Annotated in this window: 41 protein-coding genes, 8 tRNA genes and 1 pseudogene (2 of these 50 cut by a window edge); 27 read left to right on the top strand and 23 right to left on the bottom strand. The window is 39.2% G+C overall.

What is annotated here, in order from left to right:
- The 10 genes from cydB to sdhC form a co-directional block, all read right to left on the bottom strand.
- A protein-coding gene (cydB, locus tag B6258_RS14940) for a cytochrome d ubiquinol oxidase subunit II (RefSeq protein WP_099075921.1) crosses the window boundary here: on the bottom strand, positions 1–1,059 show its 5' portion. Its footprint begins 99 nt before the window's first position; only the first 1,059 of its 1,158 coding nucleotides appear in the window; its start codon is at positions 1,057–1,059; its stop codon lies beyond the left edge, outside the window.
- A 14-nt stretch (positions 1,060–1,073) separates the two neighbouring features.
- On the bottom strand, positions 1,074–2,639 hold the full coding sequence (cydA, locus tag B6258_RS14935) for a cytochrome ubiquinol oxidase subunit I (RefSeq protein ID WP_099075920.1): 1,566 nt from the start codon (positions 2,637–2,639) through the stop codon (positions 1,074–1,076).
- 1,487 nt (positions 2,640–4,126) lie between these two features.
- A complete protein-coding gene (gene sucD / locus B6258_RS14930; protein ID WP_099075919.1) occupies positions 4,127–4,996 on the bottom strand; it encodes a succinate--CoA ligase subunit alpha in 870 nt (289 codons plus the stop codon).
- Positions 4,996–6,162, bottom strand: a complete 1,167-nt coding sequence (sucC, locus tag B6258_RS14925) for an ADP-forming succinate--CoA ligase subunit beta (RefSeq protein WP_075671649.1) — start codon at positions 6,160–6,162, stop codon at positions 4,996–4,998. The genes sucD and sucC overlap by 1 nt, the downstream gene beginning before the upstream one ends.
- Positions 6,163–6,323: 161 nt before the next feature.
- Complete coding sequence (gene odhB / locus B6258_RS14920) at positions 6,324–7,529, bottom strand: 2-oxoglutarate dehydrogenase complex dihydrolipoyllysine-residue succinyltransferase (RefSeq protein ID WP_099075918.1); 1,206 nt, start codon at positions 7,527–7,529, stop codon at positions 6,324–6,326.
- Positions 7,530–7,542: 13 nt separating this feature from the next.
- Complete coding sequence (sucA, locus tag B6258_RS14915; protein ID WP_099075917.1) at positions 7,543–10,347, bottom strand: 2-oxoglutarate dehydrogenase E1 component; 2,805 nt, start codon at positions 10,345–10,347, stop codon at positions 7,543–7,545.
- Positions 10,348–10,593: 246 nt separating this feature from the next.
- Positions 10,594–11,310: a succinate dehydrogenase iron-sulfur subunit gene (locus B6258_RS14910; protein ID WP_006537662.1), complete on the bottom strand. Its 717-nt coding sequence runs from the start codon at positions 11,308–11,310 to the stop codon at positions 10,594–10,596.
- Between the two features lie 34 nt (positions 11,311–11,344).
- The gene (gene sdhA / locus B6258_RS14905; protein ID WP_099075916.1) at positions 11,345–13,111 is read right to left on the bottom strand and encodes a succinate dehydrogenase flavoprotein subunit; all 1,767 of its coding nucleotides are present in this window, start codon (positions 13,109–13,111) and stop codon (positions 11,345–11,347) included.
- Positions 13,111–13,455 carry a succinate dehydrogenase membrane anchor subunit gene (gene sdhD, locus B6258_RS14900; RefSeq protein ID WP_006537664.1) on the bottom strand — a complete coding sequence of 115 codons (345 nt, stop codon included), beginning with the start codon at positions 13,453–13,455 and terminating at the stop codon, positions 13,111–13,113. The genes sdhA and sdhD overlap by 1 nt, the downstream gene beginning before the upstream one ends.
- Complete coding sequence (gene sdhC, locus B6258_RS14895) at positions 13,449–13,829, bottom strand: succinate dehydrogenase cytochrome b556 subunit (protein ID WP_129586864.1); 381 nt, start codon at positions 13,827–13,829, stop codon at positions 13,449–13,451. The genes sdhD and sdhC overlap by 7 nt, the downstream gene beginning before the upstream one ends.
- 623 nt (positions 13,830–14,452) lie before the next feature.
- Between sdhC and B6258_RS14890 the strand changes: the two genes are divergently transcribed.
- Complete coding sequence (locus tag B6258_RS14890) at positions 14,453–15,736, top strand: citrate synthase (RefSeq protein ID WP_099075915.1); 1,284 nt, start codon at positions 14,453–14,455, stop codon at positions 15,734–15,736.
- An 80-nt stretch (positions 15,737–15,816) separates the two neighbouring features.
- Here the strand turns inward: B6258_RS14890 and B6258_RS14885 are convergent, their stop codons facing one another.
- Positions 15,817–16,578, bottom strand: coding sequence for an AraC family transcriptional regulator (locus B6258_RS14885; protein ID WP_099075914.1), 762 nt, complete (start codon positions 16,576–16,578; stop codon positions 15,817–15,819).
- Positions 16,579–16,679: 101 nt separating this feature from the next.
- On the opposite strand from B6258_RS14885, the gene B6258_RS14880 reads away from it, so the two are divergent.
- From B6258_RS14880 to B6258_RS14850, 7 genes are all read left to right on the top strand, one after another.
- Complete coding sequence (locus B6258_RS14880) at positions 16,680–17,810, top strand: multidrug effflux MFS transporter (protein WP_099075913.1); 1,131 nt, start codon at positions 16,680–16,682, stop codon at positions 17,808–17,810.
- Positions 17,811–17,917: 107 nt separating this feature from the next.
- Positions 17,918–20,536 carry a DUF4132 domain-containing protein gene (locus B6258_RS14875; RefSeq protein WP_099075912.1) on the top strand — a complete coding sequence of 873 codons (2,619 nt, stop codon included), beginning with the start codon at positions 17,918–17,920 and terminating at the stop codon, positions 20,534–20,536.
- Between the two features lie 398 nt (positions 20,537–20,934).
- Positions 20,935–24,663: a DUF4132 domain-containing protein gene (locus tag B6258_RS14870; RefSeq protein WP_099075911.1), complete on the top strand. Its 3,729-nt coding sequence runs from the start codon at positions 20,935–20,937 to the stop codon at positions 24,661–24,663.
- Between the two features lie 25 nt (positions 24,664–24,688).
- The gene (locus B6258_RS14865) at positions 24,689–25,798 is read left to right on the top strand and encodes an ATP-binding protein (protein WP_099075910.1); all 1,110 of its coding nucleotides are present in this window, start codon (positions 24,689–24,691) and stop codon (positions 25,796–25,798) included.
- A 99-nt stretch (positions 25,799–25,897) separates the two neighbouring features.
- Positions 25,898–28,480 (top strand): DUF5682 family protein, encoded by a 2,583-nt coding sequence (locus tag B6258_RS14860; protein WP_099075909.1) that lies wholly within the window; start codon positions 25,898–25,900, stop codon positions 28,478–28,480.
- The gene (locus B6258_RS14855; RefSeq protein ID WP_099075908.1) at positions 28,467–29,624 is read left to right on the top strand and encodes a VWA domain-containing protein; all 1,158 of its coding nucleotides are present in this window, start codon (positions 28,467–28,469) and stop codon (positions 29,622–29,624) included. Before B6258_RS14860 ends, B6258_RS14855 begins: the two co-directional genes overlap by 14 nt.
- Complete coding sequence (locus B6258_RS14850) at positions 29,621–31,693, top strand: SWIM zinc finger family protein (protein ID WP_099075907.1); 2,073 nt, start codon at positions 29,621–29,623, stop codon at positions 31,691–31,693. Before B6258_RS14855 ends, B6258_RS14850 begins: the two co-directional genes overlap by 4 nt.
- A 78-nt stretch (positions 31,694–31,771) precedes the next feature.
- Here the strand turns inward: B6258_RS14850 and B6258_RS14845 are convergent, their stop codons facing one another.
- The 7 genes from B6258_RS14845 to seqA form a co-directional block, all read right to left on the bottom strand.
- A complete protein-coding gene (locus tag B6258_RS14845) occupies positions 31,772–32,515 on the bottom strand; it encodes a type 2 GTP cyclohydrolase I (RefSeq protein WP_099075906.1) in 744 nt (247 codons plus the stop codon).
- A 222-nt stretch (positions 32,516–32,737) separates the two neighbouring features.
- Entirely contained in the window at positions 32,738–32,944 is a 207-nt protein-coding gene (locus tag B6258_RS14840; RefSeq protein WP_036912074.1) for a YbfA family protein, read from the bottom strand.
- Between the two features lie 465 nt (positions 32,945–33,409).
- On the bottom strand, positions 33,410–33,694 hold the full coding sequence (gene nadS / locus B6258_RS14835) for a NadS family protein (RefSeq protein WP_099075905.1): 285 nt from the start codon (positions 33,692–33,694) through the stop codon (positions 33,410–33,412).
- 1 nt (position 33,695) lies between these two features.
- Positions 33,696–34,028 (bottom strand): type II toxin-antitoxin system RelE/ParE family toxin, encoded by a 333-nt coding sequence (locus B6258_RS14830; RefSeq protein WP_099075904.1) that lies wholly within the window; start codon positions 34,026–34,028, stop codon positions 33,696–33,698.
- 149 nt (positions 34,029–34,177) lie between these two features.
- Positions 34,178–34,660, bottom strand: a complete 483-nt coding sequence (locus tag B6258_RS14825) for a YehS family protein (protein WP_098943871.1) — start codon at positions 34,658–34,660, stop codon at positions 34,178–34,180.
- Between the two features lie 146 nt (positions 34,661–34,806).
- Positions 34,807–36,447 carry a phosphoglucomutase (alpha-D-glucose-1,6-bisphosphate-dependent) gene (gene pgm, locus B6258_RS14820; protein ID WP_099075903.1) on the bottom strand — a complete coding sequence of 547 codons (1,641 nt, stop codon included), beginning with the start codon at positions 36,445–36,447 and terminating at the stop codon, positions 34,807–34,809.
- Positions 36,448–36,521: 74 nt separating this feature from the next.
- Positions 36,522–37,079 carry a replication initiation negative regulator SeqA gene (seqA, locus tag B6258_RS14815; RefSeq protein WP_099075902.1) on the bottom strand — a complete coding sequence of 186 codons (558 nt, stop codon included), beginning with the start codon at positions 37,077–37,079 and terminating at the stop codon, positions 36,522–36,524.
- A 460-nt stretch (positions 37,080–37,539) separates the two neighbouring features.
- Here seqA and ybfF point away from each other — a divergent pair, with 460 nt between their 5' ends.
- The 4 genes from ybfF to fur all read left to right on the top strand — a co-directional run bounded on the left by ybfF (position 37,540) and on the right by fur (position 40,153).
- Positions 37,540–38,322: an esterase gene (gene ybfF / locus B6258_RS14810; RefSeq protein WP_099075901.1), complete on the top strand. Its 783-nt coding sequence runs from the start codon at positions 37,540–37,542 to the stop codon at positions 38,320–38,322.
- Between the two features lie 211 nt (positions 38,323–38,533).
- Positions 38,534–38,842 (top strand): LexA regulated protein, encoded by a 309-nt coding sequence (ybfE, locus tag B6258_RS14805; protein WP_036912278.1) that lies wholly within the window; start codon positions 38,534–38,536, stop codon positions 38,840–38,842.
- Positions 38,843–38,989: 147 nt separating this feature from the next.
- Positions 38,990–39,517 (top strand): flavodoxin FldA, encoded by a 528-nt coding sequence (gene fldA / locus B6258_RS14800; RefSeq protein WP_004244384.1) that lies wholly within the window; start codon positions 38,990–38,992, stop codon positions 39,515–39,517.
- Positions 39,518–39,706: 189 nt separating this feature from the next.
- Positions 39,707–40,153, top strand: a complete 447-nt coding sequence (gene fur, locus B6258_RS14795; protein ID WP_023581171.1) for a ferric iron uptake transcriptional regulator — start codon at positions 39,707–39,709, stop codon at positions 40,151–40,153.
- Positions 40,154–40,281: 128 nt separating this feature from the next.
- Here fur and B6258_RS14790 read toward each other — a convergent pair.
- The 4 genes and pseudogenes from B6258_RS14790 to nagE form a co-directional block, all read right to left on the bottom strand.
- Positions 40,282–41,122: pseudogene (locus B6258_RS14790) on the bottom strand (DUF817 domain-containing protein).
- A 536-nt stretch (positions 41,123–41,658) separates the two neighbouring features.
- Positions 41,659–43,053 (bottom strand): chitoporin ChiP, encoded by a 1,395-nt coding sequence (gene chiP / locus B6258_RS14785; RefSeq protein WP_099075900.1) that lies wholly within the window; start codon positions 43,051–43,053, stop codon positions 41,659–41,661.
- Between the two features lie 637 nt (positions 43,054–43,690).
- Positions 43,691–45,358, bottom strand: coding sequence for a glutamine--tRNA ligase (gene glnS, locus B6258_RS14780; protein WP_099075899.1), 1,668 nt, complete (start codon positions 45,356–45,358; stop codon positions 43,691–43,693).
- A 197-nt stretch (positions 45,359–45,555) separates the two neighbouring features.
- On the bottom strand, positions 45,556–47,598 hold the full coding sequence (gene nagE / locus B6258_RS14775; RefSeq protein WP_099075898.1) for an N-acetylglucosamine-specific PTS transporter subunit IIBC: 2,043 nt from the start codon (positions 47,596–47,598) through the stop codon (positions 45,556–45,558).
- A gap of 479 nt (positions 47,599–48,077) precedes the next feature.
- Here nagE and nagB point away from each other — a divergent pair, with 479 nt between their 5' ends.
- The 14 genes from nagB to fghA all read left to right on the top strand — a co-directional run bounded on the left by nagB (position 48,078) and on the right by fghA (position 55,206).
- The gene (gene nagB / locus B6258_RS14770; protein ID WP_075671607.1) at positions 48,078–48,884 is read left to right on the top strand and encodes a glucosamine-6-phosphate deaminase; all 807 of its coding nucleotides are present in this window, start codon (positions 48,078–48,080) and stop codon (positions 48,882–48,884) included.
- Between the two features lie 124 nt (positions 48,885–49,008).
- Positions 49,009–50,169, top strand: coding sequence for an N-acetylglucosamine-6-phosphate deacetylase (gene nagA / locus B6258_RS14765; RefSeq protein WP_099075897.1), 1,161 nt, complete (start codon positions 49,009–49,011; stop codon positions 50,167–50,169).
- Positions 50,170–50,182: 13 nt separating this feature from the next.
- Positions 50,183–51,415, top strand: coding sequence for a DNA-binding transcriptional regulator NagC (gene nagC / locus B6258_RS14760; protein WP_088493435.1), 1,233 nt, complete (start codon positions 50,183–50,185; stop codon positions 51,413–51,415).
- Between the two features lie 410 nt (positions 51,416–51,825).
- Positions 51,826–51,902, top strand: a tRNA-Met gene (locus B6258_RS14755).
- Positions 51,903–51,909: 7 nt separating this feature from the next.
- Positions 51,910–51,994 (top strand) — tRNA-Leu (locus B6258_RS14750).
- 27 nt (positions 51,995–52,021) lie between these two features.
- Positions 52,022–52,096, top strand: a tRNA-Gln gene (locus tag B6258_RS14745).
- A gap of 41 nt (positions 52,097–52,137) precedes the next feature.
- A tRNA-Gln gene (locus tag B6258_RS14740) sits at positions 52,138–52,212 on the top strand.
- Between the two features lie 41 nt (positions 52,213–52,253).
- Positions 52,254–52,328: transfer RNA gene (locus B6258_RS14735), tRNA-Gln, on the top strand.
- A 32-nt stretch (positions 52,329–52,360) separates the two neighbouring features.
- A tRNA-Met gene (locus B6258_RS14730) sits at positions 52,361–52,437 on the top strand.
- 5 nt (positions 52,438–52,442) lie between these two features.
- A tRNA-Gln gene (locus B6258_RS14725) sits at positions 52,443–52,517 on the top strand.
- Between the two features lie 50 nt (positions 52,518–52,567).
- Positions 52,568–52,652: transfer RNA gene (locus B6258_RS14720), tRNA-Leu, on the top strand.
- A 262-nt stretch (positions 52,653–52,914) separates the two neighbouring features.
- Positions 52,915–53,190 (top strand): metal-sensing transcriptional repressor, encoded by a 276-nt coding sequence (locus B6258_RS14715; RefSeq protein ID WP_036938507.1) that lies wholly within the window; start codon positions 52,915–52,917, stop codon positions 53,188–53,190.
- Positions 53,191–53,209: 19 nt separating this feature from the next.
- Complete coding sequence (locus B6258_RS14710) at positions 53,210–54,322, top strand: S-(hydroxymethyl)glutathione dehydrogenase/class III alcohol dehydrogenase (protein WP_099075896.1); 1,113 nt, start codon at positions 53,210–53,212, stop codon at positions 54,320–54,322.
- A gap of 53 nt (positions 54,323–54,375) precedes the next feature.
- Positions 54,376–55,206, top strand: coding sequence for an S-formylglutathione hydrolase (gene fghA / locus B6258_RS14705; protein ID WP_099075895.1), 831 nt, complete (start codon positions 54,376–54,378; stop codon positions 55,204–55,206).
- Between the two features lie 56 nt (positions 55,207–55,262).
- On the opposite strand, the gene ubiF is transcribed toward fghA, so the two are convergent.
- A complete protein-coding gene (gene ubiF, locus B6258_RS14700; protein ID WP_099075894.1) occupies positions 55,263–56,450 on the bottom strand; it encodes a 3-demethoxyubiquinol 3-hydroxylase in 1,188 nt (395 codons plus the stop codon).
- 205 nt (positions 56,451–56,655) lie between these two features.
- On the opposite strand from ubiF, the gene miaB reads away from it, so the two are divergent.
- Positions 56,656–57,671: the 5' portion of a tRNA (N6-isopentenyl adenosine(37)-C2)-methylthiotransferase MiaB gene (miaB, locus tag B6258_RS14695; RefSeq protein WP_075671599.1), read on the top strand. The gene runs 415 nt beyond the window's last position; the window shows 1,016 of its 1,431 coding nt (coding positions 1–1,016); its start codon is at positions 56,656–56,658; the stop codon falls past the right edge of the window.

Raw genomic sequence — 57,671 nt, 5'->3', positions numbered from 1 at the left:
AAAGATAATCGCAACAACTGTCATTACCTGAAGAGTAAACAGGCTAGAAGTTGCATCCCACATTGTTAAGCTCACATCTGGGAAAGTGCTTGAAGGCATCACAAATGGGAACATAGTCACACCGCAAGTCAGGATAACACCAGCAATTGTTAGTGACGTGAACAGGAATGCCCAACCACCTTTGTTTGCTTTAGTTGCAACAATCGCCAGTAATGGAGATAACAGACCTAAGGCCGGCAGTGCCCATAATACTGGATAGTTGTTGTAATTAGTCATCCAAGCACCCGCTTCATGAGAAACAGTTTTCAGCAGTGGAGATGATGGACCTGCTGTATCAATAGCGCTTGTAATAATAAAGCCATCGATACCATAGATTAACCATACACCTGCTAATGCGAATGCAATAAACGTAATTAATGAGGTAATATACGTTGTTTTACGAGTACGCTCATGTAATTCACCAGTAGTACGCATTTGAAGATAACTTGCACCGTGTGCAACAATCATCATTAAGCTAACCACACCCGCTAATAAACCATATGGGTTTAACAAACTTAACAGGTTAATCAGTGCATTAGTTGTACCGTTATAAGATACACGTTGCATACTATCGACTTCTAATGGAACACCTTGTAACAGGTTACCAAAAGCAACACCGATAACTAATGGTGGAACGAAGCTACCAATAAAGATACCCCAATCCCACATGCCACGCCATTTTGGTGACTCTAGTTTAGAACGGTAATCAAAACCTACTGGACGGAAGAATAATGCCGCCAATACGAAGATCATACCGAAATAGAAACCAGAGAATGCCGCAGCATAAACCATTGGCCATGCAGCGAATAATGCACCACCCGCTGTGATTAACCAAACTTGGTTACCATCCCAGTGAGGTGCAACAGAGTTAATCAAAATACGGCGTTCGGTGTCATCTTTAGCGATAACGCGTAGTAACACACCAACACCCATATCAAAACCATCAGTGACTGCAAAGCCAATCAGTAAGATACCAATCAGTAGCCACCAAACAAACCGCAATACTTCATAATCAAACATAGTGGACTCCTGTGTTACTTACTTTGAGAAGAAGCTGTCTTCTGTTCAAAGTGATAGCGACCCGTCTTCAGGCTACTCGGCCCAAGGCGACCAAATTTGAACATCAGGAACATTTCAGCAACTAGGAACAGTGTGTACAGACCACAGATAAGACCCATAGATACGAGGATATCAGCCTGTGTCAGTGAAGAAGTTGCTACAGCCGTAGGCAGGATTTCACCAATCGCCCATGGTTGACGTCCATATTCTGCAACAAACCAACCTGCTTCAACTGCAATCCATGGTAATGGAATAGCGAATAGCGCAGCACGCAGTAACCATTTGTAGTTACCAATACGGTTAGACAGAACGGTCCAGAAGGAAATCGCAACAACCAGTAACATCAGGAAGCCTGCGGCAACCATGATACGGAATGACCAGAACAGTGGTGCGACTTTAGGAATAGAGTCTTTTACAGCAGATTTAATTTGCGCTTCCGTTGCATCGGAGACATTATCTGTATAACGCTTAAGCAATAAGCCATAGCCTAAATCTTTTTTAGCGTCATTAAATGCAGCGCGTACCGTTGGATCGGTATTACCTGAACGTAGTTCGTTTAATAATTCGTAAGCTTTCATACCATTACGAATACGAACTTCGTGTTGACTCATCAAATCATGCAGACCTAATACTGGTGTATCGAAAGAACGCGTTGCAATAATACCCATGACATAAGGAATTTGTAATGCAAACGAGTTTTCCATTTTTTCTTGATTAGGGAATGCAATCAGATTAAATGCAGCTGGAGCTGCTTCTGTATGCCATTCACCTTCAATTGCAGCCAGTTTGGTTTTCTGTACGTCACCCATTTCGTAACCAGATTCATCACCCAGTACGATAACAGATAACACAGCCGCGATACCAAAAGTAGCAGCAACTGCGAAAGAACGTTTTGCAAAACCGATATCACGACCTTTGAGCAGGTAGTAAGAGCTGATACCCAGAACAAAGAATGCACCAGTACAGTAACCAGCAGCAACGGTGTGAACAAATTTAACTTGAGCGACAGGGTTTAAAACCAGATCAGCAAAACTCAACATTTCCATTCGCATGGTTTCAAAGTTGAAGTCTGCAGCGACAGGGTTTTGCATCCAACCATTCGCAACAAGGATCCACAGAGCAGAGAAGTTAGAACCGAAAGCAACTAACCAAGTTACCATCAAGTGCTGCTTCTTGCCTAAGCGATCCCAGCCAAAGAAGAACAATCCGACGAAAGTTGATTCTAAGAAGAACGCCATCAAACCTTCGATTGCTAAAGGCGCACCGAAGATATCACCGACGTAATGAGAGAAATATGACCAGTTAGTACCAAATTGGAACTCCATGGTCAATCCAGTTGCGACACCCAGAGCAAAGTTAATACCAAATAACTTACCCCAGAACTTTGTCATATCTTTGTAAACTTGTTTACCCGACAGAACATATATCGTTTCCATGATTGCCAACATAAACGCCATACCCAGCGTTAATGGGACAAACAGGAAGTGATACATTGCTGTTAAGGCAAACTGTAACCGTGACAGTTCGACAATATCAAACATCTTGACTCCTTGCTCCTAGCAGGAAGACACCGACTTGCGGCAACCCGACTTTAATTAAATTATAAAGCCTCATAACTACCAGCAATAAATGCCTCTAAAAACAACAACGAATATTAAAGACCAAAAACACAATACCTTACAAATAGTACGCTTATATTTACATATAATAAATATATTTTGCGTGACCCAGATTTGAATTCTGAGCTTAGGTCAACAATACGACTTTTAGGTTTGTAATAGCATATTTGATCGTGTGCCAATTTAAGCATATTCAGAAATTTTTTCCACAATTAATAACTTGACCCACATCAAAAAAACACTTTAATGTTAACTAGTTGCGAATAAATTACCCAATGGTTACCATTGTGTTAATGCAATGTTGTTTTTATTCTTAAGTATAATTTACCTCCTTACATTTTCCATAATAAAATTAACTTTTTATTTTCATAAAAGACTTAAAAATAAACACTTTTAATTGTGTTTTATTAATTTTAATATCAATTTCATTTTTTTTCAGGTAAATAATAAATATTTTAATAAAAATAATCTATTAATTAATAAGTTGAAATGTACAAAACTGTAAATATAAAAAACATGCTCAATTATTTTATCTAATAAAGATATATAAAACGTCCAATATTGATTGTCGATTCCTAATTTTATTTCTTTTTTAGTTTCTTTTTAATTCTAGATAAACGAAATGAAATACATCTGTATTTAAAAGATAAAGCGTACAATCATTATTAATAGTAAAAATAAATAACCATAAAAATCAATAATATAAGTAATTATGATCAGCCATTTATTGAACAACTTGAGAAAAAACAAAAAAAACTTTTATTATATTTTCTTATTTAAACTAAGCGCTTTTCCAGATACTCACCAACTTCTTATTATCAATTCTTATAACGATAAGGAGATCATAATTCGCCGTTAATCGTCATTTTGGTGTTTTATCATAATAAAAAGATATTTTTCCTATCAAAAAGCTTATCTCTCCTTCTTCCATAGGCATTTATTAACATGTTTTAAAGTCTATCTTCTTAGTAAAAATCCGTGTTACAACGTGATCCTAGTACAGATTTAAAGCTAATTATTACGATATTTATAGAAGTACCTATGTTGAGAACAGCATAAAATAAGTGTTCATCTTTTCTTGTTAACTCTCTTTTTTACTAAAAACATGTATTTAAAATATTATTTTTAACAATTCAGGGTATCTATTCATAACTTATATCATTACTTTTGGGCGCCACAAGAAAGTTAATAAGTAGAGAAACGATGTTTTGTATACAGATCAATTTTCAAAAAAGACAATATAAAACAGTTTATTAGAATAAATTCAGATGGGATATTGATGCGTTAATTACAATATTAGCTATTGATATAGCCTTTTAAATGAAACTAGAAATAAAAAACGCCAGCTCCTTTTTTAGAAACTGGCATTCGAGATAGTATCAATCTAAAATTATTAACAGAATTGTTACTTATTTGATCAGTGATTTAATCGCTTCACCGATATCAGCTAAGCTACGGACTGTTTTAACGCCAGCAGCTTCAAGGGCAGCAAATTTCTCATCCGCGGTACCTTTACCACCAGCAATAATTGCACCCGCATGTCCCATACGTTTGCCTTTAGGTGCTGTTACACCAGCAATATAGCCGACAACCGGCTTAGTTACGTGCTCTTTGATATAAGCAGCGGCTTCTTCTTCCGCTGTACCACCGATTTCACCGATCATCACAATCGCTTCTGTTTGTGGATCTTCTTGGAATAGCTTCAGAATATCAATAAAGTTAGAACCCGGAATTGGGTCACCACCAATACCAACACAAGTTGATTGGCCTAAGCCAACATCAGTTGTTTGCTTAACAGCTTCATAAGTTAAGGTACCGGAACGAGATACAATACCGACTTTACCTGGTAAGTGAATGTGACCAGGCATAATACCAATCTTACATTCACCTGGCGTGATAACACCTGGGCAGTTAGGACCTATCATACGCACGCCAGTTTCATCTAATTTAACTTTAACAGTCAGCATATCCAGCGTAGGAATACCTTCAGTAATAGTAATAATTAGTTTGATACCTGCATCAATCGCTTCTAGGATTGAATCTTTACAAAATGGTGCAGGTACATAGATAACTGTCGCCGTTGCACCAGTTGCTTCAACGGCTTCACGTACTGTATTGAATACAGGTAAGCCTAAGTGCGTAGTACCACCTTTACCTGGTGTAACACCACCGACCATTTGCGTACCATAAGCAATAGCTTGCTCAGAATGGAATGTTCCTTGGCTACCAGTGAAGCCTTGGCAAATTACTTTGGTATTCTTATCGATTAAAATAGACATTATTTTGCCTCCGCTGCTGCAACAACTTGTTTCGCGGCATCAGTTAAGCTTTTAGCAGCGATAATATTTAATCCACTATCGGCTAATTTCTTGGTGCCTAACTCTGCATTGTTTCCTTCCAGACGTACAACCACAGGAACATTAACACCAACTTCTTCAACGGCGCCAATAATACCGTCTGCGATTAAGTCACAACGAACAATACCGCCGAAAATGTTGACTAATACAGCACTGACATTTTCATCTGACAAAATAATTTTAAATGCTTCAGTTACACGCTCTTTTGTTGCACCGCCGCCTACATCAAGGAAGTTTGCAGGCTCACCACCGTGAAGTTTAACGATATCCATCGTTCCCATCGCTAAACCAGCACCATTAACCATACAGCCAATGTTGCCATCTAATGCAACGTAGTTCAGTTCCCATTGTGCAGCTTGTGCTTCACGAGGATCTTCTTGTGAAGGATCATGCATTTCACGCATTTCTGGTTGACGATACAACGCGTTGCTATCTACGCCCAATTTGCCATCAAGACAAATCAGATCGTCTTCTTTAGTAATAACCAGTGGGTTAATTTCGATTAAAGCAAGATCGCGCTCTAAGAAAATAGAGGCTAATCCCATAAAGATTTTAGCAAATTGACTAACTTGCTTACCTTTTAAACCCAGTTTAAATGCTAATTCTCTTCCCTGATAAGGCATTGGACCTGTCAGTGGATCAATAATCGCGCGATGAATAAGTTCTGGCGTTTCTTCTGCCACTTTCTCAATTTCAACGCCGCCTTCTGTTGAAGCCATAAAGACAACGCGACGGGTACCACGGTCAACAACCGCACCAAGATAAAGCTCTTTAGCGATATCGGTTGCTGCTTCAACCAAAATCTGTGTAACAGGCTGACCATTAGCGTCTGTTTGATAAGTGACTAAACGTTTGCCTAACCATTGTTCAGCAAATGCGCGGATCTCTTCTTTCGATTTAACGACTTTTACGCCGCCAGCTTTACCACGTCCACCCGCGTGAACCTGACATTTCACGACCCAAGGGCCCTGACCGATTTTTGATGCAGCTTCTTCTGCCTCGCGCGGTGTGGAGCAGGCGAAACCAGCAGGTGCTGGTAATCCATACCGTGTGAAAAGCTGTTTTGCCTGATACTCGTGTAAATTCATGATGTTCTATCCATAATCTTGTTGAAAGTCGGGCTTTCTTATTTTTTTGACTATAAGCCAGAGAAATCTGGCTTCACGAACACACTGTACTTCTTTGATGCTTGTGTCTGTTGCTAAGTAGGCAGGAGGAGCATCTCCTGCCTAAAAGCGATATTTATTACCTATACATCCAGTAATAAACGAGCTGGATCTTCTAGCATCTCTTTAACGGTTACTAAGAAACCGACAGACTCACGACCATCAATTAAACGGTGGTCATAAGACAGAGCCAGATACATCATTGGTAGAATAACAACCTGACCATCTACTGCCATTGGGCGATCTTTAATTGCATGCATCCCTAAAATGGCACTTTGTGGTGGGTTGATAATTGGAGTTGACATTAATGAACCAAAAACACCGCCATTTGTGATAGTGAAGTTACCACCTGTTAAGTCTTCAACAGTTAACTTACCGTCACGGCCTTTTACCGCTAATGCTTTGATGTTTTTCTCGATATCCGCCATGCTCATTGCATCCGCATCGCGTAATACTGGTGTTACCAAACCACGCGGTGTTGATACTGCAATACTGATATCGAAGTAGTTGTGATAAACCACATCAGTACCATCAATAGAAGCATTCACTTCTGGATAGCGTTTTAGTGCTTCAACAACAGCTTTAATATAGAAAGACATAAAGCCTAAGCGTACACCGTGGCGTTTCTCAAATGCTTCACCATATTGAGCACGTAAATCTTTGATTGGTTGCATGTTGATTTCGTTAAACGTAGTCAACATTGCAGTCGTGTTTTTCGCTTCTAATAAGCGCTCTGCCACACGTTTACGTAAACGTGTCATTGGTACACGTTTTTCGCTACGGTGAGATAACAGTGCTTGAGGAGCCTCTGCTATCGGTTGTGCAGTTGATTTATTCGCAACATGACCTTCGATATCTTGGCGAGTTAAACGTCCACCTACACCACTACCTTTCACATCCGCAGGGTTAATATCGTGTTCAGCCACTAAGCGACGCGCTGTTGGACTTAATGCATCATTATTGCCTTTTTCAGCAATATCGGCACTTTGACGCTGTGCTGGTGTGCTATCTTGAACCGGTTTCACATCAGCAGGAATACCAGTGCTATCACCTAAACGAATACGACCTAATAATTGGCGTGAACCAACGGTAGCGCCTTCTTCTTCAAGAATGCTTTCTAAAACACCTGCTTCACTTGCAGGTACTTCTAAAACAACTTTATCTGTTTCGATTTCAACCAGCACTTCATCGCGTTGAATGCTATCACCAGGTTTTTTATGCCAAGTTGCGACCGATGCGTCAGCAACTGATTCAGGGAGATCCGGTACTAGAATATCTACACTACTCATTTTCTATCCTTATTTATTCAACTTTCAGTGCGTCTTCAACCAGAGCTTTTTGTTGCTCCTGATGAACAGAGGTATAACCAACTGCTGGTGAAGCTGATGCAGGACGTCCTGCATAACGTAATGTTGCGCCAGCTGGAATTGCATCACGGAAGTTATGCTGGCTACAGTACCAAGCACCTTGATTTAGAGGCTCTTCTTGACACCAAATAAACTCTTTGACATGAGCATAAGGTGCGAGAATTTGCGCAATATCTTCGTGTGGGAATGGATACAGTTGTTCAATACGAATAATGGCAACGTTGTTTTGCTCATTAGCACGACGCTGTTCTAATAAATCGTAGTAAACCTTACCGGAACACATCACAACACGTTTCACATCAGCAGGTTTTAAATCATCTATTTCACCAATGACAGGTAAGAATTTACCATTTGCTAATTCATCCAATGCAGAAACCGCTAATGGATGACGTAACAGTGATTTTGGTGACATTACGATAAGTGGGCGACGCATACCACGTAACGCTTGACGGCGTAACATATGGTAAACCTGAGCCGGTGTTGATGGCACACAAACCTGCATATTTTGTTCTGCACACAGTTGCAGATAACGTTCTAAACGTGCAGAGGAGTGCTCTGGGCCTTGGCCTTCATAACCGTGTGGTAACAACATGACTAAACCACACATACGACCCCATTTTTGCTCGCCAGAGCTAATGAATTGGTCGATAACCACTTGTGCAACGTTTGCGAAGTCACCAAATTGAGCTTCCCAAATCGTTAAACCGCGAGGTTCTGTTGTGGCATAACCATATTCAAATGCAAGTACAGCTTCTTCTGTTAATACAGAGTCCCAGACATTAAATTGTCCTTGAGCATTGTGGACATTGGCTAATGGTACATAAACAGAACCATTTGTTTGGTTATGAATAACAGCATGACGATGGAAGAATGTACCACGTCCTGCATCTTCACCAGAAAGACGAATGGTGATACCTTGGTCAACTAAAGTCGCATACGCTAATGTTTCTGCTGCACCCCAGTCGAGTAGTTTCTCACCTTCTGCCATAACAGCACGATCAGCATAAATTTTCTCAACACGAGACTGCATCACGATTTCTGAAGGAACAGTACTCACACGACGCGCTAAATCTTGTAAACGCGTTTTCTCTACTTTATGTGGATATTCTTCATTCCATTCGTGGTTTAAATACGGTTCCCATGTGTAAGAATGCAGGCCCATTGGGCGGTATTCTTCAACAACACAGTCACCACGATCTAACGCATCACGATAGAGATTAACCAGTTCAGTTACATCATTGGCATCAAGCAATGATTGAGCAACCAGTTTATCCGCATAAATTTTACGTGGCGTTGGATGTTTTTTGATTTTTTGATACATCAGAGGCTGAGTCGCATTTGGCTCATCCGCTTCGTTGTGACCATGACGACGGTAACAAACAAGATCAATCATAACATCGCGTTTAAAGGTATTACGGAAATCCAATGCTAAGCGAGTGACAAAAGCGACCGCTTCAGGATCATCTGCATTAACGTGGAAGATTGGTGCCTGAACCATTTTCACAATATCAGTACAGTATTGTGTTGAACGGGCATCTTTTGGATTTGAAGTCGTAAAACCAACTTGGTTATTAATCACAATACGAACTGTACCACCTACTTCATAGCCACGCGCTTGAGACATGTTCAGGGTTTCTTGCACAACACCTTGACCAGTCACAGCTGCATCACCATGAATAGTGATAGGAAGAACCATATTGCTACGCGCTTCATCTAAGCGATCACGACGAGCACGAACAGAACCGATGACAACTGGGCTAACAATCTCTAGGTGAGATGGGTTAAAAGCTAATGCGAGGTGGACTTGAGCCCCTTCAGTCGCAAAATCAGATGAGAAACCTTGGTGATATTTAACGTCACCCGTTCCCAAATGTTCTTTATGAATACCCGCAAATTCATCAAACAAATCAGCCGGTTTTTTACCTAGGATATTAACTAGAACGTTTAAACGTCCACGGTGCGCCATACCAAGAACCACTTCACGAGTGTCTTGTTTACCTGCATGGCGAATTAAATCTTTTAACATTGGAACTAATGCATCACCACCTTCTAAAGAGAAGCGTTTTGCACCTGGGAATTTTGCACCTAAATAGCGCTCTAAACCTTCTGCTGCAGTTAGCTCTGTCAGAAAGCGTAACTTTTCTTCTTTAGTGAATTGGTCTGCAACATTTACTGATTCTAAACGTTGTTGTAGCCAACGTTTTTCTTCAGTATTAGTGATATGCATATATTCAGCACCGATTGAACCACAGTAAATGCGTTTCAGGGCTTCATATAAATCACCTAATTTCATCGTTTCTTTGCCGATAGCAAAAGAACCGACGTTGAAGGTTTCTTCAAAGTCTTCTTTAGTTAGATTATGGAAAGCAGGATCTAAATCAGGAACAGATTCTTGTTTCCATAAACCAAGTGGGTCGAGATTAGCGTTTTGATGACCACGAAAACGGAAGGCATTGATGAGCTGCAAAACTTTAACTTGTTTTGAGTCCATTGCCGGATCGCTTACCGAGGTATGATATCGAGTGGATTCTTTTGCGAGGCGTCTGAAGTAGTCGCGGGTTTGAGAATGCGACTGTTCTATGCCTTGACTTGCAGGCAGTTGTTGAAAAATCTCTCTCCAACTTTCGTCAACAGAGTTTGGGTCAGTTAGGTAATCTTCATAGATATCTTCTATGTAAGACTGATTCTCTCCTGCTAGAAAAGTGGATTCTAGCCAGTCCTTCATTGCGCCGTTCTGCATTATGATCCCTTAAGCTATACAGCTTTAGTTCGCCGTGGATAACTAATACCGTGATTAAACGGTGTCGATTGCAAGGTTCTCTTATGACCCGCTATCTCGCAGGTTCTTTAAATATGGAGCTTTAGCTCTCAAGGAACCTTTAAGCACTGTCTTACAGTGTTTAAAGGTGCCTTACTATTTTTTACCGCAAACGCCCAACTTAGTTTTTCCATTAACCGCCCTAACTATTTTAGGGCGGTTATTATTTTATGCACTACGTTTTAACAACATTGACTTAATATGGCCAATCGCTTTTGTTGGATTAAGTCCTTTAGGACATACGCTGACACAGTTCATGATGCCATGACAACGGAATACACTGAACGCATCGTTAAGATCATCAAGACGAGATTCAGTTTCTGTATCACGACTATCAATCAAGAAACGATAAGCCGCTAACAATCCAGCAGGCCCGATAAACTTATCTGGATTCCACCAGAATGACGGGCAAGAGGTTGAACAACAAGCACAAAGGATACAATCGTAAAGTCCATCAAGCTTTTCACGCTGTTCTGGTGACTGTAAGTTCTCACGAGCAGGAGGATTTTTGCCATTATTAATTAAATACGGACGAATTTTCTCATACTGTGTATAGAACTGAGTCATATCCACTATTAAATCACGAATTACGGGTAAACCGGGTAACGGTCTGATCACAATTTTCTTACTTCCTTTCTGTAAAGATGAAATAGGTGTGATACAAGCCAAACCATTTTTACCATTCATATTCACGCCATCAGAGCCGCAAACACCTTCACGACAAGAACGACGGAACGATAAGGTAGGATCTTTTTCCTTTAATTGAATTAATGCATCCAACAGCATCATGTCACGCCCTTCAGGAACTTCAAGGGTGTAATCTTGCATATGCGGCGCATTATCAACGTCGGGATTGTAACGATAAATCGAAAATTCAAGTTTCATATTTAAGTCTCCGCAACTTCAATAACACCGCTAATTAATATGTACGCACTTTTGGTGGGAAAGCTTCACGCAGTTTCGGCTGCATATTGACTTCACGTCGTGTCATTGTTTCGGTTTGCGGTTGATATAATGTATGGCATAACCAGTTCGCATCATCACGTTCTGGGAAATCGAAACGGCTATGAGCTCCACGGCTTTCTGTACGGAAGTTTGCAGATACCGCAGTGGCATAAGCAGTTTCCATCAGGTTATCTAATTCTAAGCATTCAATACGCTGTGTATTAAACTCACTTGAGTTATCATCCAGTCGTGCATTTTGTAAGCGCTCACGAATCACTTTCAGTTCTTCTAAGCCTTTTGCCATCGCATCGCCTTCACGGAATACCGAGAAGTTATGTTGCATACAAGATTGCAGTGCTTTACGGATTTCAACAGGATCTTCACCAGAACGGTTGTTTTCCCAGCGATTTAAGCGAGTTAATGCGGCTTCAACATCAGAATCGCTCGCATCACGCATTGTACCTTGTTCCATCAGTGACTCTTTTAAGTGAACCCCTGCTGAACGACCAAATACAACGAGGTCTAACAGTGAATTCCCCCCTAAGCGGTTTGCACCATGAACAGATACACAAGCAATTTCACCGACGGCGAACAGTCCAGGAATCACGACATCTTCGCCCTTTTCGTTCACACGAATAGCTTGGCCTGTCACTTTTGTTGGAATGCCACCCATCATATAGTGACAAGTAGGAATAACCGGAATAGGTTCTTTAACTGGGTCAACGTGTGCGAAAGTACGGGAAAGATCAAGAATACCCGGTAAACGAGACTCAAGAACGTCTTTACCCAGATGATCGAGTTTTAATTTCGCATGAGGACCCCAAGGGCCATCACAACCACGACCTTCACGAATTTCGATCATAATAGAACGCGCAACCACATCACGACCGGCAAGGTCTTTGGCATTTGGTGCATAACGTTCCATAAAGCGTTCACCGTCTTTATTCAACAGATATCCGCCTTCACCACGACAACCTTCGGTCACTAATACGCCTGCACCCGCAATACCCGTTGGGTGGAATTGCCACATTTCCATATCTTGCAGAGGAACACCTGCACGAACCGCCATGCCGACACCATCACCTGTGTTGATATGCGCATTTGTGGTTGACTGGTAAATACGACCCGCGCCGCCAGTAGCTAAAATTGTGGCGTTTGCTTTGAAATAAACCACTTCACCCGTTTCGATGCAGATTGCAGTACAACCAACAATATCGCCATCTTGGTTTTTCACTAGATCCAGTGAATACCACTCTGAAAAGATGGTTGTGTGATTTTTTAAATTTTGCTGATAAAGAGTATGCAACAATGCATGCCCAGTACGGTCAGCGGCAGCAGCTGTACGTGCAGCTTGTTCACCACCAAAGTTTTTTGACTGACCACCAAATGGACGCTGATAAATACGACCATCATCTAGGCGAGAAAATGGGAGTCCCATATGTTCCAGTTCTAAAATTGCTTCAGGACCGGTTTTACACATATATTCGATAGCGTCTTGGTCACCAATATAGTCGGAACCTTTTACCGTATCGTACATGTGCCATTCCCAGTTATCCTCATGGGTATTACCTAGCGCAACAGTAATACCACCTTGAGCGGAAACAGTATGAGAACGAGTAGGAAAAACTTTAGAAATCAGTGCACAGGACAGACCCATTTGAGAAATCTGTAAAGCGGCACGCATACCAGCACCACCCGCACCAATCACAACAGCATCAAACTCTCTTACTGGCAGATTCATTACACACCCCACACCACAATTGTTCCATAAATAAGATAAACCAACAGCGCAACAACAATAATCAGTTGTAATGTCAGACGTAATGCCAGCGGTTTAATATAGTCCGTTAACACTTGCCACATTCCGATCCACGCGTGAATAAGAATAGAAAGCAGAGTTAAGATGGTGAACACTTTGGTTAAGGATGAGCTAAAGAACCCACGCCATACCTCATAGGTTATTTCTGTTGTAGCAATAAATCCCACAAGATAAAGAACATATAAAACGATAATAATGGCTGAGGCACGAAGGAATAACCAATCCTGTATGCCAGTACGGCCTAAAGTAGAAGAATTACTTACCATACTAATACCCCCGCCAATATTGATAAAATAACAGTAATAACCATTGATGCAGCCGCTGAGTTGCGACCCACAATCAAGGTTTCATCAATAAAGCCGAAGTCCATTAACATATGGCGAATACCACCACAAATGTGATACGCCAATGCCGTTAAGATGCCCCACAAAATAAATTTTGCGAAGAAGCCAGTCATAATTTCAGCCGCTTGCTGAAAACCTTCAGGAGAGGAGAGAGAGGTACCAAGTAACCACAGTAAGATGCCAACTGCGACTAACATGATAACCCCAGAGACACGATGCAAGATCGATGCGATAGCAGGGAGTGGAAACTGTATCGTCTGTAAATCCAGATTGACAGGTCTTTGTTTTTTCACAATTTATGCCCACACAGCTTTTATAATTTTTCCTTCCTCCGGACCTGGATGGAAATTAAACAGCGAATGGGGTACAAAGGCACATTTTAAGTAAAATGTTAAATCCGTCTATTTTACAAAAAGTGTGGATTCGTTACGCTGGTTCTCCATACAACAACGGTTCCGGAGACCTGCGCGCAGTATAAGTGCTTCACAAACTTATTACAATTACCACACAACTTGTGTGCCCGACATTTGCCTCGAACAGTGAGAGGGATCACTATTTAATACATCTGATGCAAAAATGATTATCATTTTTGACACATACACAACATTTTTATTACATTTAACGCATTATTTTAATGTTTATGTTTTTTTTGTGCGCAAACACGCTTCCAGAAACCTCAAACTTATGTAAAAGTGATAGCAGTACTAATTCTAAGTGCATTGCATAAAAAAGCACCTAAAAAAACATAACATCAAAAGCTCCTTAACATAAGTGACACACTATAGACCTAGACATTACGGGCACTGAATAAAACTCGGCTGGGTACCTTACATCAACTATAGTTTCACTATCGAAGTGCATCTTTATGAAGATACCCTCGACTTTGTTAGGAGACATATAAGCGCTAAGGAGATTATAAATGGCTGATAACAAAGCTAAGCTAACGATTGCTGAAACATCTGTAGACTTGGACGTTCTATCCCCTACACTCGGTTCCAAAGTTATTGATATTCGTACTCTCGGCTCCAAAGGTTATTACACCTATGATCCTGGCTTTACCTCAACCGCCTCTTGTGAGTCAAAAATTACTTTTATTGATGGCGATAACGGTATCTTACTTCACCGTGGTTTCCCTATCGGGCAATTAGCGACTGAATCAACATACTTGGAAGTCTGTTATATCCTACTGTACGGTGAAGCGCCGACACAGGAACAATACGATAAATTTAAAACCACAGTCACTCGTCACACCATGATCCATGAACAAATTACCCGACTGTTCAATGGATTCCGTCGTGACTCACACCCAATGGCTGTACTGTGTGGTGTTACAGGCGCTTTAGCTGCGTTCTATCACGATGCATTAGATGTCAGTAATCCAGTTCACCGCGATATCACGGCTTATCGCCTACTATCAAAAATGCCAACAGTAGCAGCGATGTGTTACAAATACTCAATTGGTCAACCTTTCGTTTATCCAAAAAATGACCTCTCCTATGCCGGTAACTTCTTGCATATGATGTTTGCAACACCATGCGAAGAGTATGTTGTTAACCCAGTACTTGAACGTGCAATGGATAGAATTTTCATCCTTCATGCAGATCACGAGCAAAATGCATCAACTTCAACTGTACGTACTGCGGGTTCTTCTGGTGCAAATCCATTTGCATGTATCGCAGCGGGTATCGCATCACTTTGGGGACCAGCTCATGGTGGTGCTAACGAAGCTTGTCTACGTATGCTGGAAGAGATCAAAACGGTTGAACACATTCCTGAATTTATTAAACGTGCAAAAGATAAAAATGACTCCTTCCGTTTAATGGGCTTTGGTCACCGTGTTTACAAGAACTACGATCCTCGTGCAACTGTCATGCGTGAAACCTGTCATGAAGTGTTAAAAGAATTAAACCTCAATGACAGCTTACTTGAAGTGGCAATGGAATTAGAGCGTATTGCCCTAAACGACCCGTATTTTATCGAGAAAAAACTGTACCCTAACGTTGACTTCTACTCAGGTATTATCCTTAAAGCGTTAGGTATTCCATCCAATATGTTTACTGTTATTTTTGCTATTGCACGTACAATTGGTTGGATTGCTCACTGGAATGAAATGCACGAAGATGGTCTGAAAATTGCGCGTCCTCGTCAGCTTTATACTGGTTATAGTGAACGTGATTTCAAAAGTGAAATTAAAAAGAAATAATTGAATTTTATTAATTATTTATCTTGCTAAGCCCCGTTTAAATCGGGGCTTTATGTTTTAACATTATCGACAAAATCCAATCAGCTTTTCAAATATTCTTGCGGTGTTTGCCCTGTCATTTTTTTGAAAAAGGTAATAAAGGCACTATCACTGGCAAATCCTAATATCTGGCTAATATCAATATAGCGATGATGGGTTGCTAATAATTCAATGGCTTTCATTAGTCGCCATTGTTGACGCCATTGTTGATAGCTCAGCCCTGTTTCTTTGTAAAATAAACGAGTGATCGTCTTTTCACTCGCTCCCACATATTTTGCCATTTCTTGTAATGCTGGTGGTAAATCATCAAAGGATAAACGACTTAACCGTCTATCTTTAGGCATAAATAAATGATTAGGTTGCCGCGGTGCCAAAGCAATTTCATCAAAGAACACAGCCAATAAATTGGCATAGCGTCCTTCCTCCCACTGTGTATCAAAATCAGCAATAGAAATTCGTTCTAATATTTCTCGTAAAAGAGGTGAAATCGTTAAGATCTCGCTCTCATTTGGAAAATTATCATGAAATTCTTCACTAATATACACTGAACGATATCCGACAGAGGCGTACATTTCGACTCGATGCTCAAGTCTTGGGGGGATCCACGCAATCCTCATGGGAGGTAATACAGAAACGCGGGAAGCTAAAGTAATTCGCATACACCCAGACTGCGTGAATAACAACTGCCCTCTATCATGAGAATGAAATCCTGAATCGTGCTTTCCCATTTCTGCTGCAATACCAACGACTGATGCAAGATGCTCTTCTGGCACAAAGTGGTCGTATTGATTAAGCCAAGCCATCACTTGTCCTATTTAAAAAATAATATGTCTTTATGTTTATAACAAGACATTCATTATCTCTGTATTCTGCCCATCAAAATTTAAGGATATAGGATAAAAAGATGAACAAAAAACTCTCTTTATGGTTAGCAATTGCGTTAATGATGTTTCCACAAATTGCAGAAACCATTTATAGCCCAGCACTGACTGATATTGCAAATGGCTTTCATGTCAGTGCAAATGAGGCTGGACAAACACTTTCGCTCTATTTCTTCGCGTTTGCATTGGGCGTCATTATATGGGGTCGATTATGTGATGTCATTGGTCGTCGTCCGACAATGTTAGCAGGCTTGTTTATTTATGCTATTGCTTGTCTTGGCGTTTTTATGACACAAGATTTTTCAGTCTTACTTGGATTGCGTATGCTTTCCGCTTTTGGGGCTGCGGTAGGCTCGGTCGGCACACAAACCATTATGCGTGATGTGTATAGTGGTGATGAACTGGCTAAAGTTTTCTCTGTTATGGGAGCGGCTATCGCCCTAAGTCCAGCAGTTGGGATGTTAAGTGGTTCATTATTAGTGAGTTATACCGGTTATCAAGGTGTGTTTAGCGGTCTTGCCCTTCTTGCTGTGATTTTACTGTTGTGGAGCACTTTTTCTTTACCTGAAAGCCGTCCTGAAACAATAAAAACAGCGCCGTTAGGAGAAACTGCAATAAAAATGCTTAAAGATAAGCAAATTGCTAAAACAGTATTATTAATTGCCTGTTTTAATATCAGCCTCTTTGCTTATTATCAGTTAGCACCTTTTATGTTTGATAAACAAGGCTATAGCGCAAGTACCTTTGGTTATAGTGGTATTGTATTAGCAATAGGTGTCGGTGTTGGCTCTTATATTAATAAAGCACTATTAAACCGTCATTGGCAATGTGGAAGACTAGTTTTACTTGCGAGTTTTATTGCATTAGTCAGTGCTGTGGGTGTTTATTTATTACGTAATCACATTAGCTTTATTATTCCAATGATGACGAGTGTTATTGCATATGGTATTGCTATTCCCAATATATTAGCCACAGCATTAGCACAATATAAAGACAGATTGGGAACTGCCGGTGCATTATTAGGTTTATTCTATTATTTATTAATTGGTAGTGGTCTTGCACTGGCAGGATGGGGACAAAACTTAGCGATTACTTTACTCATTTGTAGTATAGGTGCTTTATTATTGTCTTTCTCACACCAAGCAAAAAAATAATTCAAAGAGCTTCTTATATTAATAAGAAGTTCTTCTTATTTTATAAAATTAATATAAAATAAGAAGGAAACTAATTGATTATTTAAGAAGATAAAAAAGGATAAAACATGACAAATGGAATGAATACTTCTCAAAAAAATATTGAAAAAAAGTTAGCAAAATTTAGCAATGATAATAATATTTACCCCCTAGAAGTTCCTAAATTTACGCCACTTAAAGACACTCCATTACCTGATAATGTATATAAACTTATCGTCAAATCCCATGAATTATTATTAGAAGAGATGAAAAAAAAAGCACTTGAAGAAAAAAAGAGGAATAAATACGCTTCATTTACCTATACATATGCTCAAGAACTTTACACAGAACTATCACAATATGATGAAATTCGCCTCAAAAATATTTTTAATCAGCTCAATTCTCCTAATGGCTCTCTTAATAAAGTAGAAAAATATATTGTTACGCACGATAATATTATCCCTCAGTTACCTGAGTTTACAATTTTTCATCTTATACGTTTGCACGATGGCGATACTCAACCTGAATATATTTTATTTTATGCCTTAAATGACTGTAATTACAAGGCGGTTTTCAAAAATGTCGAGTTACGTCATATTGAAAACATTCTTATTCAGAAAAATAATCCTCATGCCTCACGCGCTGTCGCTGATTTTTTTCTTGGTCAATGTAGGTCTAAATATTTATCAAATCCTGATCAAGTTTGGCCTTTTTATTACCAAAACCCGAAATATATAGCAGAAGCCTTAAATCTTATTCCCAATCAAAGTGATACTGATAACAGTCTATTTAATCCTGAAAATGCCTTTGGTGTATTAGAACAATATCCTATTATTCCATCTCAATTTATTCCTAAAATATTACAATTTGCTTTAGGTAATATAAAAATTCATCGTATTAATGCTCAAAAGTTAATTGAGAAATTACCAGAACCACTCTTATTGATTAAAGAAGGTCTAAGCTCAAAGAAAGAAAATGTACGTATTAATGCAATAAATTGGCTTGTTAAATTTAATAATTACGATGCAATTCCAACTTTAATCAGTTTATTAAAAACAGAAAAGGATGGTGTTGTCAGAACAACTTTAATGACGGCATTAGCGCATTTTAATGAAGATATTTCGGATTTTTTTGATCCTTTAATGTTATTAGCAGAAGCGGAATTTGGCTTAAAAAATAAAATCCCCGCTAATTTAGTTTGGTTTAATTTTGACGCTATACCGAAACTGACTTGGAAAAATAACAAACCTGTTGAACCTAAACTTATTCAATGGTGGATAATACTCGCTGTAAAATTAAGACTTCCTGCTGGCAATATACTATTACATTACTATATCAATTTGCTTTCGTTAAAAAGCCAACAAACTCTGGCCCAGTTTATCTTAATTGAATTTATCACCCAAGATGTAAGTGGACAGTCAAAAGATGAAACTTTTCTGGATTCTGAGTGGTATGATTCAGCGCCAATATCAGCAATAAAAGAAAAAGGGATGTTAGGGCTTATTTTTGCCATCGAAGGCTATATTGCAGTACCTTTATTACAAAATTATATGCGTAACCATTACGAACGCCGAGCACAAATAGAGGCCATGATTGATGCTATTGGCCAAAGTAACGATCCGATTATCATTCAGTTTTTACTTTCTATTTCTCGCCGTTATCGTGCGGCCTCTATTCAGGCAAAAGCACGGCTATTAATTACCCAGATAGCACAACGTAATAATTGGACAGAAGATGAACTGGCAGATAGAACCATACCAACAGCAGGACTTAATGACTCAGGTGTACTAACTTTAGATTATGGTGAACGTACATTCACTGCAAAAATTAACGATAAATTGCAATTCGTCTTATTTAATCCTGAAGGCAAAGTGGTAAAAGCGTTGCCATCACCTCGTGTTAATGATGACAGCACACTGATTAAGGAGACAAAAAAATACTTCACAGCAAGTAAAAAAGAGTTAAAGCAAATTATCGAATCACAAACGGTACGTTTATACGAATCAATGTGTACTCAGCGCCAATGGTTAAGTGCTGATTGGCAAAAATTTCTTCAAGCTAATCCGATTATGCATAAATTAATGGAACGATTAGTCTGGCAAGAATTGAAAGATAATAAAGTCATTAATACATTTCGTCCTGCGAATGATGGCACTTTATTAAATATTGAAGATGACGAAATTACATTACAAAACGATTCATCACTTCGTTTAGCTCATCGCATATTTTTAAGTGAAGAAGAAAATAGCGCTTGGCTAACACATTTTAACGATTACAAAATAACGTGCTTATTCTCTCAATTAGAGCATAAACTCCCGTCCTTCACCTTAGAGCAGACTCAAATTGAAGACAAAAAAGGCTGGTTAAGTGATGCTTATACTTTAAGAAGTGTAATGACAAAATTCGGTTATCAACGAGGTTCGATAGAGGATGCGGGATTTTTTAATTGCTACTACAAGTATTTTTCTAATCTCAATATCTCCGCCATTATCAACTTCAGTAGTAACTGTGTTCCTGAAGAGAATGTCACCGTTGCGTTATTAGAGCTCGTTTTTGAAACGGGTCGCCAAACTGGTTTTGATAGACATAAATTAGCTATAAACGATATTCCCTTAGTTCTATTAGCTGAAAGTTATGCCGATTATGTCAATATAGCTGATGCTTTGGCAGGGTTTGATCCTGAATGGAAAAAGAAATTACCTTGGTAATCGCGATATTTAAATAATTCCTACTTATCCCGTATTGCTGATAAATACGGGATATTTTTCTTACAATATTAAGCCCATATTTTGCTGTTATTTTTTAATCTATTTAGCTAAGGGTTAACGCTTATTTTATTTAACAGACAATTCTTAAACTTTTTAAATGCCACAAAAAATGCCTTTATTATCATTTCTTCATTTTTAGCACTTTTTCCTGATATACCTATTTATATAAAGCCAAATTGAATATTAATAAAGCTCAGCTACATTTTTTAGCGTTTATCGCTATAAATTTGATAAATGGCACACATTGATTTTATTTTCACCCATGATAATCAAATTGTTCGTTACGCTATTTCATGGTAAAAAAAACTGTTTATCCATACATAGCTTAAGGAACTGGCGTGATAAAAAAAATCTTAGACATTTTCCCTCTCTTTGGGAAAAAAGATGTCGCAATTACCGAAAAACATCTCCAAGAATCACTGGTATTGCTTGCAATATTTGATGAGAGTTTACCTAAACGTACATTAAATTATGTCCTTACGGGTGAAAATCCGGAGATCCTTTTCGAATTAAACAAGCTGGATGCTTCAAAAGCGGCCGTTTATTTTGATAAACCCGGTACTCTAGAGTGGTGGTATGCACATAATGTGAATACAGGCCAATACAACAAAGTGATCACTCAAGGGCTAAACGCACGACACAAACTCTATTCTAAAGTCGGCGATGGCTTTTCAGCAGAACAAGTTGCACGTTATGGTAAGGTCCTTGCGGCTGCTTGCCAAGATATCAATATTAAAGTTATCACAAAAGAAGTCCCCACTTGGGTGCTTTATCTTTTAATTGATGTGTTTTACAACACTTATGAAAATGCGCGCAATCTCAATTTAGAGCATCGCAAACATTGGAATATGGAATTTATCGCTAATATGGTCGAAAAAGAGGCTAATATTGCGGGTGAAAATGCCTTATTCGCAGTGTTTGATAGGAAAGATATTTCTGAATACTATGCATCTAATCTTAAGCGTATTTATGAATTAAGTGATTTAAAAGACTACCTACTTTCACATCAAGAATTTGTTAGAACAGAATTAATTGAAAAATTATCAGCGAATGGCTTAGTTGAGTTAATTAATTACCTCAATAAAAATACCGTATTACGCGACACTTTTGCTGACATTATTGTGTTACTTGCCACCAGCAGCTTAAAAACCGTGAAAAAAGCTGCAGAGCCAATTTTAGTCACCTTACCACCTGAAATTGTTAAAGAAAATCTTACCCATGTTTTAATGAATGGTACGCCAAAACAACGTACTCAAGCAGCAGATTTATTTGCGCGCCAAGGTGAAAACCGTGATGTACTAGAAGAAGCGTTAAAACATGAAACCTCAAAAGCAGTAATGAAAAGTATTGAAAGCGCTCTGTTGCGTTTTAATGTTGCAGAAGATGCTAATACCGTAGAGGCAATTGAGGCACCTGATTTCACGCCATTAGAAGACACGCCATTACCGGATAGCGTTCGCGATATGATGGTCAATAACTTCAATGAGATCTTGGTCAAAGCCAAAGAAAATGCTGAACGTGAAATTGAAGAAAATAAAACCGCTAAACACACTTATAATTGGGCACAGCGCCATTTAAAAGATTTAAATAAAATTGATGAGAAACAGTGCCGTGCAATAGTGGATAAACTGAATAGCGGACAAGGCTCAATCCAATCAAATGAAATTCAAATCATTAAACATAAAAATCGTGTTTTGAATTTACCTGAATATACTCTGTTCCATGCTGTGCGTGTGATCGTTAATAATCGCCAACATGCCGATCACTTTTCTTCTCACTATTTTAATGGCGAAATTCCTGAGCGCTTATTTAGCGATATTGAATTGCGTCATCTTGAAGATGTGCTACAGCGTTGCAACTTTAAAAATGCAACCCGTCTGACCGCTGCATTATGTTTAGAATCTTATGAAGATGGTTTAAAACGCTTCCGTAGACCAGAACAAATTTGGCCGTTCTTCTCTCAACATCCAGATTATATCGCTGAAGCCCTGAATTTAATGCCAAGTCAAAGTGAGCGTCGCTATCGCCAGTTTGAAATTTCACAAGGCATTAAAGTATTAGGTCGTTTCCCTACCATTCCAGCACAATTCGTGCCTCGAATTATGGAGCTGGCATTAGGTGAAAATAAAATGCACCGCGTTTCAGCGCAGAATTTACTTGAGACCCTGCCAAATATTCATACAAGTGCTCAAGAAGGTTTATCTTCTGCAAAACAAGAAATTCGCGTTACCGCTATTGATTGGTTGGCTCGTTTAAAAAATCCAGAGTCATTACCAGCATTGAATGCCTTATTGAAAAAAGAGAAACGCGAAGTGGTACGTGCCTCTTTATTAACGGCGTTAGAGCAACTTGGTGAAGATATCTCAAGTTATTTATCACCAAAAACCTTATTAGCTGAAGCTGAAAAAGGTCTTAAAGCCAAAGCCCCTGCAAGTCTTGCTTGGTTTAACTTTGATACTATTCCAGCATTAACGTGGGAAAACAAGAAAGCCGTTGATCCCGCGATTATTCGTTGGTGGATTATTTTAGCAGTCAAACTCAAAATGCCGGGTGGTAATGCGTTATTACAACGTTATATCGGCCTACTCTCTATCGATAGCCAACATAAACTTTCAAGTTTTATTCTTCATACCTTTGTTGCTCAAGATATTAAAGGACCAACACTTGAAGAAGCGATGCTAGAAGCGCGACAAAATGCCCCTTCTCGCTTAACACAATATAAGGATTGGGCTAAACGATATCCAGAATATTATGCTAAATATGAACACTATACTTTAGAGCAAGTAATTGAAGAGATTAAAAACGAGGTGCTACGTCGTTATTTAGGCTCTGCTATCAGCGATAAAGGCATGCTAGCGCTTATCTGTGGTATCGAAGGCCATGTTGCAGTATCTGTATTACGTAACTATATGCGTGATCACTATCAGCGTCGTGCTCAAATTGAAGCCATGATTGACGCCATAGCATCAAGCAATGATCCAATTATCATTCAGCTTCTTCTTTCATTATCACGTCGTTATCGCACTGCATCGGTTCAAGAAAAAGCGCGTAATTTAGTCACACAAATTGCTGAACGTAATGGCTGGAGTTCAGATGAATTAGCGGATAGAACCATTCCAACCGCGGGCTTTGATGATACGGGTACATTAGTACTGGAATATGGTGAGCGTATCTTTACTGCGAAGATGGATGCAAAACAAAAACTGGTGTTGTTTAATCCTGAAGGCAAAGAGGTGAAAGCCTTACCTGCTGCGCGTAAAAATGACGATGCTGAGCTTATCAAAGAAGCGAAAAAACTCTTCACTTCAAGTAAAAAAGAACTTAAACAAGTTATTGAGCTACAAAGTGTGCGCTTATATGAAGCAATGTGTGCTCAACGTCAGTGGTTAAGCGCGGATTGGCAAGAATATATCTTAGCTCACCCAATCATGCATAAACTGATTGAACAACTGGTTTGGCAAGAAGTGAAAGATGACAAGGTTATCAATACATTCCGTCCTTCTGATGATGGTGCATTGCTTGATCTAGACGATGATGAAGTGACGTTACAAAACGATTCACTGATCCAGCTTGCTCACGCAGCATTAGTTAATGAAGATGAGCGTAAGGCATGGATGGCTCATTTTAAAGATTACAAAGTGAAATTCTTGTTCTCTCAAATGGAACATAAGATCCCAGAATTAGATCTGAAGCAAACTGAAGTGGAAGATAGAAAAGGCTGGATCACAGACACCTTCACTTTACGCGGTATTTTAACCAAAATGGGTTATCAACGTGGCCCAGCAGAAGATGGTGGCTCGTTCTCACACTATTACAAATTCTTCTCTAGTTTAAACTACTACGTGAATATCGGTTTTAGTGGTAGCTATGTTCCAGAAGAAAACATTCCAGCGGTCTTATTTGATTTAAGTTTTGAGAAAAATCAGCAAGATTATTGGGATCGCAATAATGTTGAGCTAAAAGATGTACCACCGATTCTATTAGCAGAAAGCTATGCCGATTATCTAAAAGTCGCTGAAGCTTGTGCAGGATTTGATCCTGAATGGGAAAAGAAAACACCTTGGTAAAAGATAGGGATAATTAGGAAAGAATATGGCTAAAAAAGCACCCGCAGATCAACAAGCAATTAGGGAAAGCGCTGAGGTTCGATTTGCTCAAGAGTTAGAGCGTTTAACAAAAGCTGATGCTAATAACCCTAAGCCACAAGGATGGCTTCGTTCTCCTCGTGCTGTACGCCAATTTATTTTAGGTGATGATGCATTAGGCATCACACCTAAGTTTTTTGGCGATGATGCATTGGTTGATCGTGCCATTGTCACATTATTGGGTAAACAAGGTTTAATGCTGGTTGGTGAACCGGGTACAGCAAAATCAATGCTCTCAGAGCTTTTTGCTGCCGCCATCAGTGGTGATTCAGGATTAACTATCCAAGGTACTGCTGGCACAACAGAAGATCATATTAAGTATTCTTGGAACTATGCCTTACTATTAGCAGAAGGCCCAACAGAACGCGCGTTAGTGGGATCACCGCTTTATCAAGGTATGTTGCACGGCAAAATTGTTCGCTTTGAAGAGATAACCCGCTGCCCTCCTGAAATTCAGGATGTGTTGGTTTCCTTGATGTCAGAGAAACAATTGATGATCCCTGAAATGGGTGATGGTGCACGTATTAGTGCAAAACCGGGATTTAACCTTATCGGTACAGCCAACTTACGTGATCGCGGTGTTCATGAAATGTCAGCCGCATTAAAGCGCCGTTTTAACTTTGAAACGGTGAAACCTATTCGTGATCCTGCCTTTGAAATTAGCTTGATCCAATCACAGCTTGAGAATGAATTAGGCGCTTTAGCAAGTGAAGTCACGGTACCAACGGATGTGGTGGAATTACTGGTCACAACATTCCAAGAGTTACGTTCAGGTAATACGAAAGATGGTGGCAATATCAAAACACCTGATGCCGTTATGTCAACTGCAGAAGCCGTGAACATTGCTTATGCTTGTGCCTTAGAAGCGCATTATTTAGGTAATGGTGTGATGAATGCAGGTGCAATTGCCCGCCAATTAATCGGCGTTGTATTAAAAGACAATGCCGATGATATCAAGCGTATTCGTTATTACATGGACAACGTAGCCAGAGAGAGAGCACGAAATAGTAAAGAGTGGAAAGCTTTCTTTTATGCATCAAAAGAGTTTTGGCAATAAAACGCTAAGACTCGTGGCTACGCATTAAAATACGTTATTTATCTATTAAAGGCAGAGTTAACTCACTCTGCCTTTTCACCCAGAAAAGGGATCGACACGGTGACGCTACCTTCAATACCTTTGCCAGAAAGAATTGACCAAGCACGACTGAAATGGACGTCGTTACAGCAACAACATCTCTATTTTGCCCCTGTACGCCACCATAGCCCTGCTTGTGCTTATGCGGTTTTATCATTAATTGACTCTGTAAAACCTGATTATATTTTAATTGAAGGCCCAGATACCTTTAATTCACTTATTCCTAGCTTAACCGATAAAGATACCCTGCCTCCCGTTGCGATTATGGGACAAGCAGAGTATTTGCATAATGATGGAAACCAAGAAGAGCGTGAGAAATCACTACACTCGGCCTATTTTCCATTTTGTGAATACTCACCTGAATGGCAAGCTTTGCGGGGTGGCTTGCGCATCAATGCCGAAACACGTTTTATCGATTTACCTTGGGCTGCACAAGTTAATAACGAAGAGTATAGTGACTCACAAAGTCGTAGCTTACAAAAAGAACGTTATTTAGCACATAGCCAATTTATCGCGCAATTAGCCAAAAAATGCCACTGTCGTGATCATGATGATGTTTGGGAGCATCTTTTTGAATTACGTAGTATTGAAGCCTTAACAGATTGGCAAACACTGTTTAATGACACCTTTATTTGGTGCGCACTTGCACGCCTTGATTACGAACCAGAAGTGCTTGAATCTGAGGGATCTTCACAACGTGAAGCGCATATGCTCACTCATATTCAGGCAATCAAAAACCAAGAGCCGAATGCGAAGATTTTAATCGTCACGGGGGGATTTCATACCCTTGCGTTAATTGAAGGTCTAGCGCATTCACAATCTCAATCTTTCGCCATTTCTAGCACAGAACAAAAGCAATTCACTAAAATGCAAAAAATGGGTGAAAAAGAACAAGCTTGGCTTATTCGCTATAGTTTTGACAGATTAGATGCACTTAATGGCTATGCTTCAGGCATGCCTTCTCCCGCATTTTATCAACAAGTTTGGCAAAGTTTGATGCAACAACATCATGATAAGTTAGATCATAATGATGCTGCAAAACAGCCAACCCACTTTTATCGCAATAAAATGGGGATCGCTTTTCTAAGCTCTGTGGCTCAAGCAATCAGAGAGAAACAATTTGATAATCCGCCTAGTTATTTAGCGGTAAAACTCGCGGCTGAACAAAGTTTACGCCTTGCGTTATTAAGAGATCACGCAGGGACTGGTCGCTATGACTTGCTTGATGGTTTACAAAGTGCCTTTATTAAAGGCAGTTTAGATGATAGCCAAAGCGAATTATGGGCTGAAATTAAAACGTGTTTTTCTGGTTATCTCTTAGGTAAGATCCCATTAGGAACAGCAACACCCCCTTTAGTTAATGAAACCTATGAACGCGCTAGAGCGTTTCGGTTCAAACTTGATGATACCTTAGCAAAAACCACTAAATGTGATGTTTACCGTAACCCGCAACATCGCTTAAGAAGTCGCTTTTTACATTTATTGGCTTTCTTAGAGATCCATTTTGCACACCGTGTAAATGGCCCTGATTTCCTTTCTGGTCATCAATTAGATCTGCTATTTGAAGAGTGGCAATACGCTTGGACACCCAGTGTGGAAGGTGAGCTAATTTCATTATCAGAGAAAGGCTCTCAACTTGAAGCCATTGCCCTAAATAAGCTGATATCAATGGAAAAGCAGCTTGAAGAACAAGGGCAAAGCCGTTCAAGCCAGAGTGCAGTCACATTATTAATCCAAGCGGCATTAATTGGGCTCCACCAGCGCATACCCTCACTGTTTAAACTGTTAGATAGCTATATTCAGCAAGATTTTCGTCTTGAGTCACTCACTCAATGTGGACATAAGCTGATCCATTTATGGCGAGGTCGTCAATATCTTGATATTACTGATGAGCTGTCTCTTGAAAATCGCCTACATCAAGTAATTCCACAGGCTTTCTTTTGTTTAGAACAACTGGCTCAAGGTGATGAACAACAACAAGAAAGCAATCTACAAGCATTACTCTCTTTACGTGAATTAATTGAATTTATGCCATCACTCAATAATCAGCATGACTATAAAAGTGATTTCTATCAGCAACTCAATCGTCTTGATGGTCAATTAGATACAGTGCCTTTACTAAAAGGTGCAGTAGATGCATTACGTTATTTAGGTTCATATATTGACGAAAAAACGTTAGTCACCGCGCTAAACACGACCTTTAGCACAGGTAGTTCTCCCGAATATGCCATTGGTTATTTCGTCGGTCTGATGCGAACGGCACCCGAGCTCGTTATTCGCCTACCGTTATTAGTCGATCACTTAAATACTTTGTTGCAACAATGGGATGAAGAACGATTTATTCAGATCTTACCTGATCTGCGTTTTGCCTTTAGCCAACTTAATCCCAAGCAAAATGCAGAGCTTGCACAATATATTGCCAACGATATTGGTTTAGATACGCAAGCGTTGTCTTTATGGCAATCAGAATTTAGTGCGAAACAGATGCTTGAAGCCACTAAACTCAATCAAAAATTACAACAGCGAATAATGGAACAAGGCATGATTTCTTGGTTTGATGCTAAGAAAATAGAGAAAGGAGATACAACCTATGAGTCAGCATAATGACGATATGCCTGAAGAAGATAAAATAAAACAAGCAAAACGCTGGCGCCTAATTTTAGGTCAATATGCTGATGATGCTCTTGGGCAAGCGACTTTTAATGCTGATGATTTAAAAGTTGAACGCACACTCGACTTTCTCTATCGCCGAGAATATCAACGCCGAGGACTTCGCCAAGAACGAGGACGTCATGGATCACTCGATGCATCGCAACTTACTGCGGTGAACTGGCTAAATCAAGCGCGTAAACTATTTCCTAATAGCACATTTGAACGTATGCAATCACAAGCTATTGAACGTTATCAAATCAGTAGCTTTCTTAAAGATCCCAATACCTTAAAAGCGATGGAGCCAACAAAAGCGTTAGCTAAAACATTATTAAGCTTACGTGGACGAATGAGTGAAGAAACGCGGGATGCCGTAAAAACAATTATTCGTCAAGTTGTCGAAGATATCTTACGTCAAATTCGTAATAACTTTCGCCAATCACTGACGGGTCGTCGTAATCGTTTTAGACGCTCGTTAGTGCCAAATAGCCGCAACTTTGATTGGCGCGCAACCATCGCTGCAAACTTAAAACACTACGATACTCAAAACCGCCGTTTAGTGATTGAAACACCTTATTTTAACTCACGAATGCAACAGCATTTTCCGTGGGATGTCATTCTTTGTGTTGACCAAAGTGCGTCAATGTCTAGCTCAATTATGTATGCAGCTGTTTGCGCCAGTATTTTAGCCTCTTTACCTGCTGTTAATGTCTCTTTAGTGGTTTTTGATACCCAAGTTGTCGATTTATCGCATTTAGCAGACGATCCCGTCGAAGTTTTAATGACTGTACAATTAGGAGGCGGTACTGATATTGCGAGAGCCATGCAATACTGTGAAAGCTTAGTGAAAAATCCTAAACGTACCGTTATTTCACTGATTAGTGACTTTGAAGAAGGTGGCTCATTAAACCGCTTATTAGATTGCACACAGCGCCTTAATAGCCAACAAGTTAAATTATTAGGGCTTGCGGCACTTGATGATGAAGCTCAACCTGTTTATGACTCGGCTATTGCACAAAAACTCGCAGACAGAGGCATGCAAGTTGCAGCATTAACACCTGAACATTTCGCACAATGGTTGGCAGAGGTAATGCAATGAGTTGGCAAACTGTTTACTTCCATTACGATGAAGATGCGCTCACTGTATTTGCTAATGCAGGATTATTAAGACGCGCAAGAAAAGATGTTGATAACGAAAAAGTTTCTCTCACTGATACCAATACAGGGCAGTTCAGTAGTGACGGACAAAATGTTGTTTTACACGAAGCGGGGATCCAACAAGCCAGTTGTGATTGCTCTGCATCTGGTTGTTGTAAACATATTTTAGCCGCCATTTTATGGCTACAAGCCAATAATAGTGCTGATAATTCAAATGACGATAAGAGTAGTGAAACATCATCAGAAACCATTACAGAACCCGTCGAAATTGCCCCTCTGTTACCCACGCTATTTGCTCTTGATCCGGAAGCATTAATTAAAAAAGCAGGAAAACCAGCCTGCCGAGTGGCGATTAAATTAATTGAGCAATGGGAAACGACAACATTTAATTTAGAAGACACTGGGACACAGTTAAAAATTCAACTCCCTGATGTTGATGAGCCTGTTATTTTCTTACAAGGTAGTGGTTACGATGGCATGTTATCGCCTTTTTCTGACTCACAGAAAAAAGCATTCCACCTTGCTATTGTGGCTAAAATATTTGAACAACATGCTCAGCCATGGGGTTGGCCTGAAGATTTAATCATTGTGCAATCTTCAAAACGTCCTCTCAATGAAGAAGAGTCAGCGTTAATTACGACGGTTGAACAATTTATTTATGATTTATTGCGCCAAGGGCTATCACATATCAGCTTAAGCAGTGCCACACAGTTGCACTTATTGAATATGTCGGCTCGAGCTGAAGGTTTACCTCGTTTAGCATCCTATTTGCGGACATTAAGCACCCAAGTTAAGCTGTTGGCAGAAAGACATTTCACGATGGATGAAAGCAATGTTTTGCGCTTGTTGGCCCATATTTCAGCCTACTTATTTCAATTATCCAATGCGACACCTGAGCAGTTAAAAGTGTTACGAGGGCAACTACGTCGTCAATATGACGATAAAAAAGTGAGCCTCTCTCTTATCCCTGTTGGTGCAAATTGGTGGACGGCACAAAGTGGTGCATTAGGCGCAACCTTTACCTTTTGGGATAAAGAAGATAAACAGCTCTTACAAGCGACACAAGCACGCCCTAATCAACTTGATACTCTGTTTAATCGTTATAGTGTTTGGAATAGTTTATCGTTATGGAAACAAACATCCGATAAATTAATGCGTCGCCCTTTTTTATTACAAGAGCCTCGTATTTCTGATGAAGGAAAACTAGCAACGATTGGCGAAAGCTTTGCACAAAACCAAACTGATTTTCTTGATATTACGGATTACCAAAATCTACAAACTGAATTAGGGATCAACAATTGGCAAGCGTTGCCGGACTATTTTGCTAATCAACCTGAAGGATTTCTTTCTCCTCTCGTCTTACATATCAAAAGCTATAAGCCATTAATTTGGTATGAAATAGAGCAATGCGTTATTTGGGAGATTTCAGATAATCATGATAATTCAGCCTTCTTACGTCTTTATTGGGAAGGGACAATGCAAAATAATCTGGAAGAATTACGTTATCTCACTAAGCGAGAATTAGAAATAGTTGCAGTCACTGTGCAGCCTGTCCGACGTGATTTAAATATGGATTTATTGCCAACAACTATCTGGCTTAAAACGGCAAAAGGCATTGAACTATTTTATCTCGATTTTGACCAATTTCCACGTAAGAAAAAACAATCAGAGTTTATTAACCGTATTCAAGAATATATGGCTAAACGTAAGCAACAAACGGCAATGCATCACAGTGAACCGACGTTAGCACAAAAATTTTGCCGCCCTATTTTGTCAGTATTAGAAGCCCAAGCATGTACAGGAAGAGAATTACTTTCTGAAATGCAAAAAGAGCAGTTAGAAATAAGCAAGCATACTGCAGATGATTTAGGAATGACATTAATTGCCAACCAATTAGTGCGTTATTTGGCATTAACGACACGAGATCCACAAGCTTTATTACAGTTAATTTGGCTATGCGATAATCTGCAACAATTACAAAGTCCATTACCCATCCAACTTAATGAGTAATAAATAAGAAGTAGTAATAAGTAAAAAGCTATCTCTCTTTAATTAGTGAGATAGCTTATAAGATAAGAATAAATAGGCTTATGCTGGATTATCAATATCAACAAACGTCACATCGAAGTGATGTGTTTGAGCAAGCCATTCACCTAATGCTTTAATACCATAACGCTCTGTCGCATGGTGTCCCGCTGCAAAAAAGTGAACGCCCATTTCTCTTGCGATATGAATAGTTTGTTCCGAAACTTCACCTGTCACAAAGGCATCCACACCCTGCTCTGCTGCATCTTGAATAAAACCCTGTCCGCCGCCCGTACACCAAGCAATATTACGAATAGTTTCTGGTGCATTATCACCACAATGTAATACATTGCGTTGTAATGCTTTTTCTAACCGTGCTTTTAATTCAAAAGGCGTTAAAGGTAAATCAAACACACCTTTAGGCACTAACGGTAATATTTCACCTTCAACTTTAACGCCCATTTTTAACGCTAACTGAGCATTGTTACCTAAGATTGGGTGAGCATCTAATGGCAAGTGATAACCAAAAAGATTAATGTCATTACAAAGTAATGTTTTTAAGCGGTTACGTTTCATTGAGCGAATAACAACGGGCTCATTTTTCCAAAAGTAACCATGGTGTACTAAAATTGCATCAGCGTTTAATCGCACAGCTTCATCAAGTAATGCTTGGCTTGCCGTTACACCCGTTACTATTTTTTGAATATGAGGGCGTCCTTCGACTTGAAGTCCATTAGGTGCATAATCTTGAAAGTTCTCAATGCTTAACTTCTCATTAATCACTAATTCCAGATCAGTATTCTTCATTTCATTTATTTCCCTGTTATCACGAATGCCACTATTTATCTAACAATAAGATAAATAGCAATAGATTAATCGCCTTCGTTTAAATGACTCATTACTGTTTATTGTAACGTAAAAATTGAAGATTATTTGCAGATAAGAAAAAACAAGCAGGTAGCACCGGGAAAGTGCTTAAAGAGGGATAAAAATAACGCCTACTTTTGCAGGCGTTATCTTAATATTCTGTTATTTGTGGCTATTTAGTGCCACTTCTGATTTTGCCAGCCAAACGGGTTTATCACTTGTTTTAGACCATACACGGTGTATATAGCTGTAAAATTGTGCGCGTTTAGGATGAAAAATCATAACAGGAAATGCCACAACACCTAGCGCTACAGCACCAGTACGACGGGCTAAAACATGTTTTTTTGTATATTCGTTATAAGCTGGCATAGTGCTCTCCTGTATATACTCGTCATCCTTTAAGTTGCAGGGGTGTTGGCTACGCTCAGCTATCCGAATCACATACATGAGTATGCTCATCAGGATATCTTTGCTTGCCGCCTACCTGCAACTCGAATGACTTAGAGTATAGAGATTAATTTGATGACTGAAATTTTACCTCATTTGATGAAATTTTACTACTGATCAGACCACTTAATTTGTGCGAAAAATCACCTTTATTTTGCTTGATATGTAATTAAATTTCAGAATAAAAACAAAAATGAAACATAAATGTCATAATTATTAACAAAATAAGATCGGTATTTTTACTTAATTAAGTTCGCAATAAATAATCTTTGCTCTACATTATCAAAAAGGAAGAAAATCAAATCAGTGAGGAGATATGAGATATTCAAGAATGAGGTTTACTGCTAAACAAGATAAGGTTAGCAGTAAACGAAAAAGTTAGTGGAATTAGATATTAGCTAATTCTTTAAATAAATTAGGGTTTTTATGAATTGCAATAAGCACTTTCGCTGTAAGGCCTGTCGGATTACGTCTTTTCAATTCCCAACTTTTGACAGTATCTACACTTGTTCCTAACGCATGTGCAAATTCACTTTGTGAAACGTTAAGTTGCTCTCTAATCGCTTTTACATCAGTAACTTCAAAACGAGTCACCTTTGATGCCTTTTTATCGCCATTTTTAATTTCTACGGCTTCTTCTAAAGAGGCTTTTAAATCATTGAAGAAACTCATATCACATTTCGCCTTTAAGTCGCTTTGTTAGTTTTTTTAACTCAATCTTTTCTGAATTAGTTAAACTCATTTTTATTATTTTTGGATAGGCCATAACTAAATAAATAACTTCTTTAGTTGCTAAAAAATAAATAACCCTAGTACTCCCACTTTTACCTTTATTACCTACCGCCATTCTTATTTTGCGTAATCCACCTGTTCCTTGGATTATATCGCCTTTATCAGGCGTACCAATAAGTTCATTTTGAAATGCTCTAATTTCTTCATCGGTAGTCAATAGTTTGATTTGCTGGGTAAACATTGAGGTTTCAATAAATTCTATAGCATGACTCATTAAGTTCCCTTTCTAATTCGTCATTAATAAGTGTACAATGTACACCATGGAGATTCAAGATTAAATACGAGTTCTCATACTACAAAGAATTTTTTTGAAAAAAATCCCTCTATCAAAGAGGGAAATAATTTTAATTAAGATCTATCTATTTATTTCTTAACCGTTTTGCCTTTACCGCGTAGGGTTTCGGTTAATCCTTTAAGAAAATATCTTACTAGCTGGTCACCACAGTTTCGGTAGTTTTTATGTCCAGGCTTACGGAATACCGCACTGAGTTCTGGTTTAGAAACACGGAAGTCTGCAAGCTCATAAATCTTTAGAATATCCACATCTTTTAATTCAAAAGCGACACGCAATTTTTTTAAGATAATATTATTGGTTATACGCTTTTCAACTTCAGGTGCTGGAAAATTTTCATCTTTGCCTCGACGATAAAAAATAAGGCCATTTAAAAAATGCCCCATCGCATTATCGTCACACTCGACAAACTCAGGCTCATCGTCTTTTTTCAGCCAACTATTGACTAACTCTTTTGTGACTGTGAAATCAGCCAGTTTCATGATTTCAACAACATGCGCATCACTTAGATCCAGCATGTAACGTACACTTCGTAAAACAAAATTATTTTGCATTGTATTGATTATCCAATTTATTTTTAATTCTAAATCAACCTCAATGATGGATATCAATGCTGTGATCTAAAAATATTCAATAATTAAAAAAATACACTCTACTTTTAAGTAGAGTGTATTCTATATAAATAGTTTATTGCACTAACTTATTTGTTAGCAAAAACATTATTTACTATTTCAATGGCTTCTTTTTCAATTAATTCACGATGCTCGGGGCCACGGAAGCTTTCACAGTAAATCTTGTAGGCTTCTTCAGTACCAGAAGGACGAGCCGCAAACCAACCGTAATCGGTCATCACTTTTAAGCCACCAATAGATGCGCCATTGCCTGATGCATGTGTTAAACGTGCAGTAATGGGATCACCCGCTAAGGTGCTTGCAGTCACCATTTCTGGTGATAAACGTGATAACAACGCTTTTTGTTCATGAGTTGCTGATGCTTGAATACGGTTATAACTTGGTGAGCCAAAGCGTTGTGCTAATTCGTTGTAATGCTCTTGCGGATCTTTACCTGTTACTGCTTTCATTTCCGCAGCCAACAGACATAAAATGATACCGTCTTTATCAGTTGACCATGGTTTACCATTAAAGCGTAAGAAAGAAGCACCTGCACTCTCTTCACCACCAAAGCCAAACTCACCACTAAATAAGCCTTGAACAAACCATTTAAAACCGACAGGCACTTCAACCAGCTCACGACCTAAATCTGCTACAACACGGTCAATCATTGCACTTGAAACCAGTGTTTTACCCACTTTTACATCTTTCGCCCATTGTGGACGATGACGGAAAAGATAGTTAATCGCAGCCGCTAAATAGTGGTTTGGGTTCATTAAACCAGACGGTGTCACAATACCATGGCGATCGTAATCAGGATCGTTAGCAAAGGCTAAATCAAATTTATCACGTAGTTGTAATAAGCCTTCCATTGCCCATGGTGATGAGCAGTCCATACGAATAACACCATCGTGATCAAGTGTCATAAAACGGAATGTCTGATCAACTTGATCGTTAACTAATTCAAGATCAAGACCATAATACTCACCAATGCGTTTCCAGTACTCAATACCAGAACCACCTAATGGGTCAACACCCAATTTTAAGCCCGCTTTCTTAATTGCTTCCATATCAACAACGTCACCTAACGCTTTGACATAAGGCATAATTAAGTCTTGTGCTTGGATATAACCACTTGCTAATGCTTCATCATAAGAAAGACGTTTGAGCCCTGCTAAATTATTTTCAAGCAGTTCATTGGCACGTTTTTCAATAACTGAAGTTAAATCAGTATCAGCAGGTCCACCATTTGATGGATTATATTTAATACCGCCATCTTCAGGTGGATTATGAGATGGTGTGATCACGATACCATCAGCAATATCTTGATGTGCTTCGTTGTATGTCAAAATAGAAAAAGAGACTGCCGGTGTTGGTGTATAGCCATTATTTTCTTGAATAATCACTTTAACTTTATTGGCAGCAAGTACTTCTAAAACAGAAATAAATGCAGGCTCTGACAGTCCATGGGTATCTTTACCCACGTAACATGGTCCTGTTACTCCATTATTAGCACGTACTTCAGCAATAGCTTGTGCAATTGCCAAAATATGTGCTTCATTAAAGCTATGGCGATTTGCACTTCCGCGATGACCAGATGTACCAAATTTCACACGATGAGCGTTATTGCTAGCTTGTGGTTTAAGTGAATAATATTGAGACGTTAATTGCGCCACATTAATCAAATCACTTTGACGAGTATGCTGCCCTGCTCTTGGATGAATTGCCACAAATCTTCTCCTATTTGACATCACAATCACGCTTTAAACAAAAGCCTTTGCAATGCATCAATTAACAATAGTGGTTAGATAGTTCCACACACCTTATCAATCTCATTTGCAGGGAATTGCATATCCTGCATGATGCTTTGTACCATTGTTCTCTTACGCTCGGTATTCGAGTTAGTAATAACCCAAAACGGCGTGCCTGAAATATGGCGCGGTTTTGTATGACGTCCACTATTGAGTAATGTTTGTTCATCACCAGCAAAATAGATACGTGTTCGTCCATGTACTGTTTCAGCAGATTGAGTAAAAGTAGCGCTATCTAGGCTATATAACGTAGAAAGGATCTGTAAAAAGCGATCAACTGATTTTGTTTTTTCAGCATAACTGTCAGATAACAGCAATTCTCGCATTTCACGGATCGGATTTTTTGCTGGTGTTATAGCTGGTGTTATAGGTTCAGCTTCCTGTTTAATAACAGGTGCTTGTACTGACTCAGTGACAACGACTGGTTGTACGGGCTGTTTGGCATCAAGCTTCAGTAGACGCCTTAAAATATCTGAAGCGCTTTCACCGATATGTCTAGTTTCGCTAGCAATATAGCGGTAAAGTTCGTCATCAATTTCTATCTTTTTCATTGCTACCCAGTACTGTTTTCAAAAAAAAGTAATTAGGATTATAAGATATAATCTTTAAAAACAAAATAGGTAAAATTTCAATAACTTAAAGAGGATCTATTCAAGATCCTACCGTTTTAACGGCTAAGCTCGGTATTTATCCTATTGTTTATCTTGGTATCATCTTCTATTCTTTGAACTTATTCACACAAAATCAGTTGTAAACTCCGCTATATCACACCACCTCAGCCTCTAAATGATATAAAATTCCAATCATTTATTTTTGAGTAATGTCAAGATTTCAACTTTTTAAGTTAATTTGGAATATATAACCATATAATGTCATTTTTATGGTTTTTTATAAATTTCTCTTATCAATTATTTCTAAGCTTCATTACTCTTTCATATTATTACGATAAGTTGGCTTCGCATCTTGTGCGTGTCATCATAGAAGAAAATCGCAATTATTTTGGTCATTAATATGAAACTCAACACATTATTAAATTATCAATTACACCAACCTGAAGCGACACCTGCATCTCATTTACCTATCGTCTTGATCCATGGTCTCTTTGGTGATCTCAATAATTTAGGCGTTTTAGGTCGCGCGCTTCGTCAAGATAATACCGTGATACAAATTGATGTGCGTAACCATGGGCACTCTCCTCATAGCGAAAGTATGAATTATCAAGATATGGCGCAAGATGTGCTCGCATTGCTTGATAGTTTAACGATCACAAAAGCCATTATTATTGGGCACTCAATGGGAGGCAAAATTGCGATGGCGATGACAGCATTAGCCCCCGAACGTATCGCAAATATTGTTGTAATTGATATGTCACCTGTTGCTTATAACGTTCGCCGCCATGACAAAATTTTTGCTGCGCTTGAAGCCGTAACAGAAGCTCAAGTCACACGCCGTCAAGATGCGGTGGAAATCATGCGCCCTTTTATTAAAGAAGAAGGTGTGATCCAATTTTTACTCAAATCATTCAAAAATGGTGAATGGTTATTTAATTTACCGGCAATAAAAAATGCTTATTCAGACATTATTGGCTGGCAAGAGGTGCCTGCTTGGCATCACCCTGTATTATTTATTCGTGGCGGTTTATCACCTTATATTTTAGATGAGTATCGTGAAAATATCGCGCGTCAATTTCCTCTCGCGACCGCCTTTGTTGTCGCAAACACTGGACATTGGGTACATTCAGAAAAACCAGACACCGTTATTAAAGCCATTCGTCGCTTTTTAGAAAAAGCTTAGTCAATAGACTTAATGGGTTAAAATCACACCACTGAAAAATGATAATTTAATAGAATGTATAATTATTGTGCTTAAAAATAGCGTCTGTTGATAAAAAGACCAAATCACAATAGGTTAAACTCAGGAAGCAGTGGCGAGACATCACTATGTGGGGTATTATTGGGCGTTTCGCAATTTAGTCATTGGTATACGCCCTTTCACAGCAAAATTTATGGCAAAAGAACAAACTGATCGCACCACACTGGATTTGTTCGCAGATGAACGCAGACCTGGGCGACCTAAAACAAACCCGCTATCTCGGGATGAACAGCTTAGAATTAATAAACGCAATCAATTAAGACGTGATAGAGTTAATGGCTTACGTCGAGTTGAGTTAAAATTAAATGAGGATGCTGTGAATGCTCTCAATGAGTTGGCGACAGAAAGAAACGTCAGTCGCAGTGAACTTATTGAAGAAATATTACTAGAGCAATTGGCGCAAAATCACGCCTTAAAAATGCATCAAAACAAGAATAGCTAGCAGATAAACCACACAAATTCGACAGAATTAGCCTGCTATTTTCGTCAAAATACGTTTTTAGTTTTCTATTATGAAAACACAATGCTTATCTTTCACTAGTAATAGTTCAAACACAGACAAATAGAATAAAAGAGGTTATCTCACTTTATGGCAATCATAGGAATATTCTTCGGCAGTGATACAGGCAACACTGAAAATATTGCCAAAATGCTTCAAGAAAGACTGGGCGCTGATAATGCCGAAGTTCATGATATTGCAAAATCCAGTCAAGAAGACATCGAAGCGTTCGATATTCTGTTACTAGGTATTCCTACTTGGTATTATGGTGAAGCACAGTGTGATTGGGATGACTTTTTCCCAACACTAGAAGATATTGATTTTAATGGTAAGCTTGTTGCACTATTTGGTTGTGGTGACCAAGAGGATTACGCAGAATATTTCTGTGATGCAATGGGTACTATCCGCGATATTATTGAGCCTCGTGGTGCAGTTATCGTAGGACATTGGCCAACAGAAGGTTATCATTTCGAAGCCTCTAAAGGACTTGCAGATGATAATCATTTTATCGGTCTTGCGATTGATGAAGATCGCCAACCAGAATTAACCGAAGAGCGTGTTGACGCTTGGGTTGCTCAAATCAAAGAAGAAATGAGCCTAGACGAAATTCTGGGATAATATAAATACTCAATATTGAGAATGATAATTATTCAATGGTGTGCTAAGATAGTGTGATAGGTGGGGTGTTTATTTTTAAATATCATGCCTATAATCAATAAGGTTATTTATTCGCCCGAGTCTTAATGAATAAAACCTATTTGTGAGCACAAAAATTAAATTCACCATTAGCAACAGGATTAAATCCGCATGACCGACAATAATAAAGCGTTAAAAAATGCTGGGTTAAAAGTTACACTTCCTCGCTTAAAGATCTTGGAAGTGCTCCAGGATCCTGAGTGCCATCATGTCAGTGCTGAAGATCTCTACAAAAAACTCATCGATATTGGTGAAGAGATTGGTCTGGCAACAGTGTATCGCGTCTTAAACCAATTTGATGATGCAGGTATTGTTACCCGACATAATTTTGAAGGTGGCAAATCAGTATTTGAATTAACTCAACAGCACCATCATGACCATTTAATTTGTCTTGATTGTGGTAAAGTTATCGAGTTTACAGACGATGCAATTGAATTACGCCAAAGAAACATCGCTGAACGTCATGGTATCAAGCTTTCCAATCATAGCCTTTATTTATATGGCCACTGTGCTGAAGGTAATTGTAAAGAAGATAGCCACGCACATGATGAGAAATAATTCATTCTGGATAATCTCTCAGTAAAAAAAAGGAACTGTTCACAGTTCCTTTTTTATTGGCTCCCGCGATGAACCCCAATATTATCGTGTAATGACGTCACTTTAAAGATAACATAAGCTATATCAATTTACTTCGCCACACTAATACTGTGTTTGATATGTTTTAAATGCACCACAATAGTAAAAGTAACAATAACTAACAGTGACCAAGAACCCCATTTGCCTGCATGTACAGCAGACCAAGCCCCAATTTGGTTAGGATATTGCCAAACACCAAAGAAAGTACCAAAATTCTCAGCAAGCCAAATAAAGAAACCGATCAACACAAAAGCCAATAATAAGGGCATTTTTCGCTCTGTATCATAAGGCGTAAAATAAACCACACTACGTGCATAAAGGCCTAAAATAAAGGCTGTTAAGTACCATCGATAATCACCAATAAAGTGATGAGAAAAGAAATTAATATAAATCGCAAGAGCCACTAATGTTGCCAACCAATAAGGCGGATAGTTATTTATACGAACTTTTAAAAAACGCCATGCTTGAATTAAATAACTTCCTACCGCAGAATACATAAATCCTGTAAACAAAGGAACTTCCCACAATTTCGTGTAAGCAAAATCAGGGTATTTCCATGAACCAATTGCCGCTGATGTTTTAAATAACTCCATCACAAAACCAACAATGTGGAAAAAACAAATCGCTTTTAATTCATCCCATGTTTCTAACTTTCCCCACACCATCCATAATTGAAAAACGATAGCGAGAATAAGAAGCACATCATAACGAGGTATACCAAAGATGCCTTTGCTTGGTGTTGCAAATAAAATAAAGAAGAAAAATCCTGCAAATAAACAAGAACGCGCCTCTTTCACACCAAAAAAAAAGAAATTCAACAATAAATCGTTTTATACCTTTAAAAGACTTCAATGGTGGTTCTAATAAAAAATCATCCAATCGCTTTAACATGCTTCTTCCTGAAAGTTCGCATTATCGAATAGCCTTCAATGCAGAATAATAAATAAGGTGAGATAAAATGAATGGCAAGAAATTTGCCATAGAATAAAAAAACGTACAAGGATGAAAAGGACGAAAAAGAAAGGAATGAAAAATAAAGGTATTTACCCCCCACTACGATACCCACTCTGACTGCCTTTACTTAGGGTAAATACCTTACGCAAATTCTGCGAAATAACTGAAGCACAAGAGATAAACATAACCCACTCATATTTATCTCAGACGACATGACATGACGACTTTACTTCATTACTTTTACTACATACTGCGATTTTAAAACGACTCTTTACTACTTTTTACTTCTAATCATCTACTTCTTACTACTGCTGACAACTTCACTTAATTAACGAGGCTTATTTGTAAGGTACTTCTTAATTAGCTCATCCCTATCTTTCTACTGCTTATTTTTACTTATCGTAATCGTACTTAGTTTTTTTAGTTTGATTCAGGATAAAGTGCAATTAATACACTTTATCCTTATGCCAATATTAAAAAATAGTGAATGGCATTATCACGTTAAACTTAACGTCTTTTTCATCTTGGAAAATATTACCAAAACCACCTTCATAACTTGGAATATCGGAGTGGTTATCATAACGGGTATAGTGAAGCTTAAAGAGAGTGCCTTTAGCACGACCCTCTTGAACCGTATACATAATATCCGCATTCCATGCACTTTCTCTGATACGTTGACCTTGGTCATAAATGGCTTTACCACTTGGCTTAGCATCCCATGCGTAAACATAAGAAGTACCTACCGCCCAACCTGACAGATCCCAGTTTTTCAGATCATACATAACGCCAGCATAAAGTGCTTTTTCACCATTGGCGTTAAAGTCAGAACGACCATCCCACCAGACATCAAGACGACCATTAGATGTTGCCCAGCCCGGAGTCATACGTTGTAAGAAATAACCTTGATTACCTTCAGCTTTAACCCATGTTCCTTCTACTTTGAAGTCAAATACATTGTAGGTATAACCAAAAGTCAGTGCTTGTAACCATGCCAGCCCATCATAAACGTCATTAACGCCACCACCGGTAACTTTATCTTTAGCTCCATAAAATTGGTAAGACGTTCTTAATGCATTGTCAGCAATTGGGAAATCATAAGAAACTTTACCAAAATACTGATCGATATAACCATCGGCCTGACCAAATGCAGCTTCTAACACTAAGCTGTTTTTAAAATCATATTTGGCGCCGAAAGAGTGAAGATAGCTGATATTCGTTTCTAGATCAGCTTTACGGAAGTTGTACATATTCCGATACCATGGTGCTTTATATTCATCTGTCCACATATAGGAGAAAGACAATTCACCACTTTTATCAAAGTCGAAAACAGCACCCGCCTCAGCACCGCGGTAAGTTCCCGGTAAGAAGCTCCAGTGTGGACGCAATAAGCTTTGGCCTTTAGGTTGAATATACCCACCTTGAGCCCAGAAATTACCTAATTTGAATTTCGCAGCCGCTTTGTAAACGCTCATGCCACTGCGATCGCCAGTCCATTTTTCATCCCAGCGACTTTTTGCATCACTAAAACCGATTTCATTAGGTGCCGCAGGGCCACTGTTATTTAATTCAGCTGCACCAAAAGCAGCTAAATCAATACCAATAAAATCACCAAGGTAACCTGATGAGAAATCAAGATTAGCGTTGAAAGTAGAATGGTGTAAGTTAGCTTTGTATTTGCCGTAATCAGGGCTATTTGGTGTTAACTCTTTTCTATCACGGTCACGTTGCCAATAAAAAAGACCGCCAGTTAAGGTTGAGTCATCAATAAACCCTTCAGCATGAGACATTTTTGCAGGTAGTGCAGTTACAAGCAATGCGCCCATAACGGCAAGTGCCACCCTGCCTGGTTTAGCATGTTGCATAACCATAGCATTGTTTCCTCTTTGACTTTGACTAAAAAAGAAATAAGCACAATGCCTATTTCCAAATATAAAACCCCAAGTGGGGAAAAAACCTAAATTAGGTTAGGAACAGCATATTTTTCGCGACGCGAATTATCAACCCCAAAAAAAGAATTTTTATCAAAATATGATAAAGGGCACATAACTAAATGATCGTTTCATTTTCTTGCTTTTATAAGCATTGATTAAAAATCAATATAATCATTTGATTTAACTGTATTTTATAAAACAATCTTTAAATGATATAAAATTTCGTTTTTATAAAAAAGAATAATAAGTAGTATTTATAAATAATCTTTTTTAATGATGCAAAATATGTGGTATGAATCACACTTTTATTATTACAGTTTTATTTAGCGTGATGGTATGAAAAAACAAAAGAATAAAGCGATAGTGAATAAACTATTTCAAATGAAATAAATGAAAACTTGTCATCTAAAAAAGAAAAAATGAGAGACTAATCAAATTAAGAATGGTTAATATTTAACATCAATAGATGAAAAATCATATAAATTTAGGTGTAAAAAAGATAAAAAAATGCTCGATAAATAATTACCGAGCATTTGATTCATTAAAATACTAATGTGACTTAAAGCACGTCAGATTAACCTTGCTGAGAAATCTTCGCCCAAGTGTCACGTAAGCCCACAGTACGGTTAAACACAAGTTTATCCGTTGTTGAAAGCTTATCAGCACAGAAGTAGCCTTCACGCTCAAATTGGTACGCTTTTTCGATAGCAGCATCTTTTAAACTACGTTCAACAAAACCTTCGCGAATAACTAATGATTCAGGGTTAATTGTTGATAAGAAATCCTCTTCCGCAGCTGGGTTTGGTACGCTAAACAGACGGTCATAAAGACGGATCTCAGCAGGAATAGCATGTGGAATGCTTACCCAGTGAATAACGCCTTTTACTTTACGTCCATCAGCAGGATCTTTATTTAAAGTCTCTGCATCATAGGTACAGTAAATGGTCGTAATTTCGCCTTTATCGTCTTTTTCGACACGTTCTGCTTTAATCACATAAGCATTACGTAAACGTACTTCTTTACCTAGCACTAGACGTTTATATTGACGGTTTGCTTCTTCTTTAAAGTCAGCGCGATCAATATAGATCTCACGGCTAAATGGCACTTCACGCGTTCCCATTTCTGGTTTGTTCGGGTGATTGGGTGCAACAAGAATTTCTTCGCCTTCTGGCATATTTTCAATCACTAAACGAACGGGATCGATAACTGCCATTGCGCGTGGTGCATTTTCATTTAAGTCATCACGAATACAAGATTCCAAAGCAGCCATTTCGACGTTGTTTTCTTGTTTCGTCACACCAATACGTAGACAGAATTCACGAATAGACTCTGCAGTATAACCACGACGACGTAAGCCTGAAATCGTTGGCATACGAGGATCATCCCAACCATTCACAATGTTTTCTGTCACAAGCTGATTCAGCTTACGTTTTGACATCACTGTGTATTCAAGGTTAAGACGTGAGAATTCATATTGACGAGGATGGCAAGGGATAGTGATATTATCCAGCACCCAATCATATAAACGGCGGTTATCTTGGAATTCTAAAGTACATAAAGAATGCGTGATATTTTCCAGTGCATCAGAGATACAGTGGGTAAAATCATACATTGGATAAATGCACCATTTATTTCCAGTTTGGTGGTGTTCAGCAAATTTAATACGATAAAGCACAGGATCACGCATAACAATAAACGGTGATGCCATATCAATTTTCGCACGTAAACACGCTTTACCTTCTTCAAAGCCACCAGCACGCATTTTTTCAAATAGTGCTAAGTTCTCTTCTACGCTACGTGAGCGATAAGGGCTATTTTTACCTGGCTCTTTTAATGTACCGCGGTATTCACGAATTTCTTCAGCGCTTAACTCATCAACATAAGCTAAGCCTTTATTAATCAGCTCAATCGCATATTGATAAAGTTGATCAAAATAATCTGAGGAGTAATGAATGCTACCTTCCCATTGGAAACCTAACCACTGAACATCTTTTTGAATTGAGTTGATGTACTCAATATCTTCTTTTACTGGATTGGTATCATCAAAACGTAGATTACATTTTCCCTGATAATCTTTAGCAATACCAAAATTCAGGCAAATTGATTTCGCATGGCCGATATGAAGATAGCCATTAGGTTCAGGTGGGAAACGCGTTTGAACGCTATAATGTTTCCCGGTAGCCAGATCTTCGTCAATAATTTGACGAATAAAGTTCGTTGGGCGGGCATCTGCCTCATTCATGGTCATTTTTTCCTCAAAGCAAAACGCATAATTAACCCACTATAATCCAATAAGCAGGTTTCATAAATACCTTAGCTAAATACACCCCTGAGATATTTATCAAAATAGAGATAAAAAAACGGGAAGTTCGAAAGACTCCCCGTTTTATCGTCTTATTTAACCATCTCTTTATAGAGGATTAAATATCTATATAGAATTTATTTTAACACGTTGTAGATAACCGTTTTATTTCCGACCACAACACCTGCAACTTGTTCAGCAATCTTATCAAAATCATCGATATTGCTAACAATGACAGGGCTTATCATCGATTTGGCATTCGCGTTCAGATATTCAAGATCTAATTCTAAGATAGGTTGACCAACTTTAACGTCCGCACCTTCTTCAACTAAACGCTTGAAGCCTTTGCCGCCTAATGCAACGGTATCAATTCCCATATGCACGATGATTTCAACGCCATTGTCAGTCTCAATACAAAATGCATGGTTTGTATCAAAAATCTTAACAACAGTACCTGTCGCAGGCGCCATCACGATATTAGAGGTTGGTTTGATTGCCACACCATCACCAACAACACCACTAGAGAACGCTTCATCAGGCACATCTTTCAATGCCACCACTTCACCATCAAAAGGTGCAATCATTTCAAGTAACACTTTTGCATTGGCGTTAGCTTGTTTTACGGGTGCTTTTTCAGTAGAAACTGTTGAAGCAGAAGCACCTTCATAAGCCGGCACAGGACCTTGTGTTAATACATCGCGCATAGCGTTAGCGACTAATTCAGCACGCGTACCTACAATCACTTGAACGCTTTGTTTGTTTAAGCGAATAACACCTGATGCACCAAGGCGTTTTGCATAGGCATCATTAACAACCGAGGCATCTTTTACATTTAAACGTAAACGGGTAATACAAGCATCAATACCAGTTAAATTATCAGAACCACCAATAGCCGCGATATATTGACGCGCTTCTTGCTGGATACCTTCTTTGCTATTTACGGGCGTTGTGGTGATATCTTCATTATAGCCATCTGCCGTTTCATCTCCAGAAGCTTCATCTTCACGACCGGGTGTTTTCAGGTTGAATTTAGTGATAGTGAAACGGAAAATACCATAATAAATAAAGAAGAAAACAATACCTTGGACAATCAGCATGTACCAATGCACAGCCAGTGGGTTACGGGATGATAAGAACATATCCACTAAGCCGGCACTAAAGCCAAATCCTGAAATCCACTCCATGCTTGCCGCAATATAAACAGAGATTGCCATTAAAAATGCGTGAATAACGTAAAGCACGGGTGCCACGAACATAAATGAGAATTCAAGTGGTTCAGTGATACCCGTGAAGAATGCTGCAAAAGCACCTGCCATCATAATACCAGCCACTTTTGCTTTATTTTCTTTACGTGCACAGTGATAAATCGCCAGTGCTGCACCCGGCAAACCAAACATCATGACTGGGAAGAAACCGGCTTGATAACGGCCTGTTACACCCACTGTTGCTAAGCCAGAATCGATTGCTTGCTGACCTGCTAAGAAGTTAGGAATATCGTTAATACCAGCAACGTCAAACCAGAATACTGAGTTCAGCGCATGATGCAGACCAACTGGAATTAATAGACGGTTAAAGAATGCATAAATACCTGCACCCAATGCCCCCATATCTTTAATACTTTCACCAAAGCTGACTAACCCGCCATAAATTACAGGCCAGATATACATCAGAATAAAGGCGACGATGATCATGAGGAATGACGCTAAAATAGGGACTAAACGTCGACCACTAAAGAAAGAGAGTGCGAGAGGCAGTTCTACTTGGCTAAAGCGGTTATAAAGTTCAGCTGAAAGCACACCAACTAAGATCCCCACAAACTGGTTTTCTATTTTACTAAATGCGACAGGCACCTCTGCTAACGGGATACCTTTAATCATTGAAACCGCAGCCGGTGAACACAGTGTTGTAACAACTAAAAAGCTCACAAACCCGGTTAAAGCAGCAGCGCCGTCTTTGTCTTTCGACATACCATAAGCAACACCAATGGCAAACAAGACTGACATATTGTCGATGATAGCAGCACCAGATTTGATAAGTAAGGCAGCAAGCGCGTTATCGCCACCCCAGCCTACTGGGTCAATCCAGTAGCCAATCCCCATCAGAATTGCTGCTGCAGGTAATGTAGCAACAGGCACCATCAGCGCCCGCCCTATCTTCTGCAGATAACTTAAAATATTCACAAACTCCCCCTTGGATAGTCCCTATGCGGGATCTTATTCATACTCATTCATATTTTATAATAAAACTGATGAGCTAATTATTTAATTCCATTTTTAGTCTAAAAAAATTATTTCGTATCGCAAATTAATTAGTCATAATTTGTGATTTAAGTCACCAATATCGTATAATTTTTAGCTGAAATGCTGGCTAAGTCAGAAAGCTTATTTTATGATTAAAAATATCTTTTGGCGGGACATTTCGATCATCAGCTAAAAATGAAAAGAAATTCGTGTTATACACTCTAAATCATTCGAGTTGCAGGTAGGCAGCAAGCAAAGATACCCCAATGAGTATACTCATGTATGTGATTCGGGTAGCTGAGCGTAGCCAACACCGCTACAACGTGAAGGATGACGAGTATAGATGAGCCACTGATAATCACACGATAAAATAACACGTTACTGAGTTATCAGATTTGTCTTTTTTCTATGAGGTTACTATGAGGTTAATCCCCCTATCCACGGCAAAACAAGTTGGTAAGTGGTCTGCAAATTACATCGTTGAGAAGATCAACGCATTTAATCCAACTGCAGAGCGCCCTTTCGTACTTGGTTTACCGACTGGTGGCACGCCATTGGCGACATATAAAGAGTTAATTGAATTGCATCGTGCAGGAAAAGTCAGCTTCCAACACGTTGTGACGTTCAATATGGATGAATATGTTGGTATTCCATCAGATCATTCACAAAGTTATCGTACTTTTATGTATGAAAACTTCTTTAATCATATTGATATTAAAGATGAAAATATCAATTTATTAAACGGTAATGCAGAAGATCCACAAGCAGAATGCGAACGTTATGAGGCTAAAATCAAGTCTTACGGCAAAATCAATTTATTTATGGGTGGGGTAGGTAACGACGGTCATATTGCATTTAATGAACCTGCGTCATCACTCTCTTCACGCACGCGTATGAAAACGCTAACTGAAGATACACGCTTAGCAAATTCACGTTTCTTCGACAATAATGTTAATCATGTTCCTAAATATGCACTGACCGTTGGTGTAGGCACATTATTAGATGCTGAAGAATTAATGATTTTGGCAACAGGTTTTAATAAAGCACAAGCAGTACATGCAGCAACAGAAGGCGCTGTTAACCATTTATGGACGATTTCTTGTGTTCAACTTCACCCTAAAGCTATTTTAGTGTGTGATGATCCTGCAACAATGGAATTACGAGTAAAAACATTGCGTTATTTCCAACAGATTGAAGCGCAAGAGTGTCAGAAATACCAAGACTAAGTTTAGTAAAATAAGTACCTACTGATTAAGTAGCGGAAAAGGCTAAGCTCTCTTACTTATCAGCCAGAATTTGCTGGCTGATATCGGCTTTTTAGATTGACTTCCCTTATCAGGAGACAAAGGTATGTTTGCCTTAACAAATGCTGTTATTTATACAGGTTACGACCGTTTAGAAAACTACGCCATTATTATTAACGGCTCCCGTATTGAGCAGGTTTGCCCACAGGATCAACTGCCAAAAGATATCACTGTTCGTGATATGAAAGGTGCAATTGTCTCTCCCGGTTTTATCGATTTACAGGTTAATGGCTGTGGTGGTGTGCAATTTAATGACACGCCTGAAAATGTGACCGTTGAAACGTTAGAAATTATGCAAAAAGCGAATGAACGTTTAGGTTGCACTAGCTATTTACCAACGTTAATTACCTGTTCTGATGAATTGATGAAAATAGGCATTGAAGCAACTCGTGCTTATATGAAGAAACATGAAAATAAAGTGTTGGGGTTACATTTAGAAGGCCCTTATATCAATGTGATTAAAAAAGGGACTCATGATCCACAATTCATTCGTCAGCCAAGTGCTCAGATGATTAGCTATTTGTGCGATAATGCTGATGTCATCGCCAAAATCACCCTTGCGCCAGAAATGGTTGATGAAAAGTATGTTCGTCAATTAATCAAAGCAGGTATCATTGTTTCTGCGGGTCATTCCAATTCGACTTATGAAGAAGCGCGTAAAGGATTCCGTAATGGTATCTCATTATCGACTCACCTTTACAACGCAATGCCTTATATTACAGGTAGAGGCCCAGGGCTTGTAGGCGCCATTTATGATACACCTGAGGTTTATGCTGGTATCATTGCCGATGGTTTACATGTTTCATGGGCAAATATTCGTAACAGTAAGCGTTTGAAAGGTGAAAAATTACTTTTAGTCACAGACGCAACTGCGCCAGCGGGGCTTGATCCTAGTAAAAATGAGATGGATAGCTTCGTTTTTGCAGGTAAAACCATATATTATCGTAATGGCCTTTGTGTCGATGCAGATGGCACATTAAGTGGATCATCACTGACCATGATTGGTGCGATTAAAAATAGCGTGAACCATGTCGGCATTCCATTAGATGAAACATTGCGGATGGCTACACTTTATCCTGCTCGTGCAATTGGAATGGAAAAAGAATTGGGGACAATTGAAGCGGGTAAAATTGCTAACCTCGCTGCTTTCGACAAGGACTTTAACCTTTGCACAACGTTTGTCAATGGTATCGAAATAACTGAATAACTAATGGATGTATATGCTGATGAGTCATAACAACACTGAAACGCAAATTGGCAATATCGATCTTGTTAAACAACTTAACAGTGCAATTGTGTATCGACTGATTGATCAACACGGGCCGATATCCCGTATCCAAATAGCCGAACAAAGCCAACTAGCGCCAGCCAGTGTGACTAAAATTACTCGTCAGTTGCTTGAACGAGGCTTAATCAAAGAGGTTGATCAACAAGCATCAACCGGTGGACGTCGCGCAATTTCTATTATTGTTGAACACCGTAATTTTAATACCGTCAGTGTGCGATTGGGACGTAATGATGCCACCGTCGCTCTTTACGATCTGAGCGGCAAAGTCATTATTGAGCAACACTACCCTTTAGAACAGAGTACTCAAAATGAAGTTGAAGCCCTGCTCATCAATGCAATTGATGATTTTATTAAACAAAATCAACGTCGCATTCGTGAGCTTATTTCAATTTCCGTGATCTTACCCGGTCTGGTTGATCCAAATAAAGGCATTGTTCGTTATATGCCTCATATGAAAGTAGATAATTGGGCTCTGGTAAATAGCTTAGAAAAACGCTTTAGTCTGCCTTGTTATGCTGGACATGATATTCGAAGCCTTGCACTCGCTGAAAACTATTTTGGTGCCACACGAGATTGTGAAGACTCGCTACTCGTCCGGATCCATCGTGGTGCAGGTGCTGGTGTTATTATTAATAATAAAATTCTGCTCAACCAACGTGGTAACTTAGGGGAGATTGGCCATATTCAAATCGATCCTCTAGGCGAACGTTGTCATTGTGGTAATTTTGGTTGTTTAGAAACGATTGCATCCAATACGGCAATCGAAGCCAAAGTGCGCTATCAATTAGAGCAAGGTTATCCAAGCCAGTATTTATCGCCAACACAGTGCCAAATCCAAGATATTTGTCGAGCTGCGGTTAAAAATGACCCGTTAGCAGTCGAAACCATCAAACAAGTGGGTTTACACTTAGGTAAAGCTATTGCGATTGCTATTAACCTGTTTAACCCACAAAAAGTGGTTTTAGCGGGTGAATTGACTGAAGCAGCTGAGGTTTTACTTCCCTCAATTCAAAGTTGTATTAATACGCAAGTATTAAAAGAATTCAGAGAAGAGCTTCCTGTCGTCACATCAGAGCTTGATCATCGTTCTGCCATAGGGGCTTTCGCCTTGACTAAACGCGCGATGCTTAACGGAGAATTGCTTCAACAGCTCTTAGAAAAGTAATTTATTGTTGATAAATTATGCTTTTTGAGTTGAATGTATATTTTTTCGACCTTTACTGTGAAATAAGTCTAAAATTCAATCAGTAATATCCAAAGAAAAAGAAATGTCGCGTAAATTTTTCGCCTCATTTCTTTTTTTATGTCTATTATTCTTCATCTTTGCCCTCTTTCACTTAACCTCATTTCTGTTACTGCTTTGTTTTTTCTTTTTATTCACACACTATTGTGCCTTATTCTTTGAGATATTTTTCATCAACAAGGTTGTTTTTTGGATCTTTTTTCGACAAAATGATTAACCATCGAGCAAACGGACACGTTTCTCGAAAATTAATGCAAAAAGCAGTTGACGGATTTGTCTGTAATACGCATAATGCGCCCCGCAACGCCGACGAAGGTTATGCAAAAAAAGATGGCTATGTAGCTCAGCTGGTTAGAGCACAACACTCATAATGTTGGGGTCACAGGTTCGAATCCCGTCATAGCCACCATCTTTTTGCGGGAGTGGCGAAATTGGTAGACGCACCAGATTTAGGTTCTGGCGCCGCAAGGTGTGCGAGTTCAAGTCTCGCCTCCCGCACCATTTTAACCTCGTCAAGAATTTATCAGTTGGGATATCGCCAAGCGGTAAGGCACCAGGTTTTGATCCTGGCATTCCCAGGTTCGAATCCTGGTATCCCAGCCATATTTCTGATAAATTAGCGCGTTGACAATTGAATTAGCGGATGGGGTATCGCCAAGCGGTAAGGCACCAGGTTTTGATCCTGGCATTCCCAGGTTCGAATCCTGGTATCCCAGCCATATTTCTGATAAATTAGCGCGTTGACAATTGAATTAGCGGATGGGGTATCGCCAAGCGGTAAGGCACCAGGTTTTGATCCTGGCATTCCCAGGTTCGAATCCTGGTACCCCAGCCATCTTTCAAAAGAAAGGTAGCTAGATTCAATATGGCTATGTAGCTCAGCTGGTTAGAGCACAACACTCATAATGTTGGGGTCACAGGTTCGAATCCCGTCATAGCCACCATTTTTTGGGATATCGCCAAGCGGTAAGGCACCAGGTTTTGATCCTGGCATTCCCAGGTTCGAATCCTGGTATCCCAGCCATATTTTGAAAGAGAGACTCGCTGAGCGAGTCTTTTTTTCTCCAAGTTGTTGCGGGAGTGGCGAAATTGGTAGACGCACCAGATTTAGGTTCTGGCGCCGCAAGGTGTGCGAGTTCAAGTCTCGCCTCCCGCACCATTGATTACTAACGTGTTTATCACGAAATCAACAGATAAGACTCGCAATAGCGGGTCTTTTTTGTTTTTGTCTCTTCATTTTTTCTATCTGTTCTCTACACATCATTCTTCCCCCTTCTTTTCTTATTTCTCTGCTCTCAAAGATCAACATTCTCCACATCATCATTTTTTATTTATTCTCATCACGCCACACTTTATTAATCCCTCTGTACATACATCCCTTTAGATACTATACTCCCCCATAGTATATTAAAGGATCATGTATGCCACACTCACCAGCAGAAAAAAAAGCCGCGTTAACTCGCGTAAGAAAAATTAAAGGACAGCTTCTTGCATTAGAAACTGCGCTTGAAAATGAAAATGAATGCGGTCAGGTATTACAACAAATTGCCGCCATCAGAGGTGCTATCAACGGTCTGATGGCTGGTGTGCTCGAAAGTCATTTACGTGAAGGTCTTATGGATGCTGTCGCTTCTCCTGAAGATCAAAAAAATTCCGTTGATGATGCCATTTCACTTATCCGCACTTACCTGCGTTAATAACAAAAAAGGATACACCATGAAATCTCGTGCTGCGGTCGCATTTGGACCAGGAGAACCTTTAAAAATCGTTGAAGTTGATGTAATGCCACCTCAAGCGGGTGAAGTGCTCATAAAAGTTAGCCATACAGGTGTTTGCCATACAGACGCATTTACGCTCTCTGGTGATGATCCTGAAGGTGTATTCCCGGCTATTCTTGGTCATGAAGGCGCGGGGGTAGTTGTAGAAGTCGGAGAAGGTGTCACCAGTGTTAAACCGGGCGATCACGTTATTCCTCTGTACACAGCTGAATGTGGCGAATGTCTATTCTGTAAATCAGGCAAAACAAACTTATGTGTTGCAGTCAGAGCAACGCAAGGTAAAGGTTTAATGCCCGATGGAACAACACGTTTTTCTTATAACGGGCAGCCAATTTATCACTATATGGGATGCTCTACTTTTAGTGAATACACTGTGGTGGCTGAAGTTTCTCTGGCAAAAATCAATCCAGAAGCCAATCACGAAGAAGTTTGCTTATTAGGTTGTGGCGTAACAACCGGTATTGGCGCAGTTCACAATACAGCAAAAGTACAAGAAGGTGATTCGGTTGCAGTGTTTGGTTTAGGCGGAATTGGCCTTGCTGTTCTTCAAGGTGCAAGACAAGCCAAAGCAGGTCGAATTTTTGCGATTGATACTAATCCTGAAAAATTTGCATTAGCACGTCAATTTGGTGCTACAGATTGCTTAAATCCTAATGACTACGACAAGCCCATTCAGCAAGTGCTTGTTGAAATGACACAATGGGGTGTTGACCATACTTTTGAATGTATTGGTAACGTTAATGTCATGAGAGCGGCATTAGAAAGTGCCCATCGTGGCTGGGGTCAATCCATTATTATTGGTGTCGCAGGTGCTGGACAAGAGATCTCAACCCGTCCATTCCAATTAGTTACGGGTCGTTCGTGGAAAGGTAGTGCTTTTGGTGGTGTTAAAGGCCGTAGCCAATTACCCGGCATGGTTGAAGATGCAATGAAAGGCAATATCGAACTTAAGCCTTTTGTTACCCATAAGCTACCGTTAGAAAAAATTAATGAAGCTTTTGATTTAATGCATGAAGGCAAATCAATCCGAACCGTTATTCATTTCGATTAATCATCCGCAAACCTATATCTCATAGGTTTTCCTTTGTTTTTTAAGGAGTTAAAATGGAAAGGATTGAACGTCACGCCTGTTTTGGTGGTTGGCAAGAAGTCTATCAACATACATCAAAAGCATTAAATTGTGAGATGAAATTTGCCATCTATCTTCCCCCTATGGAAGAAGAGCAAAAATACCCTGTTTTATATTGGTTATCAGGCCTAACCTGCAATGAACAAAATTTCATTACTAAATCAGGTGCTCAACAATTTGCGGCACAGCATGGCATTATTTTAGTTGTACCCGATACCAGCCCTCGTGGTGAAAATGTTGCTGATGATAGTGCTTATGATTTAGGGCAAGGCGCAGGCTTTTACCTTAATGCGACACAATCACCGTGGAATAATCATTACAATATGTATGACTACATTGTTGATGAACTTCCTACACTAATAGAAACGCATTTTCCTGTGACTCATCAACGTGCCATCAGTGGGCATTCGATGGGGGGACATGGCGCATTAACGATTGCATTGCGAAATTCGGCACGCTATCGCAGTGTATCAGCATTTTCTCCGATCGTGGCACCGTCAGTTGTTCCTTGGGGTAAAAAAGCGTTTAGCGCTTATTTAGGCAATGATACGACACAATGGCAACAATATGATGCGGTAGCATTGCTTAACCAAGCAGAAAGTGTGTTACCTATGCGTGTTGATGTCGGACTTGATGATCCTTTCTATCAAGAGCAACTGAAGCCTGAATTATTTGCACAAGCTTGCGATACAAAACAATTCCCTTATCAATTGAATTTACATCAAGGGTACGATCACAGTTACTATTTTGTGGCGAGTTTTATTGGTGAGCATATTGCTTTTCATGCCAAGCATTTAAAAGCGTAACAACAATAATGCGATGATCTTATTACGAACATTCAATTCAGATCATCGCATTTCTATTACTTAATACCTAACGCATAACGTAATGCCGCTTCTTTGGCTTTTCCTGCATGTTGAGCTGCTAAAAGGCCGATATTTCTAACCACTTTTAAACCCGGTAATGGGTGGCTAAAGGCGTGATAAAACACATCCATGCCCGCTTGCATCACTAAATTATCAGGCATACGACGACGCTGATATTTCTTCAATAATGCCATTGAATCCCAAGGCTCAAAATGTTTTTTGGCATCAGCCACTAAGTCTAAGAAACAATCCACATCACGGTAACCTAAATTAACGCCCTGTCCCGCTAAAGGATTGATAGTATGAGCCGCATCTCCCAACAAAATGATGCCTTTATCAACATAGCGACTTGCATGCTGACGTGTTAATGGGAATGAACCTGCTGCAATCGGTGTCGCTTTACCTAATCGTTCAGGAAAAGCATGTTGAATTTCTTTTTCTAACTGCGTCATCGACATATTTTGCAGTTTTCTAATTCTGTCAGGCGAATCATACCAAACCAAACAAGCCCAATTATCAAAAAGCGGTAAATAAGCGCGAGGCCCTGAAGGATAAAAACGTTGCCATGTCCCCTTTTCAGGAGGCAACTCTGTTTTCACGGTGATCAACATACAAGATTGACGATATTGCCAGCCATTGCTACCAATACCCGCAAATTGGCGCACTTGAGAATTCGCCCCATCCGCACCTACCACTAAATTTGTGGTCACTTCACTGCCATCAGAAAGTGTGACTTTCCATTTATCATCTAAATAAGTCATTTTACTTAGACTATTTGGACATAATAAAGTGATATTGCTATAACGTTCAGCCTCTTGCCAAAGGGCTAATTGCAAAACTCGGTTTTCAACCATATGGCCTAATTCTGGTAAACCTAAGCTTTTAGCATCAAAAACCACATGGGCATTTTCTTCTTCCCATGTTTCTAAGGTAAGATAAGGCGCAGAACGCATCGCTAAAACATGTTGCCATACACCTAATTGTTTTAATAGACTAACAGACGCGCAACTAATCGCAGAAATACGGATATCAGGATGAGATGACGCATCAAAAGGTGCGGGTGACTGTCGTTCAATCATTGCAACACGCAATCCTTCTTGCGCCAGCCCAATTGCAACAGCAGCGCCAATCATCCCGCCACCAGCGATGATTGCATCAAAATCGTTTTTTACATTACTCATCATTGTTATGCCATAACTCATTACTTTAAATAATAGGTAAGCGCTGTTTCAGTTTATTTCTATTAAACTAAACGCCATAGAGAATTAGCGCCGACTTGCTCTAGTCACTGACCACACAAATGACTACAATAACCGCCTTATTGGCTTATTACACGCAACGTTTTCCAATGATTAGCTATTGTCTCACTGAAAATACCGGATTTACACAATGTCGACGATAAAAAAACTGTACATTAAAACTTGGGGCTGTCAGATGAATGAGTACGATTCATCCAAAATGGCAGACCTACTCGAAAGCACCCACGGTTATCAGTTAACCGATGTCGCCGAAGATGCGGACATTCTACTGCTAAATACCTGTTCTATCCGTGAGAAAGCACAAGAAAAAGTCTTTCATCAGTTAGGACGTTGGAAATATTTTAAAGATAATAAACCCGATATTATCATTGGCGTCGGCGGTTGTGTTGCTTCTCAAGAAGGTGAATACATCCGTCAACGTGCGCAGTGTGTCGATATTATCTTCGGACCACAAACTTTACACCGTTTACCTGAAATGATTAATCAGGTTAAAGGGACTAAAAGCCCAGTTGTCGATATCAGCTTCCCTGAAATCGAAAAATTTGACCGTTTACCAGAGCCACGCGCTGAAGGCCCTTCTGCTTTTGTTTCCATCATGGAAGGCTGTAACAAATACTGCTCTTTCTGCGTAGTTCCTTACACACGCGGTGAAGAAGTTAGCCGCCCTTGCGATGATGTGCTATTTGAAATTGCTCAATTAGCGGCACAAGGTGTGCGCGAAGTAAACCTATTAGGCCAAAATGTTAACGCCTATCGTGGTGCGACTTTTGATGGTCAAATCTGTAGCTTTGCTGAATTAATTCGCTTAGTCGCGGCCATTGACGGCATTGACCGCGTTCGCTTTACTACTAGCCACCCTATCGAATTTACTGACGATATTGTTGCGGTTTATGAAGATACGCCGGAATTAGTCAGCTATTTACACTTGCCAGTGCAAAGTGGTTCTGACCGCATTCTAACATTAATGAAGCGTAACCATACTGCACTTGAATATAAGAGCATCATTCGCAAACTACGCAAAGCACGTCCTGGTATTCTGATAAGTTCAGACTTCATCATCGGTTTCCCGGGCGAAACCCAAGACGACTTTGAAAAAACGATGCAATTAATTGCGGATGTTAATTTTGATATGAGCTTTAGTTTCAT

Source organism: Proteus alimentorum, assembly GCF_002607735.1.
Classification (GTDB): domain Bacteria; phylum Pseudomonadota; class Gammaproteobacteria; order Enterobacterales; family Enterobacteriaceae; genus Proteus; species Proteus alimentorum.
This window is presented reverse-complemented; position numbering and strand designations above follow the sequence as displayed.

Bases quoted from the DNA above. Each gene is read 5' to 3' on its own strand.
- cydA (WP_099075920.1), bottom strand. From the start codon at position 2,639: ATGTTTGATATTGTCGAACTGTCACGGTTACAGTTTGCCTTAACAGCA.
- sucD (WP_099075919.1), bottom strand. From the start codon at position 4,996: ATGTCTATTTTAATCGATAAGAATACCAAAGTAATTTGCCAAGGCTTC.
- sucC (WP_075671649.1), bottom strand. From the start codon at position 6,162: ATGAATTTACACGAGTATCAGGCAAAACAGCTTTTCACACGGTATGGA.
- odhB (WP_099075918.1), bottom strand. From the start codon at position 7,529: ATGAGTAGTGTAGATATTCTAGTACCGGATCTCCCTGAATCAGTTGCT.
- sucA (WP_099075917.1), bottom strand. From the start codon at position 10,347: ATGCAGAACGGCGCAATGAAGGACTGGCTAGAATCCACTTTTCTAGCA.
- B6258_RS14910 (WP_006537662.1), bottom strand. From the start codon at position 11,310: ATGAAACTTGAATTTTCGATTTATCGTTACAATCCCGACGTTGATAAT.
- sdhA (WP_099075916.1), bottom strand. From the start codon at position 13,111: ATGAATCTGCCAGTAAGAGAGTTTGATGCTGTTGTGATTGGTGCGGGT.
- sdhD (WP_006537664.1), bottom strand. From the start codon at position 13,455: ATGGTAAGTAATTCTTCTACTTTAGGCCGTACTGGCATACAGGATTGG.
- B6258_RS14890 (WP_099075915.1), top strand. From the start codon at position 14,453: ATGGCTGATAACAAAGCTAAGCTAACGATTGCTGAAACATCTGTAGAC.
- B6258_RS14885 (WP_099075914.1), bottom strand. From the start codon at position 16,578: ATGGCTTGGCTTAATCAATACGACCACTTTGTGCCAGAAGAGCATCTT.
- B6258_RS14880 (WP_099075913.1), top strand. From the start codon at position 16,680: ATGAACAAAAAACTCTCTTTATGGTTAGCAATTGCGTTAATGATGTTT.
- B6258_RS14875 (WP_099075912.1), top strand. From the start codon at position 17,918: ATGACAAATGGAATGAATACTTCTCAAAAAAATATTGAAAAAAAGTTA.
- B6258_RS14865 (WP_099075910.1), top strand. From the start codon at position 24,689: ATGGCTAAAAAAGCACCCGCAGATCAACAAGCAATTAGGGAAAGCGCT.
- B6258_RS14855 (WP_099075908.1), top strand. From the start codon at position 28,467: ATGAGTCAGCATAATGACGATATGCCTGAAGAAGATAAAATAAAACAA.
- B6258_RS14850 (WP_099075907.1), top strand. From the start codon at position 29,621: ATGAGTTGGCAAACTGTTTACTTCCATTACGATGAAGATGCGCTCACT.
- B6258_RS14845 (WP_099075906.1), bottom strand. From the start codon at position 32,515: ATGAAGAATACTGATCTGGAATTAGTGATTAATGAGAAGTTAAGCATT.
- B6258_RS14840 (WP_036912074.1), bottom strand. From the start codon at position 32,944: ATGCCAGCTTATAACGAATATACAAAAAAACATGTTTTAGCCCGTCGT.
- nadS (WP_099075905.1), bottom strand. From the start codon at position 33,694: ATGAGTTTCTTCAATGATTTAAAAGCCTCTTTAGAAGAAGCCGTAGAA.
- B6258_RS14830 (WP_099075904.1), bottom strand. From the start codon at position 34,028: ATGAGTCATGCTATAGAATTTATTGAAACCTCAATGTTTACCCAGCAA.
- B6258_RS14825 (WP_098943871.1), bottom strand. From the start codon at position 34,660: ATGCAAAATAATTTTGTTTTACGAAGTGTACGTTACATGCTGGATCTA.
- seqA (WP_099075902.1), bottom strand. From the start codon at position 37,079: ATGAAAAAGATAGAAATTGATGACGAACTTTACCGCTATATTGCTAGC.
- ybfF (WP_099075901.1), top strand. From the start codon at position 37,540: ATGAAACTCAACACATTATTAAATTATCAATTACACCAACCTGAAGCG.
- ybfE (WP_036912278.1), top strand. From the start codon at position 38,534: ATGGCAAAAGAACAAACTGATCGCACCACACTGGATTTGTTCGCAGAT.
- fldA (WP_004244384.1), top strand. From the start codon at position 38,990: ATGGCAATCATAGGAATATTCTTCGGCAGTGATACAGGCAACACTGAA.
- fur (WP_023581171.1), top strand. From the start codon at position 39,707: ATGACCGACAATAATAAAGCGTTAAAAAATGCTGGGTTAAAAGTTACA.
- chiP (WP_099075900.1), bottom strand. From the start codon at position 43,053: ATGGTTATGCAACATGCTAAACCAGGCAGGGTGGCACTTGCCGTTATG.
- glnS (WP_099075899.1), bottom strand. From the start codon at position 45,358: ATGAATGAGGCAGATGCCCGCCCAACGAACTTTATTCGTCAAATTATT.
- nagB (WP_075671607.1), top strand. From the start codon at position 48,078: ATGAGGTTAATCCCCCTATCCACGGCAAAACAAGTTGGTAAGTGGTCT.
- nagA (WP_099075897.1), top strand. From the start codon at position 49,009: ATGTTTGCCTTAACAAATGCTGTTATTTATACAGGTTACGACCGTTTA.
- nagC (WP_088493435.1), top strand. From the start codon at position 50,183: ATGCTGATGAGTCATAACAACACTGAAACGCAAATTGGCAATATCGAT.
- B6258_RS14715 (WP_036938507.1), top strand. From the start codon at position 52,915: ATGCCACACTCACCAGCAGAAAAAAAAGCCGCGTTAACTCGCGTAAGA.
- B6258_RS14710 (WP_099075896.1), top strand. From the start codon at position 53,210: ATGAAATCTCGTGCTGCGGTCGCATTTGGACCAGGAGAACCTTTAAAA.
- fghA (WP_099075895.1), top strand. From the start codon at position 54,376: ATGGAAAGGATTGAACGTCACGCCTGTTTTGGTGGTTGGCAAGAAGTC.
- ubiF (WP_099075894.1), bottom strand. From the start codon at position 56,450: ATGATGAGTAATGTAAAAAACGATTTTGATGCAATCATCGCTGGTGGC.